Here is a 55,136-nt window from a genome sequence, read left to right as displayed (position 1 = left end):
CGCAAGGCCTGCCGCCTGATGGAGATGGCCGAGCGCTTCAAGATGCCGATCCTGACCTTCATCGATACCCCAGGCGCCTACCCGGGCATCGACGCCGAAGAGCGCAACCAGAGTGAGGCCATCGCCTGGAACCTGCGCGTCATGGCGCGCCTGAAAACCCCGATCATCGCCACCGTGATTGGTGAAGGTGGTTCGGGCGGCGCACTGGCCATCGGTGTGTGCGACCAACTGAACATGCTGCAATACTCCACCTACTCGGTGATCTCGCCGGAAGGTTGCGCCTCGATCCTGTGGAAGACCTCCGACAAGGCGCCGGACGCTGCCGAAGCAATGGGCATCACCGCTGAGCGCTTGAAGAGCCTGAACATCGTCGACAAGGTGATCAGCGAGCCACTGGGCGGCGCTCACCGCGATCCGGCCAAGATGTCGGCCAGCATCCGTGCCGACCTGCTCGAGCAGCTCGACATGCTGGGCAAGCTCGACAACGATACTCTGCTCAAGCGTCGCTACGATCGCCTGATGAGCTACGGTCTCTGATTGGCAGGGGCGCTTTGCGCCCTGTTCGCGGGCAAGCCCGCTCCCACAAAAGCAACGATGCTATTTGGGAGCAACTGTCTTGTTCAACATCTAAAGGCCAGCCCAATCTCCCTGTGGGAGCGGGCTTGCCCGCGAATGGGGCGCGAGCGGCTCCGGTAATTCCAAGTCCTGTGAGGGCCTGATGCTCGACCTCACCCCCAAGCTGCTCCCCTGGCAGCAGGCCCCCACCTGGTACATTGCCTTCTCCGGCGGCCTCGACTCCACTGTCCTGCTGCACCTCCTCGCCAGTCACGCCCGGCAACACGACAGTCCACCGGTGCGTGCCCTGCACATTCACCATGGCCTGCAAGCCGCTGCCGACGCCTGGCCGGATCACTGTCGCCATGTCTGCGACAGCCTGGGCATTGCGCTCGATGTCATTCATGTCGAGGTGCCTTCAGGCGCCAGCCTCGAGCAAGCCGCCCGCACGGCGCGATACGACGCGTTCGCCGAGGTTCTGCAGCCGGGCGAAGTGCTGTTCACCGGCCAGCACCGCGATGACCAGGCCGAGACCCTGCTGTTTCGCCTGTTGCGCGGTGCCGGCCTGCGCGGCCTGGCGGCGATGCCCGCATCTCGTCCGCTTGGGCAGGGGCGGCTGGTCAGGCCGTTGCTCGATCTGACGCGGGATCAGTTGCAGCGGTATGCCCAGGCATCGGGGCTGACATGGATCGAAGACCCGTCCAACACCGATACCCGCTTCGCCCGCAATTTCCTGCGCGCCGACGTGTTCCCGCTGCTGCACCAGCGCTGGCCGCAAGCGAGCCAGAGCCTGGCGCGCAGCGCCGCGCACCTGGGCGAGACCCTGGCGCTGCTGGACGAACTCGCCGCCACCGACATCGCTGCCGCAAGCCCTGGCGCAATAGCGCCTTGGCAGTGCCTGGACTCGCTGGACCTGGGGGTGCTGGCGGCGCTTTCGCCGGCGCGCCAGCGGAACGCCTTGCAGTACTGGCTGAGCAGTCGTACACGTCTACCCGATAGCCGTCATTGGGCCGGCTGGGACAACCTGCGTGATGCCGCCGCCGATGCCCAGCCGCTCTGGCGCTTGACCGATGGTGAACTGCAGCGCAGTCATGGGCGGTTGTGGTGGTTGAGCGGCGATTGGCTGCAGGCGCCGCAGGGTGGGGCGCCTTGGCCAGACCCGAGCCAGTCTCTCTCACTACCCGGCAATGGCAGCGTGCAAGTGGTGGGTGCCATTCCCGGACCTGGCCTGCATGTCGCCTATCGCCAGGGCGGCGAAGTGCTCGATATTCCAGGGCGCGGCCACCGCGACCTCAAGCGCCTGCTCAACGAGTGTCACGTGCCGCATTTCATCCGTCATCGCCTGCCGCTGCTGTGGCAGGGCGAGCGCCTGCTGGCGGTGGCCAACCTGCCGGAGCTAGGGCCGGCAGGTTGGCAGTTGCAGTGGCAGCCGCCGACGAACGTGCAAGGTTTGAGCTGAAGGGTACATTCCGGTAGACTACCCTCCCTTCTTGATACAGCTTCTGTGGGTTCCTCGAAAACACAGGAGTTGCCGATTACCAAGCAGTTTTTTGCTGGGCTGATTCTTAAAATGACGAGCGAGCTCCACACTGGGGATACCCCCGGTCTGTACAGACGCGGCAGTTGTTCGAGATGCACTGTGATTGACGCAGGTGATCGGGGGCTTCGGCCTTCCTTCGCTTTCTCCGGCGGCGCTGGCCGCCTTAACGCAGACTTCTAGGGTTTTTCATGACGCGCTACATATTCGTCACGGGCGGTGTTGTTTCTTCATTGGGGAAAGGCATTGCCTCGGCTTCCCTGGCGGCCATCCTGGAAGCGCGGGGGCTCAAGGTCACCATGCTCAAGCTGGACCCGTACATCAACGTCGATCCGGGTACCATGAGCCCGTTCCAGCACGGTGAAGTGTTCGTCACCCACGACGGTGCCGAGACCGACCTTGACCTGGGCCACTACGAGCGGTTCATCCGCACCACGATGACCCAGAACAACAACTTCACCACCGGTCGCATCTACGAGCACGTGCTGCGCAAGGAGCGCCGTGGCGACTACCTGGGTGCGACCATCCAGGTCATCCCGCACATCACCGACGAGATCAAGCGTCGCATCATCAAGGGCGCCGGCGATGCCGACGTGGCTCTGGTCGAGATCGGTGGCACCGTGGGCGACATCGAGTCGCAGCCATTCCTCGAAGCCATCCGTCAGTTGCGTGTCGAAGTAGGCTCCAAGCGCGCCATGCTGATGCACCTGACGCTGGTGCCGTACATCGCCACCGCTGGTGAAACCAAGACCAAGCCTACTCAGCACTCGGTCAAGGAGCTGCGCTCCATCGGCCTGCAGCCAGATGTGCTGATCTGCCGCTCCGACCACCCGGTCGATGCCTCGTCGCGCCGCAAGATCGCCCTGTTCACCAACGTCGAAGAGCGTGCGGTGATTTCGCTGGAAGACGTCGACACCATCTACAAGATCCCGGGCGTGCTGCACGCACAGGGCCTGGACGACTTCGTCGTCGAGCGCTTCGGCCTGCAGTGCAATGGCGCCGACCTGTCCGAGTGGGACAAGGTCGTCGATGCCAAGCTCAACCCCGAGCATGAAGTCACCATCGCCATGGTCGGCAAGTACATGGAGCTGCTGGATGCGTACAAGTCGCTGATCGAAGCGATGAGCCACGCCGGCATCACCAACCGCACCAAGGTCAACCTGCGCTACATCGATTCCGAAGACATCGAGAACCAGGGCACCGGCCTGCTCGAAGGCGCCGACGCCATCCTGGTGCCGGGCGGCTTCGGTCTGCGCGGCGTGGAAGGCAAGATCAAGGCTGTGCAGTTCGCCCGTGAGAACAAGGTTCCATACCTGGGCATCTGCCTGGGCATGCAGGTCGCGGTGATCGAATTCGCCCGTAACGTCATGGGCTGGAAAGACGCCAACTCCACCGAGTTCGACCGCAACAGCGGCCACCCGGTAGTCGGCCTGATCACCGAATGGTCCGATGCCACCGGTGCCGTCGAAACCCGTACCGAAGCTTCCGACCTGGGCGGCACCATGCGCCTGGGCGCGCAGGACTGCCAGCTGATCGCCGGCTCCAAGGTTCACGACTGCTACGGCAGCGACGTGATCACCGAGCGTCACCGTCACCGCTACGAAGTGAACAACAACCTGCTGCCGCAACTGATTGACGCCGGCCTGGTGGTTTCAGGTCGTTCCGAAGATGGCGCGCTGGTCGAAGTGGTCGAGTCGAAGGATCACCCATGGTTCGTCGCCTGCCAGTTCCACCCGGAGTTCACCTCCACGCCTCGTGACGGCCACCCGCTGTTCAGCGGTTTCGTCAAGGCAGCCCTGGCACAGAAGAACAAGGCCTGATCCATGACCCAGAAGATCATTCGCGTCGGTAACATCGAGATCGCCAACGACAAGCCGTTCGTCCTGTTCGGCGGCATGAACGTCCTGGAGTCCCGTGACCTGGCCCTGAAGGTCTGCGAGGAGTACGTGCGGGTGACCGAGAAACTCGGCATCCCGTACGTGTTCAAGGCCAGCTTCGACAAGGCCAACCGTTCGTCGGTCGCTTCGTACCGCGGTCCGGGCATGGAAGAGGGGCTGAAGATCTTCGAGGAGATCAAGCGTACCTTCAACGTACCGGTGATCACCGATGTGCACGAGCCTTACCAGTGCGAGCCGGTGGCCAAGGTCTGCGACATCATCCAGCTGCCGGCGTTTCTCTCGCGCCAGACCGACCTGGTGGTGGCCATGGCCAGGACCGGCGCGGTGATCAACATCAAGAAGGCCCAGTTCCTCGCCCCGCACGAGATGAAGCACATCCTCGCCAAGTGCGTCGAGGCCGGTAACGACCAGCTCATTCTCTGCGAGCGCGGCTCGAGCTTCGGCTACAACAACCTGGTGGTCGACATGCTCGGCTTCGGCATCATGAAGCAGTTCGAGTACCCGGTGTTCTTCGACGTCACCCACTCGCTGCAGACGCCTGGCGGCCGTGCCGACTCCGCTGGTGGTCGCCGTGCCCAGGTCACCGACCTGGCCAAGGCGGGCATGAGCCAGGGCCTGGCTGGCCTGTTCCTCGAGGCTCACCCGGACCCGGACAACGCCAAGTGCGATGGCCCGTGCGCCCTGCGCCTGGACAAGCTGGAACCGTTCCTGGCGCAGCTCAAGCAACTGGACGATCTGGTGAAAAGTTTTCCGACGGTAGAGACCGCGTAAAGCTCATTTCTCGGGTAAAGTACCGCCCGTTCCACCCCCTGGCCTGCCGGTCAGGGGCTCCCTTCGCCAGGCCTGCCCGTGCCATGTCGCCTGGTGAACGGCAAGAATTCCCAAAGCTGCGTTGTTTTCGTCAATTCTGGAGTGCTTACAACAATGGCAAAGATCGTCGACATCAAAGGTCGTGAAGTTCTCGATTCGCGTGGCAACCCCACCGTGGAAGCCGATGTGCTGCTCGACAACGGCATCATTGGCAGCGCTTGCGCGCCGTCTGGTGCTTCCACTGGCTCGCGCGAAGCGCTGGAGCTGCGTGATGGCGACAAGAGCCGTTACCTGGGCAAGGGCGTGCTGAAGGCCGTCGGCAACATCAATGGTCCGATCCGTGACCTGCTGCTGGGCAAGGATCCTTCCGACCAGAAAGCACTCGACCGCGCCATGATCGAACTGGACGGTACCGAGAACAAGGCCAAGCTGGGCGCCAACGCCATCCTCGCTGTGTCCCTGGCTGCTGCCAAGGCCGCTGCCCAGGACCAGGACCTGCCGCTGTACGCGCACATCGCCAACCTCAACGGCACCCCTGGCCAGTACTCGATGCCGGTGCCGATGATGAACATCATCAACGGCGGCGAGCACGCCGATAACAACGTCGACATCCAGGAGTTCATGGTCCAGCCGGTAGGCGCCAAGACCTTCTCCGACGGCCTGCGCATGGGCACCGAGATCTTCCACCACCTCAAGGCTGTTCTGAAGGCCCGCGGCCTGAACACTGCCGTGGGTGACGAAGGTGGCTTCGCCCCGAACCTGGCCTCCAACGAAGATGCCCTGGCGGCCATCGCCGAAGCGGTCGAGAAAGCCGGCTACAAGCTGGGCACCGACGTCACCCTGGCCCTGGACTGCGCGGCTTCCGAGTTCTACGAAGACGGTAAGTACAACCTGTCCGGCGAAGGCAAGTCGTTCGATGCCGAAGGTTTTGCCGACTACCTGAAAGGCCTGACCGAGCGCTTCCCGATCATCTCGATCGAAGACGGCCTGGACGAGTCCGACTGGGCTGGCTGGAAGATCCTGACCGACAAGATCGGTGCCAAGGTACAGCTGGTCGGTGACGACCTGTTCGTGACCAACACCAAGATCCTCAAGGAAGGCATCGAGAAAGGCATCGGCAACTCGATCCTGATCAAGTTCAACCAGATCGGCTCGCTGACCGAAACCCTGGAAGCCATCCAGATGGCCAAGGCCGCTGGTTACACTGCGGTCATTTCGCACCGTTCCGGTGAAACCGAAGATTCGACCATCGCCGACCTGGCTGTCGGTACCGCCGCAGGCCAGATCAAGACCGGTTCGCTGTGCCGTTCCGACCGCGTCTCGAAGTACAACCAACTGCTGCGTATCGAAGAGCAGCTGGGTGCCAAGGCCGTCTACCGTGGCCGTGCCGAGTTTCGCGGCTGAGCAAGAGATGGTAAAAAGGCAGCAGCCGGGGCTGTCTGAACGTTCTTACTGAGTGTTCAGCGCCTTCAAACGGGTTTCTGTCGACGAAGCCTGGGCTCGGCCAGGCTTCGTGCTATCGGAAGCTCGCTGCGGCGGCCTTTTACCCTGGATATCTTCATGCGCAGTCCCTATTGGTTGTTCCTCGTCCTGCTGTTGTTGCTCGGAGGCCTGCAATATCGCCTCTGGGTCGGTAATGGCAGCCTGGCGCAAGTGGCCGAGCTGCAACAGCAGATCGCCGACCAGCATGCCGAAAACGAACGGCTGCTGGAACGCAATCGCGTGCTCGACGCTGAAGTCCTGGAGTTGAAGAAAGGTATGGAGACCGTGGAAGAACGGGCTCGTCATGAACTGGGAATGGTCAAGGAGGGCGAAACCCTCTACCAGTTGCCACAGAAATGATCCAAGAACAGCCGGCCTTCTGGGCCGTGATTCCTGCCGCGGGCATTGGTGCCCGCATGGCTGCCGACCGCCCCAAGCAGTATCTGCAACTGGGCCGGCAGACCATCCTCGAGCATAGCCTCGACTGTTTTCTCGACCATCCCACGCTCAAGGGCGTGGTGGTCAGCGTTGCCGAAGACGATCCCTACTGGCCTGGCTTGCGCTGTGCGAGCGATCCGCGCATCCAGCGTGCAGCGGGTGGGCGCGAGCGTGCCGATTCGGTACTGAATGCCTTGCTGCTGCTGCATGCCCAAGGGGCGGTCGACGACGACTGGGTGCTGGTGCACGATGCTGCGCGGCCGAACCTGGCGCGTAGCGATCTGGACAAACTGCTGTCGGAGCTGGCCGACGATCCGGTGGGTGGGCTGCTGGCGGTGCCTGCGCGCGATACCCTCAAGCGTGCCGACGCGACTGGCCGGGTCAGCTCCACGGTGGACCGCAGCACTGTTTGGCAGGCCTACACGCCGCAGATGTTTCGGCTTGGCATGCTGCACCGGGCACTGGCCGAGTGCCTTGTGGCGGATGTGGCGGTGACCGATGAGTCCTCTGCCATCGAATGGGCCGGGCATGCGCCGCGTCTGATCGAAGGGCGTAGCGACAACATCAAGGTGACCCGGCCTGAAGACCTGGAGTGGTTGCGTCAGCGCTGGGCTGGGCGGCGCTGAGGCCATCGGCAGAAGCGCAGCGCTTCAGCCTTGCTGATACTCCGGCAATCCTGCCAACCCATCCTTCAGGTAGTCGACCAACCGCCGCACCTTCGGTGAAAGATGCCGCTGCTGTGGATACAGCGCCCACACCGCGGTGTTCGGCGGCTGGTGCGCCTCCAGCAGCGGCACCAGTGCCCCGGCATGCAGATGCTCGAGCACGTAGTAATCCGGCAACTGGCACAACCCCATTCCTTGCAGCGCCGCGTCGAGTACCGCCTGGCCGCTGTTGCAGCGCCAGTTGCCTTGTACCCGTTGGCTGATTTCGCGGCCATCCTGCTGCAACACCCACAGGTCCGAGCTGCCCACCAGGCAATTGTGCCGCGCCAGTTCCGACAGGCTGTGCGGTCTGCCGTAACGCTCCAGATAAGCCGGCGATGCGCACAGGTACATGCGCCGCGGTGCGAGGCGCGTGGCCACCAGGCGTGAATCCTGGAGGCGTCCCAGGCGAATGGCCAGGTCCATGCCCTCGTGCAGCAGGTCCAGGGTGCGGTTGCTCAGCTCCACCTCGACGCGCAACTGTGGATACAACGCCATGAAGCGTGTCACCAGTGGCACGATGAAACGCTCGCCGTAGGCCACCGCGCACGTCATGCGCAGCAGGCCCTTGGGTTCGCTGGCCAGGTCCCCCATCGCGCGCAGCGCTTCTTCGCGGCCATCCTGCAGGCGCTGGCAGTGCTGCAGGAAGGTCTGCCCGGCTTCACTCAGGGTCACGCGCCGAGTGCTGCGGTACAGCAGGCGGGTTTGCAGGCGTTCCTCCAGGCGAGCGATCTGGCGGCTGACATGCGATGAGGAAACCCCCAGCCGTTCGGCGGCCGCAGTGAACTGGCCCGACTCGGCGACGGCGACGAACTCGTCGATTCCTTCCCAGCGACTGCTCATTGATTATCCCTTCATGGCAATAATGTTTTGCATTTGCTCGGATTATTCATCAAAAAAGCATGAATTACACTGGTGGCCTTAACTGATACCTAGCTTGGAGACCACCATGATCAAGTCCCGCGCCGCTGTTGCCTTCGAGGCCAAGAAACCCCTGGAAATCGTCGAAGTGGACGTGGCCATGCCCAAGGCGGGCGAGGTACTGCTGCGCGTGGTCGCCAGCGGTGTCTGCCACACCGATGCCTACACCCTCTCCGGTGCGGACCCGGAAGGTATCTTCCCGTCGATCCTCGGTCACGAGGGAGGGGCAATCGTCGAGGCGGTGGGTGAGGGGGTCACTTCGCTGGCCGTTGGTGATCATGTGATCCCGCTGTACACCCCGGAATGCGGCAAGTGCAAGTTCTGCCTGTCGGGCAAGACCAACCTGTGCCAGGCCATCCGCGCCACCCAGGGCAAGGGTCTGATGCCTGACGGCACCACGCGCTTCAGCTACAAAGGGCAGCAGTTGTTCCACTACATGGGCACTTCGACCTTCTCCGAGTACACCGTCCTGCCGGAAATCTCCGTGGCCAAGATCCAGAAGGAAGCGCCGCTGGAGAAGGTCTGCCTGCTTGGTTGCGGCGTGACCACCGGTATCGGTGCGGTACTCAACACCGCCAAGGTCAAACCGGGTGACACCGTGGCCATTTTCGGCCTGGGCGGTATTGGTCTGTCGGCGGTGATCGGCGCGGTGAAGGCCAAGGCCTCGCGTATCATCGCCATCGACATCAACCCGGCAAAGTTCGAGATCGCCCGCCAGTTGGGGGCTACCGACTGCATCAACCCGAAGGACTACGATCGCCCGATCCAGGAAGTGATCGTCGACCTCACCGATGGCGGCGTGGACTTCTCCTTCGAGTGCATCGGCAATGTCCAACTGATGCGTGCGGCGCTCGAGTGCTGCCACAAGGGCTGGGGTGAGTCGGTGATCATCGGTGTGGCCGGCGCCGGCCAGGAAATCGCCACCCGTCCGTTCCAGTTGGTCACCGGCCGGGTCTGGCGCGGTTCGGCCTTCGGCGGCGTGCGTGGCCGCAGCGAGCTGCCAAGCTACGTGGAAATGTCCGAGAAGGGCGAGATCCCGCTGGACACCTTCATCACCCACACCATGGGGCTGGAGGACATCAACAAGGCCTTCGATCTGATGCATGAAGGCAAAAGCATCCGCAGCGTGATCCACTTCTGAGGTCTGCCATGAGCCTGGACAACATCTCCTGCCAGAAGAGCTTCGGCGGCTGGCACAAGCGCTACAAGCATCACTCCAAGGTGCTCGGCTGCGACATGGTGTTCGCTGTCTACCTGCCACCGCAAGCCGAGCAGGGCGAGAAACTGCCGGTGCTGTACTGGCTCAGCGGCCTGACCTGCACCGACGAGAACTTCATGCAGAAGGCCGGCGCCCAGCGCCTGGCCGCCGAGCTTGGCCTGATCATCGTCGCGCCCGACACCAGCCCGCGTGGCGAGCAGGTGCCCGGGGACCCGGACGGCGCCTGGGATTTCGGGCTCGGCGCTGGCTTCTACCTCAACGCCACCCAGCAGCCCTGGGCCCAGCATTACCGCATGCACGACTACGTGGTGCAGGAGCTACCGGCGCTGATCGAGGCGCATTTCCCTGCGTCCGATCAGCGTAGTATCAGTGGTCATTCGATGGGCGGGCATGGGGCGCTGGTCTGTGCCCTGCGCAACCCGGGGCGCTATCGATCGGTGTCTGCGTTCTCGCCGATCAGCAACCCGATGGATTGCCCGTGGGGTGAAAAAGCCTTCTCCCGCTACCTGGGTGAGGACCGCGCGCGCTGGCGTGAGTGGGATGCCAGCGTGCTGCTGGCCGAAACCCCGGCTGGCCAGTGTCCGCCGCTGCTGGTCGACCAGGGCGATCGCGACGACTTCCTCGACAAGCAGCTCAAGCCTGCGGCGTTGGAGCAGGCGGCGCGCAAAGGTGGGCATGAACTGACCCTGAGGTTGCAGCCAGGGTATGATCATAGCTACTACTTCATTGCCAGCTTCATCGATGAGCACCTGCGCCATCACGCGGTGGCGCTGGGGCGGGTGTAGTGTTGCAGGAGCGGCCCCAATAGCGGCCAAAGCAGGTAGAATCACGCCCTGACTCAATCAGGGCGTTTTTCTATGCGTATTGGCCACGGCTACGATGTGCACCGTTTCGCCGACGGTGATTTCATTACCTTGGGCGGGGTGCGTATTCCCCACAAATACGGCCTGCTGGCCCATTCCGATGGTGATGTGCTGCTGCACGCCCTGAGCGATGCCTTGCTTGGCGCAGCAGCGCTGGGCGATATCGGCAAGCATTTCCCTGACACCGATCCACAGTTCAAGGGCGCCGACAGCCGCGTGCTACTGCGTCATGTGGTGGCCGTCGTGCAGGCCAAGGGCTGGAAGGTGGGCAACGTCGACGCCACCATCGTCGCCCAGGCCCCGAAGATGGCGCCGCACATCGACACCATGCGTCGTTTCATCGCCGAGGACCTGCAGGTCGAGCTCGACCAGGTCAACGTCAAGGCGACCACCGAGGAGAAGCTCGGCTTCACTGGTCGGGAGGAGGGCATCGCCGTGCATGCGGTCGCCCTGCTGCTGCCAGCATGACCGAACTGGAACTGTTGGGCCCGCGCGCCAGCGGCGAGGCCCTTGGCCGCGCCGTGCTCAAGGCCGTCGCCGATGATTTTCAGGTCGATGAAGTGCTCGACATCCCCCTGTCCGGTCAAGGCGAACACCTGTGGCTGTGGGTCGAGAAGCGCGACCTGAACACCGAGGAAGCTGCCCGACGCCTGGCGCGCGCGGCCGGTGTGCCGGTTCGTGCTATCAGTTATGCCGGCCTGAAGGACCGTCAGGCCCTGACCCGGCAGTGGTTCAGCCTGCACCTGCCAGGCAAGGCCGATCCTGACCTGTCCCGTGCCGAAGACGACAGCCTGCGCGTGCTCAAACAGGTGCGTCACCAGCGCAAGCTGCAGCGTGGCGCACATTCGGCCAATGGCTTCACCCTGCGACTGACGGGCCTGAGCGCCGATCACCAGGCGCTGGACGCCCGTCTGGAACAGCTCAAGGTGCAGGGCGTACCGAACTATTTCGGTGCCCAGCGCTTCGGCCATGCCGGCGGGAACGTGCACGATGCGCTCGACTGGGCGGCCCGAGAGGCACTGCCGGAGCAGCGCAATGTGCGTTCGCGGCTGCTGTCTGCGGGGCGCAGCTACCTGTTCAACCAGGTACTGGCCGCGCGAGTGGCTGACGGAAGCTGGAACCAGGCGCAGGTTGGCGATCTTCTGGCCTTCACGGATAGCCGTAGCTTCTTTCCGGCTGGCGAGCAGGAATGCTCCGATCCTCGACTGACAATTCTCGACCTCCATCCCACCGGCCCCATGTGGGGCGCGGGCCTTCCGTCGAGCGCGGGCGGGACCGCGGCGCTGGAAACGGCGGTCGGCGAACGCCATCCTGCACTCTGCCAATGGCTGGGCAGGGCAGGACTGGATCACGAACGGCGCATCCTGCGGCTCCCTATTGGGCGGCTGACGTGGCATTATCCCGAGCCTGATATCCTGCAACTGGAATTCGTCCTTCCGGCCGGATGCTTCGCCACCGTGGTGGTGCGCGAACTTGTGGATCTGGTGCCGGCAGGGCAGACGGAAAGCCCATGCGTATTCTGATTTCCAACGACGACGGTGTTACCGCCCCCGGCCTCGCTGCGCTTCACGGTGCGCTGCAGGACTATGCCAAGTGCGTGGTGATCGCCCCGGATCAAGACAAGAGCGGCGCCAGCAGTTCGCTGACGCTCGACCGGCCCCTGCACCCGCAGGTGCTGGCCAACGGTTTCATCAGCCTCAACGGCACGCCCACCGATTGCGTGCACCTGGGGCTCAACGGCCTGTTGCCGGAAACGCCCGATATGGTCGTCTCCGGAATCAACCTGGGCGCCAACCTGGGTGACGACGTGCTGTACTCCGGCACGGTCGCCGCTGCATTGGAAGGCCGCTTTCTCGGCGGTACTTCGCTGGCGTTCTCATTGCTGTCGCGCCTGCCGGACAACCTGCCGACCGCCGCCCATATCGCCCGGCGCCTCGTCGAGGCGCAGTCGCGTCTGGAACTGCCGGCGCGTACCGTGCTCAACGTCAACATCCCCAACCTGCCGCTGGAGCATATCCGCGGAATACGCCTCACCCGCCTGGGGCACCGGGCACGTGCGGCCGCACCGACCAAGGTCGTCAATCCGCGTGGCAAGGAAGGGTACTGGATCGCTGTGGCCGGTGACGCCGAGGACGGCGGCCCGGGCACTGACTTCCATGCAGTGATGCAAGGCTATGTATCGATCACGCCGCTGCAACTGGATCGCACCTTCAACGATGCCTTCGAGCGCCTCGATGGCTGGCTGGAGGGGCTGCTTTGATGCGCGAACAGGATGATCTGCAGCGCCGTGGCGGCATCGGCATGACCTCCCAGCGTACCCGGGAGCGCCTGATCCAACGCTTGTATGAAGAGGGCGTGTCGAACAGCAAGGTGCTCGAGACCATTCGCCGCACCCCTCGCCACCTGTTCGTCGATGAAGCCCTGGCCCATCGGGCGTATGAAGATACTGCGCTGCCGATCGGCCATAACCAGACGATTTCCCAGCCATTCATGGTTGCGCACATGAGCGAACTGCTGCTGGAGGCCGGCCCGCTGGACAAGGTGCTGGAAATCGGCACCGGTTCTGGTTACCAGACGGCCATCCTGGCGCAGTTGGTCGAGCGTGTGTTTTCGGTCGAGCGGATCAAGGTGCTGCAGGATCGTGCCAAGGAGCGTCTGATCGAGCTCAACCTGCGTAACGTGGTGTTTCGTTGGGGCGACGGTTGCGAAGGCTGGCCGGCGCTGGCGCCTTACAATGGCATCATCGTCACCGCGGTGGCGCCGGAAGTCCCCCAGGCCTTGCTCGATCAGTTGGCACCCGGCGGACGCATGGTGATTCCGGTAGGGGCGGCGGGCGAAGCACAGCAACTGTTGCTGATCGTTCGTGAGGAGCAGGGTTTCTCGCGCCGGGTGCTGGGCGCCGTACGCTTCGTGCCGCTGCTCAACGGGCCGCTGGCCTGAGGGCCGACGGAATATGTGCGCTGATAGCGAATTCTCGCGCCACGGGCTTGTCTATCTGGCGGGGTGAGGCGAACCCCGCCAGATAGACAAGCCCGTACGGGCCACCCAAGCGGGTCGGGCTCGGTTATAATTGAAACAATATTGCATATCGTCATATCCAGATTTCGGCACCATGAGGGGAGCGCGGGTGGGTCACACAATCATTCGGCAGCGCAAGGATCGGTCGGGTTTCAAGCTTCTGGTGATTGCGCTGGCCATGGGAGCCTTGCTGGCGGGATGCTCCAGCACCGGCTCCAGTGGCGCTCGGGTGGTCGATCGCAACAACGCGGCTCCCAAGCGTCCGACCGTGACCTCGGGGCAGTATGTGGTCAAACCCGGTGATACCCTGTTCTCCATCGCCTTCCGCTACGGCTGGGACTACAAGGAGCTGGCCGCGCGCAATGGCATCGCGCCGCCCTACACCATCCGCCCAGGCCAGCCGATTCGTTTCAGCAGCGGCGCTGGGGGCACCACCACTGTAGTGTCGTCCGGTCCCTCGTCATCGAGCAGAACCACGGTCATTCGCCGCCCGGTTGGTACGCAGACCGCGCCAGCAACAAATAGCGACAAGTCGGCAACGCCTCCCCCTGCCACGACCGCTCCGACCGTCATCCAGGTGCCGGCCGCAGAGCGCGCGGTCGGGGGTTGGACTTGGCCGGCGAACGGCGTGTTGATTGGAAAATTCGCTTCAAACGGTAGTTTGAATAAAGGCATTGATATCGCCGGAGATTTGGGACAGCCTGTTTTTGCTGCATCTGATGGTGCGGTGGTTTACGCCGGGAGTGGCTTGAGGGGCTACGGCGAACTCATCATCATCAAGCACAATGATACCTACGTCAGTGCCTACGGCCACAACCGCAGGCTTATGGTTCGGGAGGGGCAGCAGGTCAAGGCAGGGCAGACGATCGCAGAAATGGGGTCTACGGGCACTGATCGGGTGAAGCTGCACTTCGAGATTCGCCGCCAGGGCAAACCCGTCGACCCACTCCAGTTCCTGCCACGCCGTTGATTGTTGCACCAGCCTGTTCCTGAAGACGTAAAGGGGACAGGCTTTAGCGCTGCCAGGGAATCAGGCGACGCTAGAGTCTGAGGTTCGAACTCAGCAAAGGACTATAACAATGGCTCTCAGCAAAGAAGTGCCGGAGTTTGACATCGACGATGATCTCCTCCTGATGGAGACAGGTATCGTTTTGGAAACGGATGTGGTGTCAGACGAACCTGCTGTACCTTCGGTTCGGACCAGGGCCAAAACGGGCTCATCGCTCAAGCAACACAAGTATATCGACTACAGCCGTGCGCTCGACGCCACGCAGCTGTACCTTAACGAAATCGGTTTCTCGCCACTGCTTTCCCCGGAAGAGGAAGTGCACTTCGCGCGCCTGTCGCAGAAGGGCGACCCGGCCGGCCGCAAACGCATGATCGAGAGCAACCTGCGCCTGGTCGTGAAGATCGCCCGCCGCTACGTCAATCGTGGCCTGTCGCTGCTCGATCTGATCGAGGAGGGCAACCTGGGGCTGATTCGTGCCGTGGAGAAGTTCGACCCGGAGCGCGGCTTCCGTTTCTCGACCTATGCGACCTGGTGGATCCGCCAGACCATCGAGCGGGCGATCATGAACCAGACCCGCACCATTCGCCTGCCGATCCACGTGGTCAAGGAGCTCAACGTCTACCTGCGCGCCGCGCGTGAGCTCACCCAGAAGCTCGACCATGAGCCGTCCCCGGAAGAAATTGCCGGGCTGCTGGAAAAACCGGTAGCTGAGGTCAAGCGCATGCTTGGGCTCAACGAGCGTGTCTCCTCCGTCGACGTATCCTTGGGCCCGGATTCGGACAAGACGCTGCTCGACACCCTTACCGATGATCGCCCCACCGATCCGTGTGAATTGCTGCAGGACGACGACTTGTCCCAGAGCATCGACCAGTGGTTGGGCGAGCTGACCGACAAGCAGCGGGAGGTGGTGATTCGCCGCTTCGGCCTGCGTGGTCATGAGAGCAGTACGCTTGAGGATGTTGGCTTGGAGATTGGCCTTACCCGTGAGCGGGTACGGCAAATTCAGGTGGAAGGGCTCAAGCGTCTGCGTGAGATTCTGGAGAAGAACGGCCTGTCCAGCGAGTCGCTGTTCCAGTAAGCCGGAATGCGCAATACAGAATGCCCCGACGACCTCGGGGCATTTTTTATGGCCTGGGAAATAGTTCAACCTGCTAGCGTTGTTGCTTAGCGTGTAAGAGATCGCTTACTCGTGGTGTAAGCCTTCGCTACCAACAAGAGTAAACAATTGCCTTTTTCAGTAATGATGTTTTCTTAACGTATTGAAATTATTGATTTTTTTAGATGTTTGTAAGTGTGTCTGCTGTAGCATCTTGTTAGGTGCGTAGGTTGCTCCCGCTGGGGAAATCGCTAGTATCTGAAGTGTGCCGACGGACTGGCACAGGCTTTCAAGGATGATCGCCAAGGACATCGCAGGATGCGATTCATCAGGATGATGAATGGGACAAGCAGGGACTACGGAAAAAATGTGGGCGGGTCAAACCGCCCCTTTTTTTTGCCTACGATTTCTCCTCGCCCGGGCTTGCATGAGCCCGAATGCCAGGCACAAAAAAGGCCCTTGCGGGCCTTTTTTGTCACTGCAGCGGTCAGCGCTCCAGATCAGCGATCTTGCCTGGCTTGCCATCCCACTCTTCAGCGTCCGGCAGGGCATCCTTACGCTCGGTGATGTTCGGCCAGATCTCAGCCAGCTCGGCGTTGAGCTCGAGGAAGTTCTCCATCCCCGCAGGCACTTCGTCCTCCGAGAAAATGGCCTGTGCCGGGCACTCAGGCTCGCACAGCGCACAGTCGATGCACTCGTCCGGGTGAATGACCAGGAAGTTCGGGCCTTCGTAGAAGCAGTCCACCGGACAGACTTCCACGCAGTCGGTGTACTTGCATTTGATGCAGTTGTCGGTGACGACGAAGGTCATTTCTAATTTTCTCCTCAGGCGACGGCAGCGTGCCCTTCCTTCCAGGGCAGCGCGGTTCACGTTGGCTGCAGGCCAGGCTAATAACCTGCAGCTCCGGCAAACCGCGGCGGATTCTACCAGCTTGCGCGGCTGGCCGTTATAACAGGTTCTTCAGTTGATATAGCATTTCGATAGCTTGACGCGGTGTCATGTCGTCCAACGCCAGCTTGCCCAGCTTCTCGATGGCCGGGTGTGGCAGGCTGGCGAACAGGTCGCTCTGGTGTGGCACCTGCGGTTCGCCCTTGGCCTTGGTCACCGGCGCCTCGTGGGGCAGGCTGGCCTTTTCCAGGCGGCCGAGGTGCTCACGGGCGCGCAGGATGACTTGCGACGGCACGCCCGCCAGTTGCGCCACCGCCAGGCCATAACTCTGGCTGGCAGGGCCTGGCAGCACATGGTGCAGGAACACGATGCGCTCGTTGTGCTCGGTGGCGTTCAGGTGCACGTTGGCCACCAGTGGCTCGCTCTCCGGCAGTACGGTCAACTCGAAGTAGTGGGTGGCGAACAGGGTGTAGGCGCGCAACTGTGCGAGACGTTCGGCGGCGGCCCAGGCCAGCGACAGGCCGTCGAAGGTACTGGTGCCGCGGCCGACCTCGTCCATCAGCACCAGGCTGCGATCGGTGGCATTGTGCAGGATGTTCGCGGTTTCGCTCATCTCTACCATGAAGGTCGAGCGGCCGCCGGCCAGGTCGTCGCTGGAACCGATGCGGGTGAAGATGCGGTCCACCAGCGACAGCTCACAGCGCGCTGCAGGCACGAAGCTGCCGATATGCGCCATCAGTACGATCAATGCAGTCTGGCGCATGTAGGTAGATTTACCGCCCATGTTCGGGCCGGTAATGATCAGCATGCTGGTGCTGTTGTCCAGGCCCAGGTCGTTGGCCACGAACGGCGTGGTCAGCACCTGCTCGACCACCGGATGGCGGCCCTGCTCGATACGCAGGCACGGCTCGTCGACGAAGCTTGGGCAGTTCAGGTCCAAGGTCAGGGCTCGCTCGGCGAGGTTGCTCAGCACGTCCAGCTCGGCCAGGGCCGCAGCGCTGTCCTGCAACGGCGCAAGGTGGCTGATCAAGGTCTCGAGCAGCGCGTCGTAGAGCATTTTCTCCCGGGCCAGGGCGCGACTCTTGGCCGACAAAGCCTTGTCTTCGAACGCCTTGAGTTCAGGCGTGATGAAGCGCTCGGCGCCCTTGAGCGTCTGGCGGCGGATGTAGTCGCCCGGCGCTTGCTCGGCCTGTTTGGTTGGCAACTCGATGAAATAGCCGTGCACACGGTTGTAGCCAACCTTGAGGTTGGCAAGCCCGGTACGGGCTTTTTCACGGGCTTCGAGGTCGATCAGGAACTGACCGGCGTTCTCGCTCATGGCCAGCAGTTCGTCGAGTTCGCTGTCGTACCCGGTCTTGAGCACGCCACCGTCGCGGATCACCGCAGGTGGGTTGTCGATGATTGCTCGCTCCAGCAGGCTGGCCAGCTCCGGGTAGGTGCCGGTGATGGCCGCCAGGCGGGCCAGGTGGGGCGCTTCGAGCTCGGCCATGGCGTTCTGCAGTTCGGGCAGGGCGCCAAGGGCATCGCGCAGGCGCGCCAGATCACGTGGGCGAGCGTTACGCAGGCCGATGCGGGCGAGAATCCGCTCGATATCACCGATTTCCTTGAGCTGCGGCTGCAGCTTCTCGAAACGGTAGCCGTCGAGGAAGCAGCGAATCGAATCCTGACGTGCCTGCAGCACTTTCAGGTCGCGCAGCGGGCGGTTCAGCCAGCGGCTCAGCAGGCGACTGGCCATGGCAGTCTGACAGCGGTCGATGACTGACTGCAGCGTATTGTCGCGGCCGCCGGCCAGGTTGATGTCCAGCTCGAGGTTGCGACGGCTCGCGCCGTCGAGAATCACCGTGTCGTCCATGCGCTCATGGCGCAGGCTGCGCAGGTGCGGCAGGCTGGTGCGCTGGGTTTCCTTGGCGTAGGTCAGCAGGCAGCCGGCGGCGCCGATGGCCAGGGTCAGTTTGTCGCAGCCGAAGCCCTTGAGGTCCTGGGTTGCGAACTGTTGGCACAGGCTCTTGCGCGCCGAGTCACGATCGAAGTCCCACGGCGCCCGACGTCGCGCTCCAGGGCGTTTCTCTGCTGGCAGGCCCTGTGGCCAGTCGTCGGGAATCAGCAGTTCCACCGGGTTGATACGCTCGAGTTCGGCGAGCAGGTTTTCCCAGCCCTTGATCTCCTGCACGGTGAAGCTGCCGCTGGTGATGTCCAGCACCGCGAGGCCGAACAGGCGTTCGTCACCCAGCAGGGCGGCGATCAGGTTGTCGCGGCGCTCGTCGAGCAGCGCCTCGTCGCTGACCGTACCTGGCGTGATGATACGCACCACCTGGCGCTCGACCGGGCCCTTGCTGGTGGCCGGGTCGCCGATCTGCTCGCAGATCACCACCGACTCACCGAGCTTGACCAGTTTGGCCAGGTATCCTTCCAGCGAGTGGAACGGAATCCCGCACATGGGGATCGACTGGCCCGCCGACTGACCGCGCGCGGTCAGGGTGATGTCCAGCAGTTTCGCGGCTTTCTTCGCATCTTCGTAGAAGATTTCGTAGAAGTCGCCCATGCGGTAGAACATCAGCTGGTCTGGGTGCTGGTTTTTCAGCTTCCAGTATTGCTGCATCATCGGGGTGTGTGCGGAGAGATCAGACATTCAGGGCCTTGAAACAGGTGGTCTGGTGGCAATTTCGAAACCGGCAATGGTACAGGCTTTTTTTACCTGCTGCAGGACACAAAGGGCAGGGCATCACTATGATTGGTCGATTTTCCGGGCAGCCCCGAACACCGCGCGAGGAATTCCATGCCAAGGGTGGCGTTTTATCTGATGGTCGCAGGCTTGAGCCTGCCGTTACCGCTCATGGCGGCTGCACAGTGCCCGTTTCCGCAGGGCATGCAGGCCTCGATAGAGGCTTCGCGGCATGTGGTCCAGGCACGGGCTGGCGGGACACCGCGGGAGCAGTTGCTGCTGGGGATACCGGCCAGGCTGGACGAGCCGACCCGCCAGTTGCTGCGCGAGATCGTGGCCGAAGTCTATGACAATGAACCGGTGCAGGCCGATGTGTATGCGGCCTACCGCTTCGAGCACTGTTTCCTGTCGCAGCAGCATGCCGATACGGTCGCTGCAATCCAGTTCAGCGACGCGTTGCCGTTGCTGCGCAAGTGCGAGCAGATCGAGCCCCAGGGCGCGCGTCCGCCTTGTGCGATGCGGGCAGTGCATACGGTGACGGGTATCCCTGAATGATCGCAGGTTCGGGGTGTGTTGCATGCATTTGCATTTCCCATCGATCTGCAGCAATATGCATTTTATGCAAAAGCGCAACGTAGCCACTGTACTCAGAGAACTGCTCGATCGCCACGGCCTGTCCCCGACGGAGCTGCACCGGCGCACGGGCGTACCGCAATCCACCCTGTCTCGGATCCTTAGCGAGAAAATTGTCGATCCATCAGACAAGCATGTCTCCAGAATCGCCGATTACTTCGGCGTGAGCACCGATCAGTTGCGCGGCCGCATAGAGCTGGGGGAGTCCCGCGAGGCGCAGCCCATGCATGGTCATGTGGACCTGAGCGACATCAGCCTGTGGGACGATGAAACCCCCGTCGAGGATGACGAGGTGTCCGTTCCATTTCTTCGAGAGGTCGAATTGGCAGCAGGATCAGGAAGATTCGTCATCGAGGAAAGCGAGCGCGCGCGCCTGCGTTTCGGCAAGCGCAGCCTGCGCCACAATGGTGTGCAGTTCGACCAGGCCAAGTGCGTCACGGTGCGCGGCAACAGCATGCTGCCAGTGCTGCGCGATGGCGCGACGGTCGGCGTCAACACCGGCAAATGTGCCATTGGCGATATCATCGATGGCGATCTCTACGCCATCAACCACAATGGCCAGCTGCGGGTGAAGCAGGTCTATCGCCTGCCCACCGGCATACGCCTGCGCAGCTTCAACCGTGATGAACACCCCGACGAAGACTACAGTTTCCAGCAGATGCAGGAAGAGCAGATCAGCCTGCTCGGGCATGTCTTCTGGTGGGGCATGTACGCACGCTGACCCGCAAATCCGCTGGATAAAAACCCGCTTCGGCGGGTTTTTTCATGCATACGAAGTATCCCCGCCTCTCGTCTTGCATCCCCCGCCGCCTCAAACCATACCGGGCCTACAAATTTTTAGGCTCTCTGAAAAGCCCTACAGGCCATACCCGACAAGGCCTTCATGCATTTAAGCAACTCCTCATGCATAAATATTTTCAAAAATGCATTGACTGCATATGCATCAGTGCATAGCCTGTATCTCAAGCCGGACAGCAACCGGTTGTTACACAGGCAGCGATGAACAGGCCTTGACTGTTCAGAGGGTTGGCAACTGGCCCGGGTGTGCAGCGTAAAGCACCACGATCAGTTATCCGGCGGGCAGGGGGCCGCGGTCGGAGTCACCAATTTGAAGCGGAACCGGCCGGTGTCACCAGATGTGACCGACGGTTCGACAACGCATTACTGAAGGGCCTGCACGGACGGGCCTTTTGGAATGCCGCGTTACACGGCAAGGGATCCACCGGCACTCGTCGGTGGCCATGACACAGGAGACAGGACAGTGACGAACGAGCAACAGGCGTTGCTGGAGATGCCGCTCTGGCTGGTGATCGTCCTGGCATTGCTGGGAGGACTTTCCGGTGAGATGTGGCGGGCCGACAAGGCCGGCGCCCGAGGTTGGTCGCTGCTGCGGCGGCTGGCGCTGCGCTCGGGGGCTTGCATGGTGTGTGGGGTGTCGACAGTGATGCTGCTGTATGCCAGCGGCATGTCGATCTGGAGCGCTAGCGCCTTCGGGTGCCTGACCGCCATGGCGGGGGCCGATGTAGCCATCGGCCTCTATGAACGCTGGGCAGCCAGGCGCCTTGGTTTGAAGGACGAACGATAGGAGTGCGGCACATGAGCGAACTGGCCACCTTGCATGCGGCATTGACCGCAACGATTCGAGAGGCGATTCCGGAACTGGCATCGGTTGATGCCTATACGGAAGCAGGAAATACCCCGGCATTGCCGGCTTTGCGCCATGGCATCGTGCGCATGACTGCCGATGCTGCGCCCAGGGATGGACGCTCGGTGCTGGTCACCACCTTCGAGGCGGACATCACCCCCGATGCCGCCAACCCCGAGGCACGCCTGCAGGGCAGCGTGCTGGCTGCACAACTGATGGACCTGTTGCGCCAGCAGCTATGGGGGCTCGACTTCGTTGAGCCGAGCCGCAACGTACGGGCTTTCTTCGCCGGTGCTGGCTGGCGCGTGCGCTGGGACCAGCCAGTGCTGTTGGGCGAACTGCAATGGCATTGGCCCGACCAGCCGCCGGGCAGCCTCAGGCTGGGCTTCAGTCCAGACACGGGGCCCGGTAATGAAAGCCAGTACATCGCCCCGGAGGACCTGGCATGAGCTATGTCAGTGCCACGCATGACCGCATTCTCGCCACCCTGGTGATTCCCTGCCGCGTGGTGGCGGTGGACTTGGCCGCTGCGCGGGTCAGGGTGTCCGACGGTGGCGGCTGGACCAGCGCCTGGGTGCGCTGGCATGCCCAGGCGGCCGGCAAGGCCCGGCACTGGCGGGCGCCCAGCCTGGGTGAGCAGGGCGTGTTGCTCAGCCCCAGTGGCGAACCGGCGCAAGGTACTTTTTTTGCCGGGCTGTATGGCAATGCCGGCCTCCCGCCAGACAACCGCGAGCATGCCGAGGTCTGGCGCTTCGATGACGGCGGTTCGCTGACCTACGACTGGCAGGCCCGGCGCTATGACATCGAACTACCCAGCGGCAACGCGCGCATCAAGGTCGGTGCCAGCACCCTGGTGGTCAGTGATGGCGCGATCACACTCGAGGCCTCGAGCATCACCCTGACCGGCAAGGTCACGGTCAACGGCCCGCTGACTGTCAGCGGCGACATCAACGGCGGCGGGCGGATCATCGATACCGCCGGCAACACGCCCAACCACAAACACTGAACCCAGCCCGCCATCGCGGGCATTTTTAATGCCAGGAGAACGCAATGGATACCCATCAACGCGCCCGGGATTTTCCGGGAGACGCGTCATGATCGGCCTGGACCGTCGCACCGGCCTGCCATTGGCCGGGATCGCTCACCTGCGCCAATCCATCGAGGACATCCTTACCACCCCACTGGGCAGCCGTCGCATGCGCCCGGAATACGGCAGCCAGTTGCGCCGCTATGTCGACCTGCCCGTCAACGAAGGCTGGAAGAGTGCGGTACAGGCAGAGGTCGCTCGCGCCCTTGGGCGCTGGGAGCCGCGCTTGCAACTGGAGCGGGTGAAGGTCGTGGCCGTGCTGGACGGCCAGGTCAGCCTGGCCCTGAGCGGCCGTTATCTGGGCGATGACGCCCTGGTGGAGGTGAGCGTATGAGTCAGGTAGACCTGTCCAAACTGCCCGCCCCGCAACTGCTCGAGGATCTGGATTTCGAAGCGCTGTACGAAGCCGACCTCGAGACCTTTCGTGCACATATGGGCGATGGCTGGACGGCACAGTTGGAAAGCGATCCGGTCACCAAGCTGCTCGAGGTCGGCGCCTACCGAAAGCTGCTCAACCGGGCACGCATCAATGATGCTGCGAAGGCCTTGCTGCTCGCCTATGCCCAGGGTCGCGACCTTGACCAACTGGCGGCCAACGTTTCGTTGCAGCGCCTGGTGATCCAGGCTGCCGACCCGACCACCGTTCCGCCCATCGAGGCGATTCTCGAATCCGACGACGCCCTGCGCGAGCGTGTGCAACTGGTCTATGAAGGCCTGACCACCGCCGGCCCGCGCAACAGTTACATCCTCCACGCCCGCAACGCCTCGGGACGGGTCGCCGACGCGACCGCCGAAAGCCCGTCGCCGGCGGTGGTCGATGTCACGGTGCTGAGCATCGATGACGACGGTGTCGCGCCCCAGGCGCTGCTTGACGAGGTCAACGCCTACCTCAACGACGAGGACATCCGCCCGGTTGCCGACCGGGTCAATGTGCGCAGCGCCCAGGTGCTGCCATACCGGATCGATGCCGTGTTGCACATGGCCGACAACGGCCCCGAGTACGAGGCCATCCTCAGCGAGTGCCGGCGTCGTTTGCAGGCCTGGATCAACCCGCGGCGCCGCCTGGGTGTCGAGGTCGCCCGCTCTGGCATCGACGCCCAGTTGCACATCGACGGCGTCAGTCGCGTCGAGCTGATCGACTGGACCGACATCCGCCCGAGCAAGGCCCAGGCAGCCTGGTGCACAGGCTTCGACCTCAAGCGCGGAGGCTGACATGCGAAGCCTTCTGCCGCTCAACCGCACCCCGCTGGAGCGGGCCATCGAAACGGCTGGCGACGAAGACCTCAAGGTCACCCTGCGCCAGCTCTACAACCCCGACACTTGCCCCGCGCACCTGCTCTACCAGCTGGCCTGGGCCTGGTCGGTGGATCGCTGGGACGACAGCTGGAGCGACTCCGTCAAGCGCTCGGTGATCCGCTCAGCATTCTTCGTCCACGCCCACAAAGGCACCCTCGGCGCCCTCAGGCGGGTGGTCGAGCCGTTCGGCTACCTCATCGAGGTGGAGGAGTGGTGGCAGGCGCAGCCTGCCGGGGTGCCGGGGACCTTTGCGCTGAAGATCGGCGTCGAGAACTCGGGCATCAGCGAGCAGACCTACAACGAACTGTCGGCCCTGATCGACGACGCTCGTCCCGTCAGCCGGCACATGACCGGCATGGTGATCAGCCTGGAAAGCAACGGTGCCTTCCATCTTGGCTGCGCGCTCCAGGAAGGCGACGAGCTCGATATCTACCCACCGGCACCGCGTGACATCGACGTCGATGGCGTCATCGGGCGCGGCGGCCGAGAACACACAATCGATACCTTGGACATTGCACATGGTTGACCAGACTTCTCAGTTCTACGCCATCCTCACCAATGTGGGCGCGGCGAAGCAGGCCAATGCGGATGCCTTGGGCATTCCGTGGAAAATAACCCAGATGGGCGTGGGCGACGCCAACGGCACCGACCCGACCCCCAACGCCACCCAGACCAGCCTGATCAACGAATGGCGCCGCGCGCCGTTGAACCAGCTCAAGGTGGATGACAAGAATAGCGCGGTGATCGTCGCCGAGCAGGTGATCCCTGCCGAGGTTGGCGGGCGCTGGATCCGTGAGATCGCGCTATATGACGCCGACGGCGACATGATCGCGGTGGCCAATTGCGCTCCGACCTACAAGCCGCTGCTCAGCCAGGGCTCGGGCCGTACTCAGGTGGTGCGGATGAACCTGATCGTCAGCAGCGCCAGTAATGTGCAGTTGAAGATTGACCCTGCGGTAGTGCTGGCTACCCGAGAGTGGGTCAGCGAGGAGTTGGCCAGGCAGGATTTCAAGCATTCGGTATTGGCGGCAACCACCACCAACATCGCTTTGAGCGGCATTCAGTCCATTGATGGAGTGACCTTGTCTGCGGGCGCGCGCGTGCTGGTGAAGAACCAGACCAATGCCAAGGACAATGGTCTCTACTTGGTTGCGGCGGGCAATTGGGTCCGCAGTCGCGATGCAGACACCGACGCCAAGCTTACCGCCGGCCTGCTGGTGCTGGTCGAGCGCGGCACGGTCAACGGCGACAGTGGCTGGCAGTTGATCAGCGATGGGCCGATCACGGTCGGCGTCAATGCACAGGATTATGAGATGGCGTTCGGTCGTACCGGTGTCGCGCCAGGTCTCTATCGCAGCGTCAGTGTAGACAAATACGGGCGCGTAGTTGCCGCTAATAATCCGTCCACGGTTGCCGGTTATGGCCTCACCGACGTTTACACCATTGCTCAGATAGATCAAGCGCTGGCGTTGAAAGCCAATCTCGCCGATCCGATTCTCACGGGCGCACCCAGGTCGACCACTCCGGCCCGCGGCGATATCAGCACGCGAATTGCGACTACCGATTTCGTCAAAAATGCCGGATTGGCTATGCCTGTGGCCAATGTCGGTGTAGGTGACGGCGTCACGCTTGGTCCCGAGCACGCGGGACGTTACTTGACAATGTCCAAGTCCGGTACGTGGAGTGGAACGATTTTTCTTCCGCCTAGCGGTTTGCAAAGAGGTGACATGTTTGTCATCTCCGTTGGCTCCGGGGAGGGCACACTGACGATCAAGGCGCCATCGGGAACGGGTGGGTATTTGGCGGTTAGCGCCGTCGCTTATCCTTCCCTGACGCTCACGCATCTAGATCCACCACTAGTGATTGTCTGTCTGGGTGACGGTATCTACGGCGTTGTTTCTGGAGGTATGGCCTCAGTCAACAACACGAATCTGCCTCTGCGTGCCCGCGTAGTCTTCCGAGCTCCGGGTGTATTCCAGTGGACTGTCCCTGCGAACGTGACCAAAGTCTTAGCCGAGGTCTGGGGCGCCGGCGGCAGCGGTGCCTTCGGTTCGATGAGTACGGGGGCTGGCGGAGGCGGGGGCGGTGGCATCAGCAAAGGTCTCTTTACTGTAGTTCCCGGCAGCCAGATAACCGTGACGGTCGGCATGGGAGGGACTTCAGTGACCGAGGTGGGCAAGACAGGCGCCCACGGGGGCAGTTCTTCATTTGGCTCGTTCTGCTCGGCCACGGGCGGAGAGGGCGGTGATATTTCCAATGGCGCAGGACGGGGGATGGGAATCGGGGGGGACTACAATGCCTCTTTGGGACACGGTTTTCCTCCCGTGCGTAACCCATACAACAGTGGTGCATGGGGCGGTCAGGGTGGTGGTGGCGAGTCCATCTATGCCGCCTCCGATGCTGCGACGCCGACTCAGCCGGGTATGGGTGGAGCTGGTCGGACTGTAGAACGCTCTCAATCAGGCGCCGATGGGTGCGTAATCATTACCTACTAAACAGGATCATTTATGTGGGCGCTTATAAACGCAGGCACAGTTAAAGAGGTTACATCCATCGACCCCACAGGTCGCTTTCATTCAGAGATGGACTGGCATAGCTGCCACTCGGACGTACAGCCCGGTTGGATATTCATTGAGGGTCAGTTCACGGCCTCTGCGGCAAGTATCGAGGTCTTGGCGGAAATCGAGCGCAGCTGGCGAGACCATGTGCTGGCATCTACCCAATGGTTAATGTCACGCCATCGGGATGAACTCGAGTTAAACGGCTCCTCGACCCTGTCGGCGGCGCAATATGCTGAGCTGTTGAATTTCCGCCAGTACTTACGTAACTGGCCCGCCTCTACGCAATTCCCTCAAACTGCCCAGCGGCCGCGTTCCCCAGACTGGCTTGAGTCGGTGAGCTGACCTCGGCGAATTGAATCATTGCATCACACCTAACCCCGCATCAGCGGGGTTTTTTATTGGAAATCATGGAGATAACCCGAATGAGTGGATTCTTCCACGGCGTCACCGTAACCAACGTAGACACCGGCGCCCGCAACATCGCACTGCCGTCGTCCTCGATCATCGGCCTGGTCGACACCTTCACCGAAGGTGCCGGTGTCACGGCCAAGGCCAACGACCTGGTCCTCATCACCAGCGAGCGTGAAGCCGTGGCCGCCTTCGGCGCCGATGCGGCGATCACCAAGGCCTGCCGCGCCATCTACAGCCGCGCCAAGGCGGTCATCGTCGCCTGCGGCGTGGCCAAGCTCGAAGAGGCGGCCGAACAGGCCGCGGCGATCATCGGCAACGTGCTCGCCGACGGCAAGCGCACCGGCCTGCAGGCACTGCTCGACGGCAAGAGCCGTTTCAACGCCCAGCCGCGCCTGCTGGTCGCGCCCAAGCACAGCGCCACCCTGGCGGTCGGCACCGCGCTGGTGGCACTGGCCGACAAGCTGCGCGGCATCGCCATCATCGACGGCCCTGGCACCACTGACGAAGCCGCGCTCGCCTACGCCAAGAACTTCGGTGCCAAGCGCGCCTTCCTGGTCGATCCGGGCGTGCGCTACTTCGACACCGTCGCCGAGGCCACCGAGGATGCGCCAGGTTCGGCCTGGGTCGCTGGCCTGTTCGCCTTCACCGACCGCGAGTACGGCTTCTGGGCCTCGCCGTCGAACAAGGAGTTCGTCGGTATCACCGGCACCAGCCGCCCGGTGGAGTTCCTCGATGGCGACGACAGCTGCCGCGCCAACCTGCTGAACAACGCCAACATCGCCACCATCATTCGCGATGACGGCTTCCGCCTGTGGGGCAACCGCACCCTGTCCAGCGATCCGAAGTGGGCCTTCGTCACCCGCGTGCGGACCATGGACATCGTCATGGACGCGATCCTCTACGGCCACAAGTGGGCCGTCGATCGCTCCATCACCGCCACCTACGTCAAGGACGTCACCGAGGGCCTGCAGGCCTTCATGCGCGACCTGAAGAACCAGGGCGCGATCATCAACTTCGAGGTCTTCGCCGATCCGGAGTTGAACACCGCCAGCCAACTGGAGCAGGGCAAGGTGTACTGGAACATCCGCTTCACCGACGTACCGCCTGCCGAAAACCCCAATTTCCGCGTCGAAGTCACCAACCAGTGGCTGACCGAAGTCCTCGATTCCGCCGCTTAAGGAGCGCATCTACATGGCAATGATTCCCGAAACCCTGGCCAACCTGAACCTGTTCGTCGACGGTGTGAGCTTCCAGGGCGATGTACCCAGCCTGACCCTGCCCAAGCTGACCCTGAAGATGGAGGAGCATCGTCCCGGTGGCATGGACATGCCGGTCGAGATGGACCTGGGCATGGAGAAACAGGAAGCGGCCTTCACCACCACCGGCGTGCGCCGCGAGTCGCTGAAGTTCTTCGGCCTGGCCGACGGCACGGCCTTCAACGGCACGTTCCGTGGCGCTTTCAAGGGCCTCAAGGGCCAGATCAATCCAGTCATCGTCACCCTGCGCGGCTCGCTCAAGGAAATCGACATGGGCGACTGGAAATCCGGCGACAAGGCCGAGATCAAGCACAGCGTCGCGCTCAGCTACTACAAGCTGGAGGTTGATGGTCGCCTGGTCTACGAGATCGATGCCCTGGGCATGAAGCGGGTGATCGATGGTGTCGACCAACTGGCGGCGCAGCGTACTGCGCTGGGCCTGTAAGGGAGGTGCTCATGGCTCAGGAAAACCGTCAGCCCCAGTGGCTGAACCTTGCAGCCGACCGCGTCACGGTGCGTTTGTCGCGTCCGAGCGAGGCCAATGGCGTTCAGGTCGACAGCCTGACGTTGCGGGCCCCGACGGTGCGTGACATGCGCAACGCCCAGGCCGGCGGCGCCAGCGACGACGAGCAGCGCGAGCTGAACCTCTTCGCCTCGCTGGCCGAAGTCGGCATCAAGGATCTCGAAGGCCTCACCCTGAAGGACTACGGCCGCTTGCAGGCCGGGTATTTTCGCCTGGTGCAGGACGACGAGGTTTGACCCGACCCGGCAGAAGGCCGCCGCAAGGCGGCTGGCCAAGGAGCTGAACTTTTCCGCGAGCGAAATCATGACCATGTCGTTCAGCGACATGGTCTGGTGGCTTTCGGATTGAGAGGATTAACGGATGGCGAACAAATCAGGGATTGCCCTGGGGGAAGCCGTCGCATCTGGCTCGGCTTTCCCTGGCGCGCTCGATGACTATCGCGCCAGGTTTACCGATCATTGGGCGCCTTACGGCAAGGCGCTGCAATCGTTTTCATCACCGCTGGATATCTGGCGACCAGGCCCGTATCCATCGGTCGTGCCACAGCTGTCGAACTGGCAAGGACTCACTCCGGCACTGGAGCACCAGCCGTTACCCTTGGCTGAACAGGGATGGCGCGCATCCAACTCACCCCCGTTCGAGTTGCCCGCTCAGATCGTACATGCGTACCCCCAGCCTCGGCCGCGCGCAGATTCAACTCCCCGGATCAACGCGGATGCACCTGAAGCTCGACAAGGGGTGGTGTCGGGGGAGGGCGAAGCAGTTTCGTCAGCCTCTTCTGATCCCACGCCGAGCCGAGCCACTGCCCGTACCCGAGCAGGGGCTGCGGCCAAGGAGGCTGCCTCTGCAACCAAGTTGGATTTGGGGTTGAAGCTCTTCCACACCGCTTCCACCGCCACCACGGCGAAGGAGCAGGCAGTGGGCTATCTCAGTGCGGTTGGGTCGGCAGTCGGCACAATAGGCGGCAAGGCCTTGGGGGCGGCGGTGCCGCGCTGGGGCACGATGGTCTCGGAGGTGGGCGGCGTTGCCTTCGGTATGGCCGGCGACAAGCTGGGCGCCTGGGCTGGCGAGCGGGTCACGAACCCTGCATCGGCTACAGCCAAGGACAAACCGCCATCAACGCCGGTATCGACTCAGTCGAAACCTGACGCGGATCCTTATTCGACGCTGTCTGGCTCAGTCAGGGACGCGCTTACGACTGCTGCGGTGGTGGGCGGGGGTTATGCCAGCTGGGAGGTACTCAAGCGGCGTTACACCAACCCAGGGGCTGTCGCTGGGACCGCCAAGGGCGTCGCAGAGAACCTCAAGGCATTGAAAATACCCCTTGCTTCGATGTTCATCGAGGCTGGTGCAAAGGCGGCCTATACCTATGGCACGGCGCAAACCCGTGAAGAAAAGTGGAGCGGTTATGGCGGCGCGGCAGGGGGCCTGATTCTTGGTGGCGCCCTGGGTGCCGCCGGATCGTTGCTGGGTCCGATCGGTACCACGATAGGGATGTCGGTCGGCAACTTTGTGGGCGATCAGGTTGGGTCGGCGGTAGGCAAATATTTGGCCACCCAGTACCGAGAGCCTGCCTCCACAGAGCAGCCGGTACGGCGCGGGCTGCCGGCCAAGGCGAGCGGGACGGCAAAGGAGCAGAGCCCGGAGCGTGCCAGGTCGTCAGGACCGCCGTCTCCTCTTCGGCCGGCGGGGCTTATGGCGCAGTTCGCAACCGCCGCAAGCGTTTCATCGCAACGGCGGCCTTCGATGTTGACTAGGCCGAAGCCGGGTTCGACTGCTGACACTGCCGGCATGGACAAGGCTCTCGTGAGGGATCTGTTGAGACGTCCTGTGGATGAGGGGAGGGCGCCAAGTGCGGCGGCCAAGCACCGGGTTGCAGGCGCCATCGCTGAGCCTCGTGCATGGCCTCCGGCGATTCCTGGTCTTTCGTTGGTCCCCGGTATCGTGCCTTCTCCCAGATTCGAAAGTCCTGGTGCCAGCGTTGCGCCCGCTGCCATAAAGGTCGAGCTCCCTCGATCGCCTCAGAAGCCGTCAAGGCCGGCTGCTGTACTGGGGTTGCCGAAGGTTGCGGTGCAGGCCTCAGCGTCTGGACGTTCAGCTGTAATGGACAAGCTCGCAGTAGAGGTGCAGATACCAGCCGCGCAGTTGTCGGTGCCGCCGCAAGCCAGCGTCCTGCCAGATGCTCCGCCGCAAGCCCCGGCCCAACCGGTGATTACCAGCGGGGCAGGCCAGCCCTTCAACTTCACCACCAACATCCCCATCACGCTGCAAGGCGCCGCTGTTGCACACGACCAACTCGCCACCGACCTGGAACTGGCTGTGCGCCGGGTACTGGAAGAACGGCAAAGAGCTGATGAAGCGCGTCTGGCAGACCCTCTACGACAATTTTGAACCGGAGGGACATTCATGACCTACCTGGAGCAGTTGCAGGCCGCACTGCATGCACTGGTCAAGGCGGGCGAGGAGGGGCGTCGGCGTGCCGGCGCCATGCTCGACCCGATGAACCAGGCCGTGGACCACGTCAAGGAAGCCGCGGCCGAACTCGAAGCATTGCCCTGGATCGGACCGGCCATCGGCAAGCGCCTGCAACGCACCCTGCGTGCCATCGACTCGGCACAAGGGCGTGTCAACAAAGTGATTGCCCGCTACGACAAGACCGTCGACGAGGTGCGCAAGGTGCAGGAGCGTGTCGAGGTCTTTTCCGAGCACCTGGGCAAGGCCGGCGCGGCGATCCGCAAGGTGGTGGGCGATGCCCGCGCAGTGGCAAGCGGGGTGCTCGTCACCTTCGGCTTCGCACCGCTGACAACGCCGACCGCCGAAGCGATCAAGCCATTTGCGCACCTGCTGGTGTTGCAACCGCTGAAGGCCAATGCCGCACCCTACTACTTCAACCTCGATACCGCAGCGTTCGACCAGTTGCGCCGCCAGACCCGTTTCCGCTGGGCTGCCCAGGAGCGCCTGAGCCGCGACAGCGCGCAGCAGGCAGTCGGCCAGGGCGAGGAGACGATCAGCATCCGTGGTGCGATCTTCCCTGCGTTCAAGGGCGGACTTGGCCAGTTGCAGACCCTGCGCAGCATCGGTCGTCAGTTGCTGCCCCTAAGCCTGACCACCGGTTACGGCGAGGTGCTCGGCAATTGGTGCCTGACCAGTATCGATGAAGACCAGAGCAATCTGTTGGCAGGCGGTATTCCACGCAAACAGGGTTTTTCACTGGAGTTCACCCGCTATGGCGAAGACCTGCAAAACGTCTGACGGCGACCTGCTCGACACCCTCTGCCAGCACTACTACGGCCACCTCAACCGCACGGTCGAAGCCGTACTGGAGGCCAATCAAGGGCTGGCCGACGAAGACCAGCCGCTGCGTGCCGGCGTGATGATCCTGCTGCCCGACCTACCCACTGCGACGGTCAGCAGCGTGCAGCTCTGGGACTGAACGCAGGCTTGTTTCCACACCGACAACGGAGGCATGAGTCATGCAACCCGTCTTCAGCATCAAGGCCGATGGCAAGGACATCACCGCGCTGATCAACGACCGCCTGCTGCTGCTGCGCACCACCGACAAACCCGGCATGGAGTCCGATACGTTCGAGCTGCGCATCGATGCCCGCGACGGCGCCCTGGCCCTGCCGCCTCGCGGCGCGGTGCTGGAGGTGCACCTGGGCTACGCCGGGCAGCCGCTGACGCTGCTGGGGCGCTTCACCGTCGATGAGGTCGAGCTATCCGGGCCGCCGGACACCCTGGTGATCCGCGGCAAGGCCAGCGACCTGTGCGGCAGTGGCAGAACCATCCGCAGCGGCAGTTGGGAGAATGTTCCGCTGCAACGCATCATCGCCGAGATTGGCGCGCGCAACGGCTGGCAGCCGATCTGCCCGGTCACCCTGAACGTGCCGCGTATCGACCAGTACAACGAATCGGACTTCAACTTCATCACCCGTCTGGCTCGTCAGTACGACTGCACCGCCAAGCTCGCCAACGGCCAGCTGTTGGTACTGCCGCGCCAGGGCGGGCAGAGCGCAAGCGGCAAGACGCTGGGGCTGGTGACGCTGCGGCGCAGCGACGTCAGCCAATGGCAATTTCGCCTGGACGACAAGGCCACCCGCAAGGCCGTGCGCACCCGTCACCAGGACAGTGCCAGCGGTGAGCTAAAAGTGGTCGAGCTGGGCAACGACGCAGGCTCCGAGAGCCAGCGTCCTGTCCATACCGACCGCCACCTGTACCCCAATCGCGCCGCCGCCGAACAGGCTGCCCGCGCACGCTTGGCCAGCTTCAACCGCGAGACGGCCAGCGTGCGCCTGGACATGCCCGGGCGCACTGACCTGTTCGTCGAACGCAGCATCGAGGTGAGTGGTTTTGTCGACGGGCTAGACGGCCAGTACCTGATCGACTCGGTCGAGCAAGTGTTCACCGGGTCCGGCTGGCGGACCACCGTGCAGTGCAACGGTGGCAAGACGGGCAAGGCCGGGAACGCGGGGCGTGCAGCGGACAAGGCCGCCACCCTCAAGGCCTAGGCCTTTTCGACAAGGAGTATCTTCATGCAATCGAGTTTCAACCCGGATGCGATCCAGGTGCTGGACGACCTGCTGAGCCCACAGGAGCTGTCCATGCTCGCCCAGCGGCTGGCCGGCCCTGTGTGGCGTTTCGGCTGGGCGCAGCACTACGGCGTATTGGATCGACCGTGCTGGCATGCCTTCATTGCCGGCAGCGCACGCGAACAACGACAGGACTGCGAGCAGGAACTGCGTGAGCGCGCCGGCTGGACGTTCCTGGCCGATTGGTGGGCCGGCTTCAAGGACAGCCATCTGCCGCAGGCAACGTTGCTTGGGGTCTACGCCAATGGCCAGACCAGCGGCCAGGACGGCCCTATCCACCGCGACAACCGCCCGGATGAGCCGGGCAAGACCCTGGTCATGTTCTGCAACGAACACTGGGCTACGGCCTGGGGCGGCGAGCTGCTGTTCTTCAACGCCGCCAAGACCGATGTAATCAAGGCCGTACTGCCCAAGCCCGGGCGAATCGTGCTTTTCGACGGACGCATTCCCCATAGCGCCAGATCGCCCACCGCAAGCTGCAATCGCTTGCTTGTGAGCCTGGCTTTCAAGACCCTCATCAAGGAGTAGATAACCATGGCTGGAACAGTCGAACTGATCGTCGGCTATGTCGACAAGGCGGCGGGCACCGGTGCAGCCGGCACGTCGCTGATCGATCAGTACAATAGCGACAAGGAGGGCTTCGCCCTGGTCAACCAGAGCACCCAGACGGTTGCGACAGTGGCTGGCGTGACTTCCATGGTCAAGCTGACAGCCGGCTTCACGCCGTTCCTGAGCGTGACCACCAACACGCTGGCCGCGACCACCGTGTTCGTCAAGATCACTGCGGAGTACCGCACCGAGCAACCGTTCAACACCGGCGATGTCATCAGTTTGGTAGGCAACGTTGCCGGCGTGGTCGGCGGTATTGCCCTGCTGGCCGGGTTCGGCCCTGCCGCGGCCTTGTTCACAGCGGTCGGTATTGGCGCCAACGTCTCGGGCATCATCACCTCCGACGTCAGGAACAACCTCTACCAGTCGCTGGTGAAACCGGTTTGGGAGCAGTATTTCAGCGCCAATCCCCAGGCCAGCTACCCCGACTACTGGGTGGCACCGGACCTGAAACTGGCCACGCTCGCCGAGCTGGGCGCCTACTACGCCGATCGTATTGCTACCACTCACTGGGATCCGGCAACGGGGGCGGTGGCGCTATCCAGCGACAGCCGTGCCGTCTATGAAGAAGGGGCGGCGGCTGGCGGCGGGGGAGGGGGCTATGTCGAAGGAGGCAGCTCCGGTACGGCACCTGTGGTCTACCCTGATCTGCCGGACGCCTGGATCGATATCGGTCCGATCGAGATCGTGAACCCGGGTGATGTGTACCTGGGCAGTGATCAATACCACCGCTGAGGTTCGTGGTAGGGTTGCGCTCCAGCCCAACGGTCATCGATAACGGACATATGGCTTCACTCGCCTCTCAGCTTTCTGCACTCACGCCGCGCCAGCGTTTCATCATCCTGCTGCTCCTGGCGATCTGTTTCCTTGCTTTCGCCGCGATCTACGGGCGGGGATATCGCGACGATCCTACGTCGGATGACACCAGGCTGTTCACTCTCGACGGTCGACTGACGACCCACCCACAAGTCTGGAAGCCCCAGCCCGAGCTGGTCAACTTTGGTGTGGCCTACGACCTGGACGGTCAGCGTCGGCAGCAAGGTCTGTATGCTTATCGCAGTGCGTTCGAGCAGGCGGGAATCGGTATGGGCACCGTGCTCAGGCTGACCGTGGAAGGCTCCGGGCGGGTGCGAGCCCTGGCCAGTGAAGAGGGTCGTATTCTGTTCGACGACCGGCTGAACCAACAGGTCATCGAGTGGAACAACACTTCGATCCGCCGCGGTGTAATCGTCAGTGGCGTCATGTCGGCTGCAGCGCTGGCCTTCGCGCTGCTGACCGGTTGGCGCCACCGGCGGCGCATTTTTTCCCGGGGCGGTGCTGCCGAAGGCTGACGTCTTGCACCGATCCTCTGCGCCATTATCCAGGACGCAGTCCACAACCCACTCCCAACCCAGGCATTGCCTGGGTTTTTTTTTGCTTGCCAGGGAGGTTCTGCATGCTCACCGAGCGGCAACTCATTCAGATCTATCCGCTCGCCGGCCAGCGTGCCGGCGCGTTTCTCACACCTCTCAACGACGCCATGGCCCGTTGGGAAATCGACCACCCCAAGCGCATCGCCGCCTTTCTCGCCCAGGTCGGTCATGAGTCCGGCCAGTTACGCTATGTGAAGGAACTGGGCAGCGACCGCTACCTTTCACGCTACGACACCGGCCCACTGGCCCTGCGCCTGGGCAACACCCCTGAGGCTGACGGCGATGGCCAGCTGTATTGCGGTCGCGGCCTGATCCAGGTCACCGGGCGTAACAACTACCAGGCCTGCAGCCGTGCGCTGTTCGGTGATGAGCGGTTGCTGGCGCAACCCCAGCTTCTCGAGCAGCCGCGTTGGGCCTGCGAGTCGGCGGCCTGGTTCTGGCAGTCGCGCGGGCTCAATGCCTTGGCCGATCGTGGTGAATTCAACCGCATCACCCGGCATATCAACGGTGGGCTCAATGGCCTGGATGAGCGCCTCAAGCTCTGGGCCAGGGCCCGGGAGGTCTTGTGCTGAGCCGTTGGCAGCTCTGCGCATGCCTGGCGCTGATGCTGCTGTCGGCGGCACTGGCCTGGCAGGCCCAGGCCTGGCGCTACGAGCGTCTGTTCGCCGAGTCGGACGAGCTCCAGGCGCGCCAGCGAGTGGAGCAGGCCGAGGTGCTCAACGAGCAACTGCGCAGCGAGCGCGAGCAGCGCCAGGCGCTCGAGCGCCGCCTGCATGACAGCGAGTCCAACCATTTCCAGGAGCTTACCGATGCGCAACAGAATCAGGCTCGGCTGCGTGATCGCCTTGCTACTGCCGATCTGCGCCTGTCGGTCCTGGTCGAGCGTGACGCCGCCTGTTCCACAATGCCTGCCGCCACCGGCGCCGGCGGCGTGGATCATGGCGCCTTACGCGCCCGACTTGACCCGGCGCATGCTCGACGAATTATCGCCATTACCGACGACGGCGACCGGGGGCTGATCGCCCTGCGTGCCTGCCAGGCGTATATCCGCGCGCTGGCGCCGTGAATCCTTGCCTGGGGGGATGAGGGTGGTAGGGTAGTGCGCAGTCACGCAAGGAGCCTGTCATGGACCCGATCACCGTACTTTCTACCCGCCTGGGCGAACACCTGCGCCGTTTCAATGCGCAGGTGACCACCGCCGAGTCCTGCACCGGCGGGGGCATCGCCGAGGCGATCACCCGTATTCCCGGCAGTTCGGCCTGGTTCGAGGCCGGCTACGTCACCTACTCCAACACCCAGAAGACCCGGCAGCTTGGCGTCCCCGAGGCACTGTTCACCCAGGTTGGCGCAGTCAGCCAGGAGGTGGTCGAGGCCATGGTTCGTGGTGCCCAGGCCGCCAGCGGCGCGCGTTTTGCCGTGGCGGTCAGTGGTGTCGCCGGGCCGGATGGCGGCTCGCCGGCCAAGCCGGTGGGCACTGTATGGCTGGCCTGGGGCGATGGAGGCCGTGTTATCAGCGAGCGCCGTCACTTCGATGGCGACCGCGAGGCGGTGCGCCGACAGACGGTGATCGCTGCGTTAGACGGCTTGTTACAGCTTGGTGCCGAGTAAATCGCTCGACGGGGGTTTGCGGAAACGAATCCCTGTGGAATAATACTGGCTACTTATACAGGTATTCCGGCCATCAGGGCCACGTCGAACACGTGAGGATTTCAATGGACGACAACAAGAAGCGCGCCTTGGCTGCGGCCCTGGGTCAGATCGAACGCCAATTCGGCAAGGGCGCAGTCATGCGCATGGGCGATCACGAGCGCCAGGCTATTCCAGCCATCTCCACCGGCTCGCTGGGCCTGGACATCGCCCTCGGCATCGGCGGCCTGCCAAAGGGCCGTATCGTCGAGATCTACGGCCCGGAATCCTCGGGCAAGACCACGCTGACCCTGTCGGTCATCGCCGAAGCCCAGAAGAACGGCGCCACCTGCGCCTTCGTCGACGCCGAGCATGCCCTCGACCCTGAGTACGCTGGCAAGCTGGGCGTCAACGTCGATGACCTGCTGGTCTCGCAGCCAGACACCGGCGAACAGGCCCTGGAAATCACCGACATGCTGGTGCGTTCCAACGCCGTCGACGTGATCATCGTCGACTCCGTGGCTGCCCTGGTACCCAAGGCCGAGATCGAAGGCGAAATGGGTGACATGCACGTCGGCCTGCAGGCCCGTCTGATGTCCCAGGCGCTGCGAAAGATCACCGGTAACATCAAGAACGCCAACTGCCTGGTCATCTTCATCAACCAGATCCGTATGAAGATCGGCGTGATGTTCGGTAGCCCGGAAACCACCACCGGCGGTAACGCCCTGAAGTTCTACGCCTCGGTCCGTCTGGATATCCGTCGTACTGGCGCGGTGAAGGAAGGCGACGAAGTGGTCGGTAGCGAAACGCGCGTCAAGATCGTCAAGAACAAGGTTTCGCCACCCTTCCGTCAGGCCGAGTTCCAGATTCTCTACGGCAAAGGTATCTACCGTAACGGCGAGATCATCGACTTGGGCGTCTCTCAAGGCCTGGTCGAGAAGTCCGGCGCCTGGTACAGCTACCAGGGCAACAAGATCGGCCAAGGCAAGGCTAACGCCGCCAAGTACTTGCAAGAGAACCCGGCCATCGGTTCGGAAATCGAGAAGCAGATTCGTGAGAAGCTGCTGACCTCCGGCGCTGTCGCCGCGGCTGCCAAGGCTGCCGCCGCCGAAGCTGATGCCGACGATATGGCTGATGCTGAAGCCGGTTATTGATATCGCTGGTTGATCGCACATGTCGTCCGTCGTACTCGACACCCCCGTCGCCGTTCGGCGGACAGCCATGGACCTGCTTGCGCGCCGCGAGCACGGTCGTGTCGAGCTGACTCGCAAGCTGCGTCAGCGCGGCGCCACGGATGAGCTGATCGAGCCCGCGCTTGATCGGCTTGCCGAGGAAGGCCTGCTCAGTGAGGCCCGCTATCTGGAGAGCTTCATCTCCTACCGTTCCAACGCCGGTTATGGTCCAGCGCGTATTCGTGAAGACCTGAGCCAGCGAGGGTTGAACCGTGGCGATATCGATCAGGCACTGCGCGAAAGCGGTGTAGATTGGTCAGCCCGCTTGCGGGACGTCTGGCAGCGCAAGTTCGCCGGGCAACGCCCTCAGGATCCTCGCAGCCGAGCGCAGCAAACACGCTTTCTCGCCTACCGTGGTTTTTCCATGGACATGATCGGGCGACTGCTCAGCGGGCGCGATCTCGACGATTGACGGCCAGTGCGGCTGACATGGCAGACATCTGCCAGGTCAGCCGCACTGGCCGTTTTTCGTTCAACTGACTTTCAACGCTTCCCGGGCATGTTGCGTCGTGTGCATCGGTTGGGGTTTGGCCCAGTTTTCCGGCAGGTTGATGAAGTCCACCAGTTCACGCAGGCGTCCCTGGTCACGGCCGTTGAAGGCGAAGGTCAGGCGGGTCAGGTGGTTGAAGTCGCCGACTTCATGTTCTGCGCTGCTGTCGGCTTGCTGATGGTATTTGCCACTCAGGCGCAGGTCGGCGAAGCCCTCCTGAATGTCGTATAGCGCCGCCTCGCTGAGGGGGTGCAGCATCCGGATCACGAACTGGTTCTTCAACCAGCGACTGGAGTGGTAATTGCTGTAGAACTGGTTGATTTCCTCCACAGCCTCGTCAGCGCTGTGTACCAGACGTACCAGTTTCAGGTCGCTGGGGAGTATGTAGCGGTTCTCTTCCAATTGACGGCTGATGAAGCTCAGTGCGTCCTGCCAGAAACTCCCGCCAGGCGAGTCGAGCAACACCACCGGTACCAGAGGGCTTTTACCCGTCTGGATCAGGGTCAGCACTTCGAGTGCCTCGTCGAGGGTGCCAAAACCACCCGGGCAGAGCACCAAGGCGTCAGCTTCCTTGACGAAGAACAGCTTGCGGATGAAGAAGAAGTGGAAGGGCAGCAGTTGATCGGTGCCATCCACCGTTGCGTTGGCATGCTGCTCGAAGGGCAAGGTGATGTTGAAACCCAGGCTGTTTGCAGCCCCGGCGCCTTCGTGGGCAGCGGCCATGATGCCGCCCCCGGCCCCGGTGATGACCATCAGGTCGGAGCGGGCGAGGCTGGCGCCCAGCTCTCGGGCCAGGGCATACATCGGGTGTTCCTGAGGCGTGCGCGCCGAGCCGAATACAGTGACTTTGCGTCGCCCCTTGTAGCGTTCGAGGGTGCGGAAGGAGTGGTCCAGTTCGCGCAGGGCCTGCAAGGTGATCTTGGCATTCCATCGGTTGGCGTCGTCGAAGGCCATGCGCAGGATGGTCAGCATCATGTCGCGGTAGAGCGGCAGGTTGGGGCTGTCCGGTGCCACCAGTTGCAGTTGTTCATCAATCTTGTTCAGGTCGATCCCCTGCTCCCTGAAATGATCGGACAGACGTTCATTCGGTAGGTAAGGCATTCAGCGTCTCCTTCTGCAGCAAAACCTCTGACCGGGTCGATGGGGTGTCCCGGCCGCGACACTGCGTGTGTCGCTGGCTGCTGTCGCTCGAGTGTGCATCTCGAGCATTGCAGTAGGCCTTCAAGGCCGTGATGCAGTGGCGTGAGTCCATCTTGTCTTTTGTCGTTGCGGGTCCGGCAACGTCGTGGCGCGGCAATCTCCTGTGCTTGCCGCTGACGCGTGCTGTTCGCTTTCAATCTAGACGCTGGCGAGCGATCCTGCCGGTTTGCGGCTGCAAACCGTTCGTCTGATAGGATCCAATCCGTGCAGGGGTTTGATTAACTGAAAGACAACGGCGCGATGCAGGGAGGTCGCGGTATGCATCGGTTGGTCATTGAGGTGGACTTGCAGTTGTATGAACTGCTCAGGCGTGCAGCCCAGGACCATCAATTGAGCCTGGAGGGCGAGTGCCTGCGCAGGTTGCAAGGCGCCGACAGGCAATCACGTTACCTTCAGGCCTTGCTGGCGGATCTGCGCGCCGATGAGGAGCAACGGCGCGCCAGCGACGATCAGGTCGCCTGAATCACTTCTTCTTGTTGCCGGCCGTGCAGCTGGCAGCATCGAACGCCTGGTCCATGACCGGCTGGTTGGTCTTGTAGACGGTGAAGCGGTAGACCATTACCGCGCCCTTGGTCATCAGTTGGCGGTAGCCTGTGTTGCGGCAGACGCTGTCGCCCAGCTGGCTGCGCACCAGCGCCGGGTTTTCCAGCATGCGCTGGGCATGTTCTTCGCGCACGCTCAGGTGGTTGACCAGCGCCTTGCCCTTCTCGACGGTGTATCCCTGATCGAGGATGTCTTCGTTGACGGCGCGTGGCGTGCCGACGCTGCTCTCCTTGGCAACCTTCTGCAGCATCTGGTTCAGCTCGTAGTCCTGCTTGGACGCCGCATTGGCTGCGAGCGGCAGGGCGAGCAGCAGGCTCAGGGTCGGGACGATAAGACGCAGCATGAATCTCTCCTGGTTCGGTAACTGGCGCTTTGACCTGCGCCTTCTGGCGGCGTTCCATGAACGCGTCGCTCAACGGGCGCAGCGGTCGCCAAAGGCGCGATTATAAGGGAGCGCGCTTGTAGCCTGCACGGCAATCCTGTGGCTGCTCTGGTAGACTCACGTCTTTGTTCCCCGCCGAGTTGTCGCAGTGTCCATCCCATTCCTGTCCATAGGCTTGCAGCCATGAGCCATGCGGTAGCGCGCCTGCGCGCCGAGCGTCTGGCGCGCAGCAACAAACCTTTCGTCGCCCGCGGTTCGCGCGCTGATCGCTGCCCGGACTGCCGGGTGATCGCCAGCCATTGCCTGTGCGCCTGGAAGCCTCGGGTCGACGCCCGGGCCGGCATGTGTCTGGTGATGCACGACACCGAGCCATTGAAGCCGACCAACACCGGCTGGCTGATCGCCGATCTGATCGAAGATACCTGGGCCTTCGGCTGGCAGCGCACCGATGTCGACGCGCGTTTGCTGGCGCTGCTCGAACAACCCCAGTGGCAGCCCTATATCGTCTTCCCTGGTGAGTTCGTCGCACCGGAGCGGGTGGTCAACGAGGTGGTGTGCGAGCCTGGCAAGCGGCCGCTGTTCATCCTGCTCGACGCCACCTGGACCGAAGCGCGCAAGATGTTTCGCAAGAGTCCGTACCTGGATCGCTTCCCGGTGCTGAGCCTGGAGGCCGAGCAGATGTCGCGCTACCGCCTGCGCCGCTCCAAGCGTGACGATCATTTCTGCACCGCGGAAGTGGCGGCCATGTGTCTGGACCTGGCCGGCGACAACCGTGCCTCCCAAGCGCTGGATGCCTACCTCGACGTGTTCAGCCTGCATTACCTCAGCGGCAAGCGACACCTGGCACTGGACGACCAGGATGAGCCGCATCAACGCTTGCATACCTTCCTATAGTCCAAGGGGCAAGCGAGCCGGATTGGTTCATACTGTCGAGCAGGTCGCCAGGGTGGGCGAGGCCGCCGGGCAATTGGCTTGACCACCCGGACGGTGCTCGGCATCCTTGGCGCCGATTCGGCCACGACGCAGCCGCCATCCCAGGCTGCGGTCGTGCCCTTGCCGCAGGCGGCGCCGTCGCCCGCGCCTTGAGTTGCCCGCCAGGCACAGGCTCCGTACCCCGCAGCGCCTGGCACAGAACAGGACCCCTGGATCGATGGCTACATATGAAATCCTGATTGCCGATGACCATCCGCTGTTCCGTAGTGCCTTGCGCCAAGCCGTGACGCTCGGCCTCGGGCAGGACGTACGGCTGGTGGAGGTGGCAAGCATCGCCGAACTGGAAACACGCCTGACCGAGAAATCCGACTGGGACCTGGTCCTGCTCGACTTGAACATGCCGGGGGCCTATGGCTTCTCCGGTCTGGTCCTGCTGCGCGGGCAGTATCCGCAGATTCCGGTGGTGATGGTGTCGGCGCAGGAAGAGGCGGCCGTGGTGGTCAAGTCCCGCGAGTTCGGGGCCAGCGGTTTCATTCCCAAGTCCAGCCCGCTGGAAACCATCCAGGACGCCGTGCGCAAGGTGCTCGATGGCGAAGTGTGGTGGCCGCCGCAGGCGTTCGAAAAGGTTGATGTGTCGGCCGAGGCCAAGGCCGCCAGCGAGGGGCTTGCGAGCCTGACGCCGCAGCAGTTCCGGGTACTGACCATGGTTTGCGAGGGTTTGCTGAACAAGCAGATCGCCTACGAGCTGAGCGTCTCGGAGGCGACCATCAAGGCCCACGTCACTGCGATCTTCCGCAAGCTGGGCGTGCGCACCCGGACCCAGGCCGCATTGCTGCTGCAACAACTTGAATCGGTTTCAGCTAACTGAGCCTCGCGGCTTCACGCTTTTTTGACCCAGGCTGGACTAGCCTGCAGGCCTTTTCCAGGTGAATTGACTCACATGTCGCCATTCAAGGGCCAGACCGGCCTGAAACGCATCTTCAACGCCGCCGGCTATTCGCTGGACGGCCTGCGCGCCGCCTTCAAGGGCGAGGCTGCCTTCCGCCAACTGGTGCTGCTCAACGTGCTGCTGATCCCGACTGCCTTCTGGTTGCCGGTCAGCCGCGGCGAGCGTGCGATCCTGATCGCCGTGTGCCTGCTGGGGCTGATCGTCGAGCTGCTCAACTCGGCGGTCGAGGCTGCCATCGACCGCATCTCGCTGGAGCGTCACCCCTTGTCGAAAAACGCCAAGGACATGGGCAGTGCCGCGCAGTTGGTGGCAATGAGCATGGTGGCGCTGGTCTGGGGCGTGATCCTGCTCGGCTAGCGCTTAGGCGATGGCCGGCAGCACGATCTCGTCGCTGCGCTGCACCCCCGCAGTAAAGCTGCGGCACAGCTCGAGAAACTCACGCATGGCCGAGGTCTGGTACTTCTGCTTGTGCCAGATGAAGTAAAACTGCCGCAGCAGATCCAGCTCCGGTGTTTCCACCGCCACCAGGCTGCCGCGCCTGAAGGCGTCGCGCAGGGCCAGGCGCGAGATGCAGCCGATGCCCAGGCCCGACTCCACGGCGCGCTTGATCGCTTCGGTGTGCTCAAGCTCCAGACGGATATTCAGGTTGGCGCGGTGGTGGCGCATGGCCTGATCGAAGGTCAGGCGTGTGCCTGAGCCTTGTTCGCGCAAGATCCACGCCTCCTGGGACAAGGCCTCGATATTGGCGCGGCCGACCTTGGCCAGTGGATGCTGCGGGGCGCAGAACACCACCAGTTCGTCCTCGACCCAGGGTTGCACCTCCAGGTCAGGGTGGTTGCAGTCACCCTCGATAAGACCCAGGTCAATTTCGTAGTGGGCTACCTGTTGCACAATGTGCGCCGTATTCTGCACGTGCAGCTTGACCTGGCTTTCCGGGTGCACCTGCATGAAGCTGCCGATCAGCAGCGTTGCCAGGTAGTTGCCGATGGTCAGGGTGGCGCCGACGGCGAGCGAGCCGAAGCCGGACTTGCCGTTGAGCAGGTCTTCGATTTCCTTGGCCTGGTCGAGCAGGGCTACTGCTTGGGGCAGCAACTGATGGCCCAGGGCGTTGAGGCTCAGGCGCTTGCCGGCGCGATCGAACAGCTGGCAGCTGGACTGGCGCTCCAGTTCGGTGATGGAAGTACTGGCCGCCGACTGCGAAAGGGCCAGTACATTGGCCGCTCGCGATACGCTTTGATGCTGGGCGACGGCGACGAAGACTTGAAGCTGGCGGAGAGTGAATCGCATATCTATATAACCGATAAGTCATATCTTGATAATTCAGTTAACAGATATTCTCGCTGCCCCTAAACTATCGCGCAACTGCGCGTCTTGCGCGCGCCGCGTTTTTCTTCAGGAGCCCCATTAGATGAGCAACATGAACCACGAACGTGTCCTCAGTGTGCATCACTGGAACGACACCCTGTTCAGCTTCAAGTGCACCCGCGATCCGGGCCTGCGCTTCGAGAACGGTCAGTTCGTGATGATCGGCCTGCAGCAGGAAAGCGGCCGTCCGCTCATGCGTGCCTATTCGATCGCTTCGCCGAACTGGGAAGAGCATCTGGAGTTCTTCAGCATCAAGGTGCCGGACGGTCCGCTGACCTCCCAGCTGCAGCACCTGAAGGAAGGCGACGAGATCATCATCAGCAAGAAACCGACCGGCACCTTGGTGCTGGACGACCTGAACCCAGGCAAGCACCTGTACCTGCTGAGCACCGGTACTGGCCTTGCGCCGTTCATGAGCGTGATCCAGGACCCGGAAACCTACGAGCGTTTTGAAAAGGTGATCCTGGTCCATGGCGTGCGCTACGTGAACGAAGTCGCCTACCGCGAGTTCATCACCGAGCACCTGCCACAGAATGAATTCTTCGGCGAAGCGGTGCGTGAGAAGCTGATTTACTACCCGACCGTGACCCGCGAGCCGTTCGAGAACCAGGGCCGTCTGACCGATCTGATGCGCAGCGGCAAGCTGTTCAGCGACATCGGCCTGCCACCGATCAACCCGCAGGACGATCGTGCGATGATCTGCGGCAGCCCGAGCATGCTCGACGAGACCAGCGAAGTACTCGACAGCTTCGGCCTGAAGATCTCTGCGCGTATGCGTGAGCCGGGTGATTACCTGATCGAGCGCGCATTCGTCGAGAAGTAAGGCGAATTGCGGCATAAAAAAACGCAGACTTGGGTCTGCGTTTTTTTATGCCTGGAAAGTGTGAATTCAGGCTTCGCGTGCAACCTCCAGCACCCGGATCACCTCCGGCTGCGGATAATGCCAGCGCACCTGCACATCCCAGAACTTCACTCCGTAGAGCCGTTCCGGCGCTGGCACCTGATAGGCCGGGCGTGGATCCTGGGCCAGGCACTGTTCGATGAGTTCCACCAGTGGTTCTGCCAGGCGCAGAGCGTGCTCGTGGGCCTGGTGCAGGGCGCTATCGCTCCACTGCACGTTGATCGGCAGTGGCGCATCGCTGGCCATCTGGTTGATGGCATTGTCGATGCTGTCGGCGTAGGGCACGTAGGGTTTGATGTCGAGCACCGGCGTTCCGTCGAGCAGATCGATACCTGACAACAGCAGGCGTCCGGGCTCTACAGCTTCAAGGCGCACCACCGACTGGCCGATCCCGTTGGGGCGATGGGTGGCACGCGTGGCGAACACGCCCATGCTCTTGTTGCCGCCCAGGCGCGGCGGGCGCACCTTCAGCCGGGGCTTTTCCTCCAGTGCTTGATGGAACAGGAACAGCAGCCAGACGTGGCTGACCTGCTCCAGGCCCTGTACCGCGTCGCCCTGGTCGAACGGCGGCAGCAACTCCAGCACGCCGCGTGCCGCGGGCGCCAGGCGGGGCTGGCGGGGGATGGCGAACTTCTCCTTGAAGCAGGAGCGGACGATGCCGACCGGTGTGACGCTGTGCTGCATGATCGGCTCAGCCACGCACGCGAAGGGTCAGGCCCTTGAGGAAGTTGCGCAGCAGCTGGTCCTGGCAGGGGCGGTAGTTGTCATGGCCGACCTTGCGAAACAGCGCGCTGAGTTCGGGCTTGGACACCGGGAAATTGACCGATTTGAGGATCGCGTGCAGGTCGTCTTCCTTGAGTTCGAAAGCCACCCGCAGTTTCTTCAGCACGGTGTTGTTGGTCACCGGCAGCTCGACGGGCTGGGGCGCACGGTTGTCGTCCTTGCCACGGCGGTGGATCACCAGGCCATCGAGGAAATGCGCCATGACGCGCTCCGGGCAACGCACATAGCCGGCTTCGTCTTCCTTCTTGATATAGCCGGCAAGCACCACCGGGTTCACTTCAAGGCCGGACAGGGCGATGATTTCGGCCATCTTGGCGTCGTTCACCTTGAGCATGTAGCGCAGGCTGCGCAGGACATCGTTGTGGTTCATGTGACTCGAATCCTTTTCTGAGCCGCACCTTGCGGCGCGGCGGTATCGCTTAGAAGCGTTCGCTGCCGGACAGGTAGCGCCATTGGCCCAGGGGCAGCTTGCCCATCGACACGCCACCCAGGCGAATGCGGCGCATGCCGAGCAGTTCCAGGCGCAGGTAGGCGCAGATTTCGGAGATCTGCCCGGGCTGCGGGTTCTTCAGGGCCAGGCGCAGGTGGGTTTCGTTCTGCCAACTGGCTTTGGCCCGGGGCAGTTCCCGGTCATTGCGGGTCGCACCACGGGCCAGGCGCTCCAGGGCCTGGGGCGTGGTTTCGCCGCGCACCTCGAGGATGTACTCCTGTTCCAGACGGCGCAGGTCGGCGTCGATCTTGCGGGTGACACGCCAGTCCTGGCTGAATACCTGCAGGCCGCTGGCGCCGCGTTCGAGCGGGGCGGGGCAGGTCAATCTGGCGAAGTGCCCGTGTAGGGGGCGCACGCCTTCGCGGTGGGTTTCGCTGAGGCTGGCCATGTTCATGCTGGCGCGGGCAGTTTCACTGTCCTGGCCCTTGGGCTGGTTGAGCAGCAAGGTAACCGGCTCCAGTGTTTCGGCACGTGCCCCCGGGAGCAGTTCGACACGCTGGGTTTCAACCTTGAACTGCGGTTGCTCGACCACCACGCCATCGACCGTGACCCAGCCCCCTTCGATGTACAGTTCGGCCTCGCGGCGTGAGCAGCCGAGCTGTTCGATGAGGCGTTTGGACAGGCGGACGGGTTCGGACATGAGCTGAGGGTTCGCAGGGCAGGGAAAGGTGCTTATTGTACCTGCCCGTGCCATGTTGCGGCTGTGAATCTGCGCTGTTCGGGCCATTTCAGGCGCGGCTGACGGGCCGTGCCTACCGCGGTGCGCGGATCAGTCGCATGTGCAGCAGTGGATAGGGTTGTCCGAGGCCATCGGTTTCCGAGCGTCCCGCCACTTCGAAGCCCTCGTGCAGGTAGAAACCCAGTGCCTGGGAGTTCTGTTCGTTGACGTCCAGGCGTTCGGCGTTGAGCTCCTCGATGGCATGGCGCAGCAGACGCTTGCCAACCCCCAGGCCGCGATGTTCGGGGTCAACGAAGAGCATGTCGACACGACCGTTGGCGACACCGGCAAAGCCGAGGATCCTGCGTTGGGCGTCCCGGCAACAGATCAGCATCACGGCATCCAGGTAGCGGCGCAGCACGTGATCGCGCAGCAGCACGATGTAGGCGTCAGGGAGAAAATCATGGGTGGCGCGCACCGACGCTTCCCAGATACGGACCAGTTCGGGGTAGTCGCTGTAGTGGGGGGTATGCAGCGTCAGGGGCAAGGACATTCTGTATTCCTCGGGTAGTGAGGAAAACATAGATGCTTGATGACAGTTTTGCGGAGTTTTTCTTCAAAGCTTGCCCCTTCGCGGCGTGTGGCCGCGAAGGGGCGGGGCTTGCGTCTCGATCAGACCGGTTCGGCCCACATGTCGTATTCGTCGGCATCGACAATACGGCAACGTACCTTGTCGCCCGGCTTGAAGCCGTGGTCACCGTCGATGAACACGCTGCCGTCGATTTCCGGCGCGTCGAAGAAGCTGCGGCCTACCGAACCCTGCTCCTCGACTTCGTCGATCAGTACCTCGATCTCCTTGCCGATACGCAGTTGCAGGCGTGCGCTGCTGATCGCCTGCTGGTGGGCCATGAAACGGTCCCAGCGATCCTGCTTGACGTCATCCGGGACTTCTTCCAGGCCCATGTCGTTGGCTGGGGCGCCTTCGACCGGCGAGTACTGGAAGCAGCCGACGCGGTCGAGCTGGGCTTCGGTCAGCCAGTCGAGCAGATACTGGAAGTCCTCTTCGGTCTCGCCGGGGAAGCCGACGATGAAGGTCGAGCGGATCACCAGTTCTGGGCACTGCTCGCGCCAGTTCTTGATGCGCGCGAGGGTACGGTCCTCGAAGGCCGGGCGTTTCATGGCCTTGAGCACCTTGGGGCTGGCGTGCTGGAACGGGATGTCCAGGTACGGCAGGATCTTGCCGGCCGCCATCAGCGGGATCACGTCATCGACGTTGGGGTAGGGGTAGACATAGTGCAGGCGCACCCAGGCGCCCAGGCTGCTCAGGGCTTCGCACAGCTCGAGCATGCGGGTCTTGACCGGGCGACCGTTCCAGAAGTCGGTCTTGTACTTGACGTCGACGCCATAGGCGCTGGTGTCCTGGGAAATCACCAGGATCTCCTTGACCCCAGCCTTGACCAGGCGCTCGGCCTCACTCAGCACTTCGCCGACCGGACGGCTGACCAGCTTGCCGCGCATCGACGGGATGATGCAGAAGCTGCAACTGTGGTTGCAGCCTTCGGAAATCTTCAGGTAAGCGTAGTGGCGCGGGGTCAGCTTGACGCCCTGCGGCGGCACCAGGTCGATCAGTGGGTTGTGGTCCTGGCGCGGTGGCACCACTTCGTGCACGGCATTGACCACCTGCTCGTACTGTTGGGGGCCGGTGACCGACAGCACGCTGGGGTGCACGTCACGGATGGTGCCTTCCTCGACACCCATGCAGCCGGTGACGATGACCTTGCCGTTTTCCTTGATCGCTTCGCCGATCACTTCCAGCGACTCGGCCTTGGCACTGTCGATGAAGCCGCAGGTGTTGACCACCACCACGTCGGCGTCTTCGTAGGTCGGAACGACTTCATAGCCTTCCATGCGCAGTTGGGTGAGGATGCGCTCGGAGTCGACCAGGGCTTTTGGGCAGCCCAGGGAGACAAAGCCGACCTTCGGCGTGGCGGGAGTGGTGGACATGACTAACCTCGGTATTGAAACAGGTCGCGCCTGCCAGTGGCGGCGTGATCCGGGCGGGCGTTTTTGGCGCCTCTGATCAAAAAGTGCGCAATTCTAGCGAGCGCAAGGTCGCTTGACCAGCAGAAAAGCGACGAGCGCTGCGCTATGCTTCGCGCCGTTGTGTCCGGGTAGCAATGATAGCCGGATGACGACAGCGGTCCGGGCGCTGCGAGCATGCCGTCCGGTGCGAATACTATCGGCCCCGAAGGGCCGTCTGCGGGAGTGGTCGATGGTTCAGGCAAGCAGTCACGCCGAGGGCGGGCATGGGGCGGCACGCCCTTTGGGCCTGCTGGTGGCAGCTGTGGGGGTGGTCTATGGCGATATCGGCACCAGCCCGTTGTATACCCTTAAGGAAGTCTTTACCGGCGGTTATGGCGTACAGGTCGACCACGACGGGGTGCTGGGCATCCTGTCGCTGATTCTCTGGTCGCTGCTGTGGGTCGTGTCGTTCAAGTACGTGATGTTCATCCTGCGCGCCGACAACCAGGGCGAGGGCGGCACCATGGCGCTCACCGCGCTGGCGCGGCGTGCCACGGCGGGGCATCCGCGGCTGCGCATGCTGATGGTCGGCTGCGGGCTGGTCGGCGCCTCGCTGTTCTATGGCGACAGCATGATCACCCCGGCAGTCTCGGTGCTGTCGGCGGTCGAGGGCATGGGGCTGGCGTTCGATGGCATCGACCACTGGGTGGTGCCGATCTCGCTGGTAGTGCTGGTGGTACTGTTCCTGGTGCAGAAGCATGGCACCGAGAAGATCGGCAAGGCCTTTGGCCCGATCATGGTTGCCTGGTTCCTCGTGCTAGCTGCGCTCGGGGTGCATGGCATCCAGCAGAGCCCGGAAGTGCTCAAGGCGTTCAATCCCGGGTGGGCGTTGAACTTCTTCATCGTCCATCCCGGAATGGGCGTGGCGATTCTCGGTGCCGTGGTGCTTGCGCTGACCGGCGCCGAGGCGCTGTACGCCGATATGGGCCACTTCGGGCGCAAGCCGATCGCCCGTGCCTGGTTTGCCCTGGTGCTGCCAGCGTTGGTGCTCAACTACTTCGGCCAGGGCGCGATGCTGTTGCAAAACCCCGAGGCTGCGCGCAACCCCTTCTACCTGCTGGCACCAAGCTGGGCACTGCTGCCGCTGGTGGGGCTGGCGACCATGGCCACGGTGATCGCCTCCCAGGCGGTGATTTCCGGTGCCTTCTCCCTGACCCGCCAGGCCATCCAGCTGGGCTACGTGCCGCGCATGCAGATCCAGCACACCTCCAGTGACGAGCAGGGGCAGATCTACATCGGTGCAGTGAACTGGACCCTGATGGTCGGCGTCGTGCTGCTGGTGATTGGCTTCGAGTCTTCCGGTGCCCTGGCGGCGGCCTATGGGGTGGCGGTGACCGGCACCATGCTCATGACCACTATCCTGGTCGCCGCAGTGATGCTGCTGCTGTGGAAGTGGCCACCGGTGCTGGCAGTCCCGCTGCTGGTGGGGTTCCTGTTGGTGGACGGGCTGTTCTTCGCCGCCAACGTGCCGAAGATCGTGCAGGGTGGTGCTTTCCCGGTACTGGCGGGGATCGTCTTGTTTGTGCTGATGAGCACTTGGAAGCGTGGCAAGCAGATTCTCGTCGAGCGTATCGATGAGGGGGGCCTGCCGTTGCCGGTGTTCATCAGCAGCATTCGTGTGCAGCCACCGCATCGTGTCGAGGGGACAGCAGTGTTCCTCACGGCGCGTGCCGATGCGGTGCCCCATGCGTTGTTGCACAACATGCTGCACAACCAGGTGCTGCACAGCCAGGTCGTACTGTTGACGGTGGTCAGCGAGGATCGGCCGCGGGTGCCGGAGTCGGAGCGTTTCGAGGTCGAGGCCTATGGCGACGGGTTCTTCCGCGTATTGCTGCACTTTGGCTTCATGGATGAACCGGACGTACCCGCGGCACTGCGGCTATGCCATCTGGAAGAGCTGGATTTCAGCCCCATGCGCACCACCTACTTCCTCAGCCGCGAGACGGTGATCGCCTCGCGCCTGGAAGGCATGTCGCGCTGGCGCGGGAACCTGTTCGCGTTCCTGCTGAAGAATGCCAACGGCAACCTGCGCTTCTTCAACCTGCCGCTGAACCGAGTGATCGAGCTGGGAACCCAGGTCGAGATCTGACTCAAATAACAAGGGCCGCATCGCGGCCCTTGTTGTGTTCTTACTGCTCTGCGACGTTCGACTTGCCCTGACGGGTTTCGATCTCGCCGATCAGGCGCTTGGCCAGCGCCGGGTAGTTCTCGTCGAAGTGATGGCCGCCTGGCAGCTTCATGCGCTCGCCGACGGCCGTCTTGTCGGTGCAGCCGCTCTCGTCGGTTTCTTCCACACCATAGATGCACACCACCTTGGCGGCAGGCAGCTTGGCCATCTCCGGCCCGGTCGGGGCCTCCTGGCCTTCCTTGCCCAGCCAGCCTTCCACTTCGATCTCGAAGCTGCCACTGCGGGCGAAGGCCAGCAGGATCACCGCGTCGATGCGCTTCTGGTCGGCTTCCGGCAGGCGATTGTAGATGGCCGGCAGGACATCGGCACCGAACGAATAGCCGGTCAGCACGAAGCGCTTGGTGCCCCATTTCTGACGATAGTGCTGCATCAGCTCCGACAGGTCGGCAGCGCTCTGTTCAGGCGTCTTGTGCTGCCAGTAGTAGCGCAGGGTGTCGATGCCGACCACCGGGTAGCCGAGCTTGGCCATCTCGCCCGCCACGTCGCGGTCCAGGTCGCGCCAGCCGCCGTCACCGGAGAGGAACAGGGTGACGGTGTCGGTGGTCTGGCCGGCTGGCACTTCCACCACGGGAATCGCCAGGGCGTTACCGTCGCGACCGACCAGGGCCTGGGTCAGTTGGGCCTTGAGCACCTGCGGCAGGTGAATGTCATAGTCGCTGATGCTGGTTTCGGCGTTGGCCTGGTCGCGCACGAAGGCAGCGCTGGCATCGTCGGGGTTGTCGTTCCAGGCCACGTTCCAGTGACCGTGGGCAGCGGTTTTGGGCAGCTCGACCTTGCAGTCTGGCTGTTCGAGGTTGAAGTCTACCGAGATGGCCCGGGCCTTGTCGTCGTTCTGCTCGGCCAGCCAGCGCCAGGCCTGCGAGGCGCCTGGCCCGATGCCGGCAACCAGGGTCGGCTTGCCGGAGAGCTTGCCCATGGCCTGGTCCAGCGCCACCTGCTGCTTGCTGCAGTCGCCGGTCGGCAGGATCACCTGCACCAGTTGAGCCTCACCGGCCTGGCTGAGGTCCAGCAGTTGCTTGTCGGTCAGTGCCTGATCATGGGGCACGCCAACTGCCACCAGGGTCTTGGCGCGTACGCCGGGTGTGACCCGGGTCAGGTTACTGCCATCGTCCAGCGTGAAGTGCTCGATACGGGCTTCGGGGGCAGGGCGGGTCCACAGCCAGAAGGCCCCGCCGCCAGCCAGCACGGCGAGCAGCAGGGGGATCAGCAGGTACAACCAGTAACGTCGAGTCATCAGCGTTTCACCAATCCAGTCAGGCCGCCAGCAATCAGGGCGGCAGTATCAGCCAGTGCAACCAGGGGGTCCAGCCCGGCTGGCACAGCCATGTAACGGGGTTCCCAGTCCGGCTGGAACTTGTCCTTGAAGCGCCGCAGGCCCTGGAAGTTGTAGAGCTGCTCGCCGCGCTGGAACACCATCGAGCCCAAGCGTTGGGTCAGCGGTGCGCCGCGACGCGGTTGCAGGCCGGAAAGCGGCACCATGCCCAGGCTGAAGCGGGCATAGTCGTGGCTTTTGTAATGCAGGATGAGGCCGAGCATCATGAATTCCATGGTCAGCTTCGGTGCCTCGGGGTGTGCGCGCATCAGGTCCAGGCTGGCCAGTTCGTTGCTGTGGGTTTCCAGCAGGTTGGCGAAGGCCACCGGACGGCCCTGGAAGCGGATCAGTGCGATACGGAAATGTTGCAGGTACTCCGGGCTGAAGCGGCCCAACGAGAAACCTTTTTCGCGCACGTTCTTGCCGGCCAGCCAGGCGTCGGAGATTTCCCGGAGCTCTTGCAAGGGCGCATGCCCGGGTTCGTGGACTTCCAGGGTCAGGCCGTCACGGCCGCCGCGGTTCCAGGTGTAGCGCAGGTCCTTCATCTCCTTGCCCTTGGCTTCGAGGTCGAAGCGGCGCAGGTCGACCCGCGCCTCTTCGCCAAGCTTGATCGCGGTCAGGCCGATGTCCATGTAGAACGGCAGGTTTTCCGCGCGCACCTGGTAGAACACCGGGCGGGCATGGTGCAGGTCGCAGAGGTCGCGGAACTGCCAGATCATCTCGGCACGCTCCTGTGCCGGGCCGATCGGGTCGTACAAGGCGACCAGGCTGCGGCCGCGACGGGCATACATGAGGAAGGCGTTGTCGTTGGGGTGGAACAGCAGCGCCTTGTCACCGGTCAGGGCCAGGCCACCGTCGGGCTGATCGGACGCCAGCAGAATGCGGTTGGCGCGCTGCAGTTCGTCTTGGCTCGGCAGGTGAATCACCGGGCGCGCGGTGCGCAGCAGCCAGGTCAGGGCGACGATCACCAGCAGTACTGCACTGCCCAGTGCAGCGCGCAGGCCGCGCGGAGCATCGGCGTCGAGGGTGAATTGCCACCACAGTTTGTGGCTGTAGGGGACGTCCTGATAGGCGAACAGCAGCAGCCATACCGAGGCACCGACCACGCAAGCGCTGGCTACCAGGTAGATCGGCGAGAACGGCAGCTCCAGCAGGCGGCTGGGGCGATAGAACGAGCGCCGGAACAGGGCCAGCAGGGCGGTGGTGAAGATCATCATCGACGCCTCTTCCCAGTCGAAGCCCTTGAGCAGCGACAGCAGTGCGCCCGTCAGCAGCAACACCGTGGTCAGCAGCCAGGCCGCCGACAGGCGGCGACGCAGGCCCTGTGCCAGCAGCAGGCACAGGACGCCGATCAGGCTTGCGCCGAAGTGCGAGGCGTCGATCAGGCGATGCGGGATGAGAAAGCCCATGTGCTCCAGACGGCTGTCGATCTCCGGGGTCACGCCGGAAAACAACAGCACCACGCCGGACAGAAACACCAGGATCGCCAGCACGGGAGCGGCGAGCCCGGACGCTGCCTTGATCGCCTGTTGGGCGAACAGCAGGCGGCGGGCTTCGTTGACCAACAGCAGAACGCAGGCCACCAGCAACGGCAGCACGACGTAGATCAGGCGATACAGCAGCAGCGCCGCGGCCAGTGGGGCGGCGCCCAGTTCGTTGGCGAAGGCCGCGAGGAGGATCGCTTCGAACACACCGACACCGCCGGGCACATGGCTGAGTACACCCGCCGCGAGGGCCAGCAGGTAGACCAGAACGAAAGCACCGAATGGCGGGGCTTCGGGCAACAGTAGGTAAAGCACCGTGGCGGCGGCGGCAACGTCCAGTGCGGTGATGACCAGTTGCAGGGCGGTCAGGCGTGCACTGGGCAGGCGCAGGGTGCGGCGTCCGACCTGCACCAGCAGATTGTCGGCCAGGGGCTGCTCGGCAGCGCGGCGACGATAGAGCCCCACCGCCAGGACGGCGCAGGCCAGCAACACCGCGGTGGCGATGCTGCCCAGCAGTACCGGGGACATACGCAATGCGGTGGAGGCCGAGGTGAGGTCGCTCAAGGTGGCCACTGCTGCCAGCGGAGGCAATGCGCAGCCTAGGGAGAGGCTGGCGAACACGGTCATCCGTGCGACTTCCGCAGCCCCCAGCCCCTTGCGCGCGTACAGGCGATAGCGCACCGAGCCACCGGAGAGCATTGACAGCCCGATGGCATTGCCGATGGCGAATGCACTGAAACCGCCCAGCATCAGGGTGCGGGGTGGTAGCTTGACGCCTGCATAGCGGGCCGCGGACCACTCGTACCCCAGCAGGGTCACGAAGCCTGCCACAGTGGCCAGTACCGCACCTAGCAGCGCCTGCTTGGGCACGCTGAGCATGGCGTCATGCAAGGCATAGATGTCCAACTCGCTCAGCAGGTGTCGGCAGGCGATCAGTGCCATGGCGAACAACAACAGGGTTATCGCCAGGCCGATGGGCTGGCGGTATTTGCTGAGGCGTTCGAGCCACGGCAGACGCTGTGCTGCCGCAGGCAGGGCAGCAGTGATAGGGGCCTGGGAGTCTGGAGAGCGGGAGGTCATGAAATACCTCGTGCGGCGAGCGCGAGGGGGAGGAGACGTGCGGCCAAGTGAAAGTCCCTTTGGAAAACGTGTCCAGATAGTACTCCGGGTGGAGTAGGTTTATCCGTTTCAGGTTAGTTAAAGTTAGTTCATTGAGGTGCCAGAGAAATGGCAAAGCGCGTACGACAGGTTTTTTCCAGGGACAAACGCAACAAGCCCCGCACTATCCTGGGATAGGCGGGGCCTGTTCTGACGAATATGGTTGCGGGAGCCGGATTTGAACCGACGACCTTCGGGTTATGAGCCCGACGAGCTACCAGGCTGCTCCATCCCGCG

General features: G+C 63.0%; 59 protein-coding genes and 1 tRNA gene (1 of these 60 cut by a window edge). 46 read left to right on the top strand and 14 right to left on the bottom strand.

The features are described 5' to 3' along the window. From accA to ispD, 7 genes are all read left to right on the top strand, one after another. A protein-coding gene (gene accA, locus AC2CGW_RS03540; RefSeq protein ID WP_186667227.1) for an acetyl-CoA carboxylase carboxyl transferase subunit alpha crosses the window boundary here: on the top strand, nt 1–537 show its 3' portion. The gene continues 411 nt to the left of window position 1, outside the view; only the last 537 of its 948 coding nucleotides appear in the window; the start codon falls outside the window, past its left edge; the stop codon is at nt 535–537. 181 nt (nt 538–718) lie between these two features. Beyond that, the gene (gene tilS / locus AC2CGW_RS03535) at nt 719–2,014 is read left to right on the top strand and encodes a tRNA lysidine(34) synthetase TilS (protein ID WP_484573550.1); all 1,296 of its coding nucleotides are present in this window, start codon (nt 719–721) and stop codon (nt 2,012–2,014) included. A 269-nt stretch (nt 2,015–2,283) separates the two neighbouring features. Continuing rightward, nucleotides 2,284–3,912, top strand: coding sequence for a CTP synthase (gene pyrG, locus AC2CGW_RS03530; protein WP_186667225.1), 1,629 nt, complete (start codon nt 2,284–2,286; stop codon nt 3,910–3,912). Between the two features lie 3 nt (nt 3,913–3,915). Then, nucleotides 3,916–4,761 carry a 3-deoxy-8-phosphooctulonate synthase gene (gene kdsA, locus AC2CGW_RS03525; RefSeq protein ID WP_186667224.1) on the top strand — a complete coding sequence of 282 codons (846 nt, stop codon included), beginning with the start codon at nt 3,916–3,918 and terminating at the stop codon, nt 4,759–4,761. A gap of 153 nt (nt 4,762–4,914) precedes the next feature. Then, nucleotides 4,915–6,204 carry a phosphopyruvate hydratase gene (eno, locus tag AC2CGW_RS03520; protein WP_054891062.1) on the top strand — a complete coding sequence of 430 codons (1,290 nt, stop codon included), beginning with the start codon at nt 4,915–4,917 and terminating at the stop codon, nt 6,202–6,204. Nucleotides 6,205–6,360: 156 nt separating this feature from the next. Next, complete coding sequence (gene ftsB, locus AC2CGW_RS03515; protein ID WP_054891061.1) at nt 6,361–6,642, top strand: cell division protein FtsB; 282 nt, start codon at nt 6,361–6,363, stop codon at nt 6,640–6,642. Then, a complete protein-coding gene (ispD, locus tag AC2CGW_RS03510) occupies nt 6,639–7,346 on the top strand; it encodes a 2-C-methyl-D-erythritol 4-phosphate cytidylyltransferase (protein WP_484573549.1) in 708 nt (235 codons plus the stop codon). Before ftsB ends, ispD begins: the two co-directional genes overlap by 4 nt. Nucleotides 7,347–7,370: 24 nt before the next feature. On the opposite strand, the gene AC2CGW_RS03505 is transcribed toward ispD, so the two are convergent. Further along, on the bottom strand, nt 7,371–8,267 hold the full coding sequence (locus AC2CGW_RS03505) for a LysR substrate-binding domain-containing protein (protein ID WP_186667222.1): 897 nt from the start codon (nt 8,265–8,267) through the stop codon (nt 7,371–7,373). 106 nt (nt 8,268–8,373) lie between these two features. On the opposite strand from AC2CGW_RS03505, the gene AC2CGW_RS03500 reads away from it, so the two are divergent. The 8 genes from AC2CGW_RS03500 to rpoS all read left to right on the top strand — a co-directional run bounded on the left by AC2CGW_RS03500 (nt 8,374) and on the right by rpoS (nt 15,532). Further along, nucleotides 8,374–9,486, top strand: a complete 1,113-nt coding sequence (locus tag AC2CGW_RS03500; protein WP_009686067.1) for an S-(hydroxymethyl)glutathione dehydrogenase/class III alcohol dehydrogenase — start codon at nt 8,374–8,376, stop codon at nt 9,484–9,486. A gap of 8 nt (nt 9,487–9,494) precedes the next feature. Next, the gene (gene fghA / locus AC2CGW_RS03495; protein ID WP_186667221.1) at nt 9,495–10,349 is read left to right on the top strand and encodes an S-formylglutathione hydrolase; all 855 of its coding nucleotides are present in this window, start codon (nt 9,495–9,497) and stop codon (nt 10,347–10,349) included. A gap of 72 nt (nt 10,350–10,421) precedes the next feature. Continuing rightward, the gene (ispF, locus tag AC2CGW_RS03490; RefSeq protein WP_054891057.1) at nt 10,422–10,895 is read left to right on the top strand and encodes a 2-C-methyl-D-erythritol 2,4-cyclodiphosphate synthase; all 474 of its coding nucleotides are present in this window, start codon (nt 10,422–10,424) and stop codon (nt 10,893–10,895) included. Then, nucleotides 10,892–11,950, top strand: a complete 1,059-nt coding sequence (truD, locus tag AC2CGW_RS03485) for a tRNA pseudouridine(13) synthase TruD (protein ID WP_186709883.1) — start codon at nt 10,892–10,894, stop codon at nt 11,948–11,950. Before ispF ends, truD begins: the two co-directional genes overlap by 4 nt. Then, nucleotides 11,938–12,687: a 5'/3'-nucleotidase SurE gene (gene surE / locus AC2CGW_RS03480; RefSeq protein WP_186667218.1), complete on the top strand. Its 750-nt coding sequence runs from the start codon at nt 11,938–11,940 to the stop codon at nt 12,685–12,687. Before truD ends, surE begins: the two co-directional genes overlap by 13 nt. 41 nt (nt 12,688–12,728) lie before the next feature. Beyond that, entirely contained in the window at nt 12,729–13,367 is a 639-nt protein-coding gene (locus tag AC2CGW_RS03475; protein ID WP_186667345.1) for a protein-L-isoaspartate(D-aspartate) O-methyltransferase, read from the top strand. Between the two features lie 187 nt (nt 13,368–13,554). Continuing rightward, nucleotides 13,555–14,415: a peptidoglycan DD-metalloendopeptidase family protein gene (locus AC2CGW_RS03470; RefSeq protein ID WP_484573548.1), complete on the top strand. Its 861-nt coding sequence runs from the start codon at nt 13,555–13,557 to the stop codon at nt 14,413–14,415. Between the two features lie 109 nt (nt 14,416–14,524). After that, nucleotides 14,525–15,532 (top strand): RNA polymerase sigma factor RpoS, encoded by a 1,008-nt coding sequence (gene rpoS / locus AC2CGW_RS03465; protein ID WP_054891052.1) that lies wholly within the window; start codon nt 14,525–14,527, stop codon nt 15,530–15,532. A 505-nt stretch (nt 15,533–16,037) separates the two neighbouring features. Here the strand turns inward: rpoS and fdxA are convergent. After that, nucleotides 16,038–16,361 carry a ferredoxin FdxA gene (gene fdxA / locus AC2CGW_RS03460; protein ID WP_012315871.1) on the bottom strand — a complete coding sequence of 108 codons (324 nt, stop codon included), beginning with the start codon at nt 16,359–16,361 and terminating at the stop codon, nt 16,038–16,040. A 136-nt stretch (nt 16,362–16,497) separates the two neighbouring features. Further along, complete coding sequence (mutS, locus tag AC2CGW_RS03455; protein WP_484573547.1) at nt 16,498–19,068, bottom strand: DNA mismatch repair protein MutS; 2,571 nt, start codon at nt 19,066–19,068, stop codon at nt 16,498–16,500. Between the two features lie 147 nt (nt 19,069–19,215). Here mutS and AC2CGW_RS03450 point away from each other — a divergent pair, with 147 nt between their 5' ends. The 25 genes from AC2CGW_RS03450 to recX all read left to right on the top strand — a co-directional run bounded on the left by AC2CGW_RS03450 (nt 19,216) and on the right by recX (nt 38,393). Then, nucleotides 19,216–19,656 (top strand): hypothetical protein, encoded by a 441-nt coding sequence (locus AC2CGW_RS03450; protein WP_484573546.1) that lies wholly within the window; start codon nt 19,216–19,218, stop codon nt 19,654–19,656. A 64-nt stretch (nt 19,657–19,720) separates the two neighbouring features. Continuing rightward, complete coding sequence (locus AC2CGW_RS03445) at nt 19,721–20,455, top strand: LexA family transcriptional regulator (protein WP_054891094.1); 735 nt, start codon at nt 19,721–19,723, stop codon at nt 20,453–20,455. 540 nt (nt 20,456–20,995) lie between these two features. Then, the gene (locus AC2CGW_RS03440; protein WP_054891048.1) at nt 20,996–21,319 is read left to right on the top strand and encodes a phage holin family protein; all 324 of its coding nucleotides are present in this window, start codon (nt 20,996–20,998) and stop codon (nt 21,317–21,319) included. Between the two features lie 11 nt (nt 21,320–21,330). Continuing rightward, nucleotides 21,331–21,828 (top strand): hypothetical protein, encoded by a 498-nt coding sequence (locus AC2CGW_RS03435; RefSeq protein ID WP_186667214.1) that lies wholly within the window; start codon nt 21,331–21,333, stop codon nt 21,826–21,828. Continuing rightward, complete coding sequence (locus AC2CGW_RS03430; protein ID WP_484573545.1) at nt 21,825–22,385, top strand: phage baseplate assembly protein V; 561 nt, start codon at nt 21,825–21,827, stop codon at nt 22,383–22,385. The genes AC2CGW_RS03435 and AC2CGW_RS03430 overlap by 4 nt, the downstream gene beginning before the upstream one ends. An 88-nt stretch (nt 22,386–22,473) precedes the next feature. After that, nucleotides 22,474–22,800: a GPW/gp25 family protein gene (locus tag AC2CGW_RS03425; RefSeq protein ID WP_186667212.1), complete on the top strand. Its 327-nt coding sequence runs from the start codon at nt 22,474–22,476 to the stop codon at nt 22,798–22,800. Further along, nucleotides 22,797–23,678, top strand: coding sequence for a baseplate assembly protein (locus tag AC2CGW_RS03420; protein WP_484573544.1), 882 nt, complete (start codon nt 22,797–22,799; stop codon nt 23,676–23,678). The genes AC2CGW_RS03425 and AC2CGW_RS03420 overlap by 4 nt, the downstream gene beginning before the upstream one ends. Nucleotide 23,679: 1 nt before the next feature. Then, nucleotides 23,680–24,288 (top strand): phage tail protein I, encoded by a 609-nt coding sequence (locus AC2CGW_RS03415; protein ID WP_484573543.1) that lies wholly within the window; start codon nt 23,680–23,682, stop codon nt 24,286–24,288. Further along, nucleotides 24,281–26,257, top strand: a complete 1,977-nt coding sequence (locus AC2CGW_RS03410; protein WP_186667209.1) for a phage tail protein — start codon at nt 24,281–24,283, stop codon at nt 26,255–26,257. Before AC2CGW_RS03415 ends, AC2CGW_RS03410 begins: the two co-directional genes overlap by 8 nt. 12 nt (nt 26,258–26,269) lie before the next feature. Continuing rightward, nucleotides 26,270–26,665: a phage tail assembly chaperone gene (locus AC2CGW_RS03405; RefSeq protein WP_484573542.1), complete on the top strand. Its 396-nt coding sequence runs from the start codon at nt 26,270–26,272 to the stop codon at nt 26,663–26,665. 80 nt (nt 26,666–26,745) lie between these two features. Continuing rightward, nucleotides 26,746–27,912: a phage tail sheath subtilisin-like domain-containing protein gene (locus tag AC2CGW_RS03400; RefSeq protein WP_484573541.1), complete on the top strand. Its 1,167-nt coding sequence runs from the start codon at nt 26,746–26,748 to the stop codon at nt 27,910–27,912. A 13-nt stretch (nt 27,913–27,925) separates the two neighbouring features. Further along, nucleotides 27,926–28,435 carry a phage major tail tube protein gene (locus AC2CGW_RS03395; protein WP_065862264.1) on the top strand — a complete coding sequence of 170 codons (510 nt, stop codon included), beginning with the start codon at nt 27,926–27,928 and terminating at the stop codon, nt 28,433–28,435. Nucleotides 28,436–28,446: 11 nt separating this feature from the next. Beyond that, complete coding sequence (locus tag AC2CGW_RS03390) at nt 28,447–28,749, top strand: phage tail assembly protein (protein WP_054891038.1); 303 nt, start codon at nt 28,447–28,449, stop codon at nt 28,747–28,749. 124 nt (nt 28,750–28,873) lie between these two features. Next, on the top strand, nt 28,874–30,904 hold the full coding sequence (locus tag AC2CGW_RS03385) for a hypothetical protein (protein ID WP_484573540.1): 2,031 nt from the start codon (nt 28,874–28,876) through the stop codon (nt 30,902–30,904). Between the two features lie 15 nt (nt 30,905–30,919). Next, nucleotides 30,920–31,765 carry a phage tail protein gene (locus tag AC2CGW_RS03380; RefSeq protein WP_484573539.1) on the top strand — a complete coding sequence of 282 codons (846 nt, stop codon included), beginning with the start codon at nt 30,920–30,922 and terminating at the stop codon, nt 31,763–31,765. Beyond that, on the top strand, nt 31,740–31,946 hold the full coding sequence (locus AC2CGW_RS03375; protein WP_063545897.1) for a tail protein X: 207 nt from the start codon (nt 31,740–31,742) through the stop codon (nt 31,944–31,946). Before AC2CGW_RS03380 ends, AC2CGW_RS03375 begins: the two co-directional genes overlap by 26 nt. Nucleotides 31,947–31,986: 40 nt before the next feature. Beyond that, nucleotides 31,987–33,021, top strand: a complete 1,035-nt coding sequence (locus AC2CGW_RS03370) for a phage late control D family protein (protein WP_484573538.1) — start codon at nt 31,987–31,989, stop codon at nt 33,019–33,021. 24 nt (nt 33,022–33,045) lie between these two features. Next, a complete protein-coding gene (locus AC2CGW_RS03365; protein ID WP_484573537.1) occupies nt 33,046–33,630 on the top strand; it encodes a 2OG-Fe(II) oxygenase in 585 nt (194 codons plus the stop codon). A gap of 6 nt (nt 33,631–33,636) precedes the next feature. Further along, a complete protein-coding gene (locus AC2CGW_RS03360) occupies nt 33,637–34,446 on the top strand; it encodes a hypothetical protein (protein ID WP_426352745.1) in 810 nt (269 codons plus the stop codon). Between the two features lie 50 nt (nt 34,447–34,496). Next, on the top strand, nt 34,497–35,042 hold the full coding sequence (locus AC2CGW_RS03355; RefSeq protein ID WP_484573536.1) for a hypothetical protein: 546 nt from the start codon (nt 34,497–34,499) through the stop codon (nt 35,040–35,042). A gap of 104 nt (nt 35,043–35,146) precedes the next feature. Beyond that, entirely contained in the window at nt 35,147–35,695 is a 549-nt protein-coding gene (locus AC2CGW_RS03350; RefSeq protein WP_186667202.1) for a glycoside hydrolase family 19 protein, read from the top strand. Beyond that, entirely contained in the window at nt 35,689–36,189 is a 501-nt protein-coding gene (locus tag AC2CGW_RS03345; protein ID WP_411383108.1) for a lysis system i-spanin subunit Rz, read from the top strand. Before AC2CGW_RS03350 ends, AC2CGW_RS03345 begins: the two co-directional genes overlap by 7 nt. A 59-nt stretch (nt 36,190–36,248) precedes the next feature. Then, nucleotides 36,249–36,731, top strand: a complete 483-nt coding sequence (locus tag AC2CGW_RS03340) for a CinA family protein (RefSeq protein ID WP_186667201.1) — start codon at nt 36,249–36,251, stop codon at nt 36,729–36,731. Between the two features lie 104 nt (nt 36,732–36,835). Next, nucleotides 36,836–37,903, top strand: coding sequence for a recombinase RecA (gene recA / locus AC2CGW_RS03335; protein WP_125931569.1), 1,068 nt, complete (start codon nt 36,836–36,838; stop codon nt 37,901–37,903). A gap of 19 nt (nt 37,904–37,922) precedes the next feature. After that, nucleotides 37,923–38,393 carry a recombination regulator RecX gene (recX, locus tag AC2CGW_RS03330; RefSeq protein WP_186667200.1) on the top strand — a complete coding sequence of 157 codons (471 nt, stop codon included), beginning with the start codon at nt 37,923–37,925 and terminating at the stop codon, nt 38,391–38,393. A gap of 60 nt (nt 38,394–38,453) precedes the next feature. Here the strand turns inward: recX and AC2CGW_RS03325 are convergent, their stop codons facing one another. Next, nucleotides 38,454–39,572, bottom strand: a complete 1,119-nt coding sequence (locus AC2CGW_RS03325; RefSeq protein WP_186667199.1) for an LOG family protein — start codon at nt 39,570–39,572, stop codon at nt 38,454–38,456. Between the two features lie 357 nt (nt 39,573–39,929). Between AC2CGW_RS03325 and AC2CGW_RS03320 the strand changes: the two genes are divergently transcribed. Further along, nucleotides 39,930–40,133 carry a hypothetical protein gene (locus AC2CGW_RS03320; protein WP_186667198.1) on the top strand — a complete coding sequence of 68 codons (204 nt, stop codon included), beginning with the start codon at nt 39,930–39,932 and terminating at the stop codon, nt 40,131–40,133. A 1-nt stretch (nt 40,134) separates the two neighbouring features. Here the strand turns inward: AC2CGW_RS03320 and AC2CGW_RS03315 are convergent, their stop codons facing one another. Beyond that, the gene (locus AC2CGW_RS03315) at nt 40,135–40,557 is read right to left on the bottom strand and encodes a quorum-sensing-regulated virulence factor family protein (protein ID WP_186667197.1); all 423 of its coding nucleotides are present in this window, start codon (nt 40,555–40,557) and stop codon (nt 40,135–40,137) included. A gap of 222 nt (nt 40,558–40,779) precedes the next feature. Between AC2CGW_RS03315 and AC2CGW_RS03310 the strand changes: the two genes are divergently transcribed. From AC2CGW_RS03310 to AC2CGW_RS03300, 3 genes are all read left to right on the top strand, one after another. Then, nucleotides 40,780–41,490 carry a tRNA-uridine aminocarboxypropyltransferase gene (locus AC2CGW_RS03310; protein ID WP_186667196.1) on the top strand — a complete coding sequence of 237 codons (711 nt, stop codon included), beginning with the start codon at nt 40,780–40,782 and terminating at the stop codon, nt 41,488–41,490. Between the two features lie 256 nt (nt 41,491–41,746). Beyond that, nucleotides 41,747–42,397 carry a response regulator transcription factor ErdR gene (gene erdR / locus AC2CGW_RS03305; RefSeq protein ID WP_054891023.1) on the top strand — a complete coding sequence of 217 codons (651 nt, stop codon included), beginning with the start codon at nt 41,747–41,749 and terminating at the stop codon, nt 42,395–42,397. Between the two features lie 72 nt (nt 42,398–42,469). Beyond that, nucleotides 42,470–42,835 carry a diacylglycerol kinase gene (locus AC2CGW_RS03300; RefSeq protein WP_186667195.1) on the top strand — a complete coding sequence of 122 codons (366 nt, stop codon included), beginning with the start codon at nt 42,470–42,472 and terminating at the stop codon, nt 42,833–42,835. A 3-nt stretch (nt 42,836–42,838) separates the two neighbouring features. Here AC2CGW_RS03300 and finR read toward each other — a convergent pair whose 3' ends face one another. Further along, the gene (gene finR, locus AC2CGW_RS03295) at nt 42,839–43,765 is read right to left on the bottom strand and encodes a LysR family transcriptional regulator FinR (protein WP_186667194.1); all 927 of its coding nucleotides are present in this window, start codon (nt 43,763–43,765) and stop codon (nt 42,839–42,841) included. 121 nt (nt 43,766–43,886) lie between these two features. On the opposite strand from finR, the gene fpr reads away from it, so the two are divergent. After that, nucleotides 43,887–44,666, top strand: coding sequence for a ferredoxin-NADP reductase (gene fpr / locus AC2CGW_RS03290; protein ID WP_054891020.1), 780 nt, complete (start codon nt 43,887–43,889; stop codon nt 44,664–44,666). A 66-nt stretch (nt 44,667–44,732) separates the two neighbouring features. Here fpr and tsaA read toward each other — a convergent pair whose 3' ends face one another. From tsaA to rimO, 5 genes are all read right to left on the bottom strand, one after another. Continuing rightward, the gene (tsaA, locus tag AC2CGW_RS03285) at nt 44,733–45,428 is read right to left on the bottom strand and encodes a tRNA (N6-threonylcarbamoyladenosine(37)-N6)-methyltransferase TrmO (protein ID WP_186718894.1); all 696 of its coding nucleotides are present in this window, start codon (nt 45,426–45,428) and stop codon (nt 44,733–44,735) included. Nucleotides 45,429–45,435: 7 nt separating this feature from the next. Next, nucleotides 45,436–45,897 (bottom strand): YehS family protein, encoded by a 462-nt coding sequence (locus AC2CGW_RS03280; RefSeq protein WP_186667192.1) that lies wholly within the window; start codon nt 45,895–45,897, stop codon nt 45,436–45,438. Between the two features lie 49 nt (nt 45,898–45,946). Next, entirely contained in the window at nt 45,947–46,657 is a 711-nt protein-coding gene (locus tag AC2CGW_RS03275; protein WP_186667191.1) for an rRNA pseudouridine synthase, read from the bottom strand. 112 nt (nt 46,658–46,769) lie between these two features. Next, nucleotides 46,770–47,228, bottom strand: a complete 459-nt coding sequence (locus tag AC2CGW_RS03270) for an acetyltransferase (RefSeq protein ID WP_186667190.1) — start codon at nt 47,226–47,228, stop codon at nt 46,770–46,772. A 119-nt stretch (nt 47,229–47,347) separates the two neighbouring features. Beyond that, the gene (gene rimO / locus AC2CGW_RS03265) at nt 47,348–48,679 is read right to left on the bottom strand and encodes a 30S ribosomal protein S12 methylthiotransferase RimO (RefSeq protein ID WP_186667189.1); all 1,332 of its coding nucleotides are present in this window, start codon (nt 48,677–48,679) and stop codon (nt 47,348–47,350) included. Between the two features lie 268 nt (nt 48,680–48,947). On the opposite strand from rimO, the gene AC2CGW_RS03260 reads away from it, so the two are divergent. Continuing rightward, entirely contained in the window at nt 48,948–50,846 is a 1,899-nt protein-coding gene (locus AC2CGW_RS03260) for a potassium transporter Kup (RefSeq protein WP_186667188.1), read from the top strand. Nucleotides 50,847–50,886: 40 nt separating this feature from the next. On the opposite strand, the gene AC2CGW_RS03255 is transcribed toward AC2CGW_RS03260, so the two are convergent. The 3 genes from AC2CGW_RS03255 to AC2CGW_RS03245 all read right to left on the bottom strand — a co-directional run bounded on the left by AC2CGW_RS03255 (nt 50,887) and on the right by AC2CGW_RS03245 (nt 55,136). Next, nucleotides 50,887–52,179: a virulence factor family protein gene (locus tag AC2CGW_RS03255; protein ID WP_484573535.1), complete on the bottom strand. Its 1,293-nt coding sequence runs from the start codon at nt 52,177–52,179 to the stop codon at nt 50,887–50,889. Next, the gene (gene mprF / locus AC2CGW_RS03250) at nt 52,179–54,821 is read right to left on the bottom strand and encodes a bifunctional lysylphosphatidylglycerol flippase/synthetase MprF (RefSeq protein WP_484573534.1); all 2,643 of its coding nucleotides are present in this window, start codon (nt 54,819–54,821) and stop codon (nt 52,179–52,181) included. The genes AC2CGW_RS03255 and mprF overlap by 1 nt, the downstream gene beginning before the upstream one ends. 238 nt (nt 54,822–55,059) lie before the next feature. Next, a tRNA-Met gene (locus tag AC2CGW_RS03245) sits at nt 55,060–55,136 on the bottom strand.

The sequence above is a fragment of the Pseudomonas sp. SYWMCR5 genome, assembly GCF_057197165.1.
This window is presented reverse-complemented; position numbering and strand designations above follow the sequence as displayed.

Coding starts and splice junctions, on each gene's coding strand:
- tilS (WP_484573550.1), top strand. CDS start 719: ATGCTCGACCTCACCCCCAAGCTGCTCCCCTGGCAGCAGGCCCCCACC.
- pyrG (WP_186667225.1), top strand. CDS start 2,284: ATGACGCGCTACATATTCGTCACGGGCGGTGTTGTTTCTTCATTGGGG.
- kdsA (WP_186667224.1), top strand. CDS start 3,916: ATGACCCAGAAGATCATTCGCGTCGGTAACATCGAGATCGCCAACGAC.
- eno (WP_054891062.1), top strand. CDS start 4,915: ATGGCAAAGATCGTCGACATCAAAGGTCGTGAAGTTCTCGATTCGCGT.
- ftsB (WP_054891061.1), top strand. CDS start 6,361: ATGCGCAGTCCCTATTGGTTGTTCCTCGTCCTGCTGTTGTTGCTCGGA.
- ispD (WP_484573549.1), top strand. CDS start 6,639: ATGATCCAAGAACAGCCGGCCTTCTGGGCCGTGATTCCTGCCGCGGGC.
- AC2CGW_RS03505 (WP_186667222.1), bottom strand. CDS start 8,267: ATGAGCAGTCGCTGGGAAGGAATCGACGAGTTCGTCGCCGTCGCCGAG.
- AC2CGW_RS03500 (WP_009686067.1), top strand. CDS start 8,374: ATGATCAAGTCCCGCGCCGCTGTTGCCTTCGAGGCCAAGAAACCCCTG.
- fghA (WP_186667221.1), top strand. CDS start 9,495: ATGAGCCTGGACAACATCTCCTGCCAGAAGAGCTTCGGCGGCTGGCAC.
- ispF (WP_054891057.1), top strand. CDS start 10,422: ATGCGTATTGGCCACGGCTACGATGTGCACCGTTTCGCCGACGGTGAT.
- truD (WP_186709883.1), top strand. CDS start 10,892: ATGACCGAACTGGAACTGTTGGGCCCGCGCGCCAGCGGCGAGGCCCTT.
- surE (WP_186667218.1), top strand. CDS start 11,938: ATGCGTATTCTGATTTCCAACGACGACGGTGTTACCGCCCCCGGCCTC.
- AC2CGW_RS03475 (WP_186667345.1), top strand. CDS start 12,729: ATGACCTCCCAGCGTACCCGGGAGCGCCTGATCCAACGCTTGTATGAA.
- rpoS (WP_054891052.1), top strand. CDS start 14,525: ATGGCTCTCAGCAAAGAAGTGCCGGAGTTTGACATCGACGATGATCTC.
- fdxA (WP_012315871.1), bottom strand. CDS start 16,361: ATGACCTTCGTCGTCACCGACAACTGCATCAAATGCAAGTACACCGAC.
- mutS (WP_484573547.1), bottom strand. CDS start 19,068: ATGTCTGATCTCTCCGCACACACCCCGATGATGCAGCAATACTGGAAG.
- AC2CGW_RS03450 (WP_484573546.1), top strand. CDS start 19,216: ATGCCAAGGGTGGCGTTTTATCTGATGGTCGCAGGCTTGAGCCTGCCG.
- AC2CGW_RS03445 (WP_054891094.1), top strand. CDS start 19,721: ATGCAAAAGCGCAACGTAGCCACTGTACTCAGAGAACTGCTCGATCGC.
- AC2CGW_RS03435 (WP_186667214.1), top strand. CDS start 21,331: ATGAGCGAACTGGCCACCTTGCATGCGGCATTGACCGCAACGATTCGA.
- AC2CGW_RS03430 (WP_484573545.1), top strand. CDS start 21,825: ATGAGCTATGTCAGTGCCACGCATGACCGCATTCTCGCCACCCTGGTG.
- AC2CGW_RS03425 (WP_186667212.1), top strand. CDS start 22,474: ATGATCGGCCTGGACCGTCGCACCGGCCTGCCATTGGCCGGGATCGCT.
- AC2CGW_RS03420 (WP_484573544.1), top strand. CDS start 22,797: ATGAGTCAGGTAGACCTGTCCAAACTGCCCGCCCCGCAACTGCTCGAG.
- AC2CGW_RS03415 (WP_484573543.1), top strand. CDS start 23,680: ATGCGAAGCCTTCTGCCGCTCAACCGCACCCCGCTGGAGCGGGCCATC.
- AC2CGW_RS03410 (WP_186667209.1), top strand. CDS start 24,281: ATGGTTGACCAGACTTCTCAGTTCTACGCCATCCTCACCAATGTGGGC.
- AC2CGW_RS03405 (WP_484573542.1), top strand. CDS start 26,270: ATGTGGGCGCTTATAAACGCAGGCACAGTTAAAGAGGTTACATCCATC.
- AC2CGW_RS03400 (WP_484573541.1), top strand. CDS start 26,746: ATGAGTGGATTCTTCCACGGCGTCACCGTAACCAACGTAGACACCGGC.
- AC2CGW_RS03395 (WP_065862264.1), top strand. CDS start 27,926: ATGGCAATGATTCCCGAAACCCTGGCCAACCTGAACCTGTTCGTCGAC.
- AC2CGW_RS03390 (WP_054891038.1), top strand. CDS start 28,447: ATGGCTCAGGAAAACCGTCAGCCCCAGTGGCTGAACCTTGCAGCCGAC.
- AC2CGW_RS03385 (WP_484573540.1), top strand. CDS start 28,874: ATGGCGAACAAATCAGGGATTGCCCTGGGGGAAGCCGTCGCATCTGGC.
- AC2CGW_RS03380 (WP_484573539.1), top strand. CDS start 30,920: ATGACCTACCTGGAGCAGTTGCAGGCCGCACTGCATGCACTGGTCAAG.
- AC2CGW_RS03375 (WP_063545897.1), top strand. CDS start 31,740: ATGGCGAAGACCTGCAAAACGTCTGACGGCGACCTGCTCGACACCCTC.
- AC2CGW_RS03370 (WP_484573538.1), top strand. CDS start 31,987: ATGCAACCCGTCTTCAGCATCAAGGCCGATGGCAAGGACATCACCGCG.
- AC2CGW_RS03365 (WP_484573537.1), top strand. CDS start 33,046: ATGCAATCGAGTTTCAACCCGGATGCGATCCAGGTGCTGGACGACCTG.
- AC2CGW_RS03360 (WP_426352745.1), top strand. CDS start 33,637: ATGGCTGGAACAGTCGAACTGATCGTCGGCTATGTCGACAAGGCGGCG.
- AC2CGW_RS03355 (WP_484573536.1), top strand. CDS start 34,497: ATGGCTTCACTCGCCTCTCAGCTTTCTGCACTCACGCCGCGCCAGCGT.
- AC2CGW_RS03350 (WP_186667202.1), top strand. CDS start 35,147: ATGCTCACCGAGCGGCAACTCATTCAGATCTATCCGCTCGCCGGCCAG.
- AC2CGW_RS03340 (WP_186667201.1), top strand. CDS start 36,249: ATGGACCCGATCACCGTACTTTCTACCCGCCTGGGCGAACACCTGCGC.
- recA (WP_125931569.1), top strand. CDS start 36,836: ATGGACGACAACAAGAAGCGCGCCTTGGCTGCGGCCCTGGGTCAGATC.
- recX (WP_186667200.1), top strand. CDS start 37,923: ATGTCGTCCGTCGTACTCGACACCCCCGTCGCCGTTCGGCGGACAGCC.
- AC2CGW_RS03325 (WP_186667199.1), bottom strand. CDS start 39,572: ATGCCTTACCTACCGAATGAACGTCTGTCCGATCATTTCAGGGAGCAG.
- AC2CGW_RS03320 (WP_186667198.1), top strand. CDS start 39,930: ATGCATCGGTTGGTCATTGAGGTGGACTTGCAGTTGTATGAACTGCTC.
- AC2CGW_RS03315 (WP_186667197.1), bottom strand. CDS start 40,557: ATGCTGCGTCTTATCGTCCCGACCCTGAGCCTGCTGCTCGCCCTGCCG.
- AC2CGW_RS03310 (WP_186667196.1), top strand. CDS start 40,780: ATGAGCCATGCGGTAGCGCGCCTGCGCGCCGAGCGTCTGGCGCGCAGC.
- erdR (WP_054891023.1), top strand. CDS start 41,747: ATGGCTACATATGAAATCCTGATTGCCGATGACCATCCGCTGTTCCGT.
- AC2CGW_RS03300 (WP_186667195.1), top strand. CDS start 42,470: ATGTCGCCATTCAAGGGCCAGACCGGCCTGAAACGCATCTTCAACGCC.
- finR (WP_186667194.1), bottom strand. CDS start 43,765: ATGCGATTCACTCTCCGCCAGCTTCAAGTCTTCGTCGCCGTCGCCCAG.
- fpr (WP_054891020.1), top strand. CDS start 43,887: ATGAGCAACATGAACCACGAACGTGTCCTCAGTGTGCATCACTGGAAC.
- tsaA (WP_186718894.1), bottom strand. CDS start 45,428: ATGCAGCACAGCGTCACACCGGTCGGCATCGTCCGCTCCTGCTTCAAG.
- AC2CGW_RS03280 (WP_186667192.1), bottom strand. CDS start 45,897: ATGAACCACAACGATGTCCTGCGCAGCCTGCGCTACATGCTCAAGGTG.
- AC2CGW_RS03275 (WP_186667191.1), bottom strand. CDS start 46,657: ATGTCCGAACCCGTCCGCCTGTCCAAACGCCTCATCGAACAGCTCGGC.
- AC2CGW_RS03270 (WP_186667190.1), bottom strand. CDS start 47,228: ATGTCCTTGCCCCTGACGCTGCATACCCCCCACTACAGCGACTACCCC.
- rimO (WP_186667189.1), bottom strand. CDS start 48,679: ATGTCCACCACTCCCGCCACGCCGAAGGTCGGCTTTGTCTCCCTGGGC.
- AC2CGW_RS03260 (WP_186667188.1), top strand. CDS start 48,948: ATGGTTCAGGCAAGCAGTCACGCCGAGGGCGGGCATGGGGCGGCACGC.
- AC2CGW_RS03255 (WP_484573535.1), bottom strand. CDS start 52,179: ATGACTCGACGTTACTGGTTGTACCTGCTGATCCCCCTGCTGCTCGCC.
- mprF (WP_484573534.1), bottom strand. CDS start 54,821: ATGACCTCCCGCTCTCCAGACTCCCAGGCCCCTATCACTGCTGCCCTG.